At 44.5% G+C, this 57,671-nt stretch carries 64 protein-coding genes (2 of these 64 cut by a window edge); 12 read left to right on the top strand and 52 right to left on the bottom strand.

The genetic code is table 11. From position 1 onward, the window contains the following. The 7 genes from FFM74_RS01835 to FFM74_RS01805 all read right to left on the bottom strand — a co-directional run. A protein-coding gene (locus tag FFM74_RS01835; RefSeq protein WP_137624924.1) for a CamS family sex pheromone protein crosses the window boundary here: on the bottom strand, positions 1 to 592 show its 5' portion. It extends 584 nt beyond the left edge of the window; the window shows 592 of its 1,176 coding nt (coding positions 1-592); its start codon is at positions 590 to 592; its stop codon lies beyond the left edge, outside the window. Next, positions 589 to 2,631 (bottom strand): NAD-dependent DNA ligase LigA, encoded by a 2,043-nt coding sequence (ligA, locus tag FFM74_RS01830; RefSeq protein WP_137624923.1) that lies wholly within the window; start codon positions 2,629 to 2,631, stop codon positions 589 to 591. Before ligA ends, FFM74_RS01835 begins: the two co-directional genes overlap by 4 nt. A 21-nt stretch (positions 2,632 to 2,652) precedes the next feature. Beyond that, a complete protein-coding gene (gene pcrA / locus FFM74_RS01825) occupies positions 2,653 to 4,911 on the bottom strand; it encodes a DNA helicase PcrA (protein WP_137624922.1) in 2,259 nt (752 codons plus the stop codon). 1,125 nt (positions 4,912 to 6,036) lie between these two features. After that, complete coding sequence (locus FFM74_RS01820; protein WP_137625031.1) at positions 6,037 to 7,209, bottom strand: 5-(carboxyamino)imidazole ribonucleotide synthase; 1,173 nt, start codon at positions 7,207 to 7,209, stop codon at positions 6,037 to 6,039. Positions 7,210 to 7,312: 103 nt separating this feature from the next. Further along, positions 7,313 to 7,855, bottom strand: coding sequence for a DUF2179 domain-containing protein (locus FFM74_RS01815; protein ID WP_137624921.1), 543 nt, complete (start codon positions 7,853 to 7,855; stop codon positions 7,313 to 7,315). Between the two features lie 21 nt (positions 7,856 to 7,876). Further along, positions 7,877 to 8,461, bottom strand: coding sequence for a xanthine phosphoribosyltransferase (locus tag FFM74_RS01810; protein ID WP_137624920.1), 585 nt, complete (start codon positions 8,459 to 8,461; stop codon positions 7,877 to 7,879). A gap of 79 nt (positions 8,462 to 8,540) precedes the next feature. Further along, positions 8,541 to 9,185 carry a glycoside hydrolase family 73 protein gene (locus tag FFM74_RS01805; RefSeq protein ID WP_137624919.1) on the bottom strand — a complete coding sequence of 215 codons (645 nt, stop codon included), beginning with the start codon at positions 9,183 to 9,185 and terminating at the stop codon, positions 8,541 to 8,543. Between the two features lie 133 nt (positions 9,186 to 9,318). Between FFM74_RS01805 and FFM74_RS01800 the strand changes: the two genes are divergently transcribed. Continuing rightward, a complete protein-coding gene (locus FFM74_RS01800; protein WP_137624918.1) occupies positions 9,319 to 10,293 on the top strand; it encodes a Gfo/Idh/MocA family protein in 975 nt (324 codons plus the stop codon). Between the two features lie 462 nt (positions 10,294 to 10,755). On the opposite strand, the gene FFM74_RS01795 is transcribed toward FFM74_RS01800, so the two are convergent. Further along, positions 10,756 to 11,232 (bottom strand): hypothetical protein, encoded by a 477-nt coding sequence (locus tag FFM74_RS01795; RefSeq protein WP_137624917.1) that lies wholly within the window; start codon positions 11,230 to 11,232, stop codon positions 10,756 to 10,758. 85 nt (positions 11,233 to 11,317) lie between these two features. After that, positions 11,318 to 12,229, bottom strand: a complete 912-nt coding sequence (locus FFM74_RS01790; protein WP_137624916.1) for a 1,4-dihydroxy-2-naphthoate polyprenyltransferase — start codon at positions 12,227 to 12,229, stop codon at positions 11,318 to 11,320. A 120-nt stretch (positions 12,230 to 12,349) separates the two neighbouring features. On the opposite strand from FFM74_RS01790, the gene FFM74_RS01785 reads away from it, so the two are divergent. Further along, a complete protein-coding gene (locus FFM74_RS01785) occupies positions 12,350 to 13,327 on the top strand; it encodes a polyprenyl synthetase family protein (RefSeq protein ID WP_137624915.1) in 978 nt (325 codons plus the stop codon). 27 nt (positions 13,328 to 13,354) lie between these two features. Beyond that, entirely contained in the window at positions 13,355 to 13,609 is a 255-nt protein-coding gene (locus FFM74_RS01780; protein ID WP_171000621.1) for a DUF3781 domain-containing protein, read from the top strand. 380 nt (positions 13,610 to 13,989) lie between these two features. Here the strand turns inward: FFM74_RS01780 and cydC are convergent, their stop codons facing one another. The 4 genes from cydC to FFM74_RS01760 all read right to left on the bottom strand — a co-directional run bounded on the left by cydC (position 13,990) and on the right by FFM74_RS01760 (position 20,011). Further along, entirely contained in the window at positions 13,990 to 15,732 is a 1,743-nt protein-coding gene (gene cydC / locus FFM74_RS01775) for a thiol reductant ABC exporter subunit CydC (RefSeq protein WP_137624913.1), read from the bottom strand. Further along, positions 15,732 to 17,465: a thiol reductant ABC exporter subunit CydD gene (gene cydD, locus FFM74_RS01770; RefSeq protein WP_137624912.1), complete on the bottom strand. Its 1,734-nt coding sequence runs from the start codon at positions 17,463 to 17,465 to the stop codon at positions 15,732 to 15,734. Before cydD ends, cydC begins: the two co-directional genes overlap by 1 nt. A 118-nt stretch (positions 17,466 to 17,583) precedes the next feature. Then, entirely contained in the window at positions 17,584 to 18,579 is a 996-nt protein-coding gene (gene cydB / locus FFM74_RS01765; protein WP_137624911.1) for a cytochrome d ubiquinol oxidase subunit II, read from the bottom strand. Beyond that, positions 18,572 to 20,011 carry a cytochrome ubiquinol oxidase subunit I gene (locus tag FFM74_RS01760; protein ID WP_137624910.1) on the bottom strand — a complete coding sequence of 480 codons (1,440 nt, stop codon included), beginning with the start codon at positions 20,009 to 20,011 and terminating at the stop codon, positions 18,572 to 18,574. Before FFM74_RS01760 ends, cydB begins: the two co-directional genes overlap by 8 nt. Before the next feature lie 459 nt (positions 20,012 to 20,470). Here FFM74_RS01760 and FFM74_RS01755 point away from each other — a divergent pair, with 459 nt between their 5' ends. Both FFM74_RS01755 and FFM74_RS01750 read left to right on the top strand, forming a co-directional pair. Continuing rightward, on the top strand, positions 20,471 to 22,834 hold the full coding sequence (locus FFM74_RS01755; RefSeq protein ID WP_137624909.1) for a KxYKxGKxW signal peptide domain-containing protein: 2,364 nt from the start codon (positions 20,471 to 20,473) through the stop codon (positions 22,832 to 22,834). Between the two features lie 76 nt (positions 22,835 to 22,910). Next, entirely contained in the window at positions 22,911 to 23,087 is a 177-nt protein-coding gene (locus FFM74_RS01750; RefSeq protein WP_137624908.1) for a hypothetical protein, read from the top strand. Positions 23,088 to 23,157: 70 nt separating this feature from the next. Here FFM74_RS01750 and FFM74_RS13585 read toward each other — a convergent pair whose 3' ends face one another. From FFM74_RS13585 to FFM74_RS01730, 5 genes are all read right to left on the bottom strand, one after another. After that, the gene (locus tag FFM74_RS13585) at positions 23,158 to 23,304 is read right to left on the bottom strand and encodes a hypothetical protein (RefSeq protein WP_171000620.1); all 147 of its coding nucleotides are present in this window, start codon (positions 23,302 to 23,304) and stop codon (positions 23,158 to 23,160) included. A gap of 72 nt (positions 23,305 to 23,376) precedes the next feature. Further along, complete coding sequence (locus FFM74_RS01745) at positions 23,377 to 23,973, bottom strand: ECF transporter S component (RefSeq protein ID WP_137624907.1); 597 nt, start codon at positions 23,971 to 23,973, stop codon at positions 23,377 to 23,379. A 609-nt stretch (positions 23,974 to 24,582) separates the two neighbouring features. Further along, a complete protein-coding gene (locus FFM74_RS01740; protein ID WP_137625030.1) occupies positions 24,583 to 26,007 on the bottom strand; it encodes an amino acid permease in 1,425 nt (474 codons plus the stop codon). Positions 26,008 to 26,246: 239 nt separating this feature from the next. Further along, complete coding sequence (locus FFM74_RS01735) at positions 26,247 to 27,218, bottom strand: AEC family transporter (RefSeq protein WP_137624906.1); 972 nt, start codon at positions 27,216 to 27,218, stop codon at positions 26,247 to 26,249. A gap of 62 nt (positions 27,219 to 27,280) precedes the next feature. Beyond that, positions 27,281 to 28,927 carry a malolactic enzyme gene (locus FFM74_RS01730; RefSeq protein ID WP_137624905.1) on the bottom strand — a complete coding sequence of 549 codons (1,647 nt, stop codon included), beginning with the start codon at positions 28,925 to 28,927 and terminating at the stop codon, positions 27,281 to 27,283. A 195-nt stretch (positions 28,928 to 29,122) separates the two neighbouring features. Here FFM74_RS01730 and FFM74_RS01725 point away from each other — a divergent pair, with 195 nt between their 5' ends. After that, positions 29,123 to 30,010, top strand: coding sequence for a LysR substrate-binding domain-containing protein (locus FFM74_RS01725; RefSeq protein WP_137624904.1), 888 nt, complete (start codon positions 29,123 to 29,125; stop codon positions 30,008 to 30,010). A gap of 48 nt (positions 30,011 to 30,058) precedes the next feature. Beyond that, a complete protein-coding gene (locus tag FFM74_RS01720) occupies positions 30,059 to 30,370 on the top strand; it encodes a hypothetical protein (protein ID WP_137624903.1) in 312 nt (103 codons plus the stop codon). Between the two features lie 824 nt (positions 30,371 to 31,194). Here FFM74_RS01720 and FFM74_RS01715 read toward each other — a convergent pair. The 3 genes from FFM74_RS01715 to FFM74_RS01705 are packed head-to-tail and all read right to left on the bottom strand — an operon-like array spanning position 31,195 to position 33,736. Further along, the gene (locus tag FFM74_RS01715) at positions 31,195 to 32,139 is read right to left on the bottom strand and encodes a metal ABC transporter solute-binding protein, Zn/Mn family (RefSeq protein ID WP_137624902.1); all 945 of its coding nucleotides are present in this window, start codon (positions 32,137 to 32,139) and stop codon (positions 31,195 to 31,197) included. Then, complete coding sequence (locus FFM74_RS01710; RefSeq protein WP_137624901.1) at positions 32,136 to 32,996, bottom strand: metal ABC transporter permease; 861 nt, start codon at positions 32,994 to 32,996, stop codon at positions 32,136 to 32,138. The genes FFM74_RS01715 and FFM74_RS01710 overlap by 4 nt, the downstream gene beginning before the upstream one ends. Then, positions 32,993 to 33,736 (bottom strand): metal ABC transporter ATP-binding protein, encoded by a 744-nt coding sequence (locus FFM74_RS01705; RefSeq protein WP_137624900.1) that lies wholly within the window; start codon positions 33,734 to 33,736, stop codon positions 32,993 to 32,995. Before FFM74_RS01705 ends, FFM74_RS01710 begins: the two co-directional genes overlap by 4 nt. Positions 33,737 to 33,968: 232 nt before the next feature. Between FFM74_RS01705 and FFM74_RS01700 the strand changes: the two genes are divergently transcribed. After that, on the top strand, positions 33,969 to 34,397 hold the full coding sequence (locus FFM74_RS01700) for a hypothetical protein (protein WP_137624899.1): 429 nt from the start codon (positions 33,969 to 33,971) through the stop codon (positions 34,395 to 34,397). Positions 34,398 to 34,671: 274 nt separating this feature from the next. On the opposite strand, the gene FFM74_RS13810 is transcribed toward FFM74_RS01700, so the two are convergent. The 10 genes from FFM74_RS13810 to pplA all read right to left on the bottom strand — a co-directional run bounded on the left by FFM74_RS13810 (position 34,672) and on the right by pplA (position 42,515). Then, positions 34,672 to 35,283: an acyltransferase family protein gene (locus FFM74_RS13810; RefSeq protein WP_263405146.1), complete on the bottom strand. Its 612-nt coding sequence runs from the start codon at positions 35,281 to 35,283 to the stop codon at positions 34,672 to 34,674. A gap of 8 nt (positions 35,284 to 35,291) precedes the next feature. After that, a complete protein-coding gene (locus tag FFM74_RS13805) occupies positions 35,292 to 35,750 on the bottom strand; it encodes an acyltransferase (protein ID WP_171000619.1) in 459 nt (152 codons plus the stop codon). A gap of 253 nt (positions 35,751 to 36,003) precedes the next feature. Then, a complete protein-coding gene (rpsI, locus tag FFM74_RS01685; RefSeq protein ID WP_137624896.1) occupies positions 36,004 to 36,396 on the bottom strand; it encodes a 30S ribosomal protein S9 in 393 nt (130 codons plus the stop codon). 13 nt (positions 36,397 to 36,409) lie between these two features. After that, positions 36,410 to 36,853, bottom strand: a complete 444-nt coding sequence (gene rplM, locus FFM74_RS01680) for a 50S ribosomal protein L13 (protein ID WP_137606020.1) — start codon at positions 36,851 to 36,853, stop codon at positions 36,410 to 36,412. 107 nt (positions 36,854 to 36,960) lie between these two features. Next, a complete protein-coding gene (gene truA / locus FFM74_RS01675; protein ID WP_137624895.1) occupies positions 36,961 to 37,746 on the bottom strand; it encodes a tRNA pseudouridine(38-40) synthase TruA in 786 nt (261 codons plus the stop codon). A 54-nt stretch (positions 37,747 to 37,800) separates the two neighbouring features. Continuing rightward, positions 37,801 to 38,601: an energy-coupling factor transporter transmembrane component T family protein gene (locus FFM74_RS01670; protein WP_137624894.1), complete on the bottom strand. Its 801-nt coding sequence runs from the start codon at positions 38,599 to 38,601 to the stop codon at positions 37,801 to 37,803. Further along, positions 38,591 to 39,478, bottom strand: a complete 888-nt coding sequence (locus tag FFM74_RS01665; protein ID WP_137624893.1) for an energy-coupling factor ABC transporter ATP-binding protein — start codon at positions 39,476 to 39,478, stop codon at positions 38,591 to 38,593. Before FFM74_RS01665 ends, FFM74_RS01670 begins: the two co-directional genes overlap by 11 nt. Then, on the bottom strand, positions 39,454 to 40,296 hold the full coding sequence (locus FFM74_RS01660) for an energy-coupling factor ABC transporter ATP-binding protein (protein ID WP_137624892.1): 843 nt from the start codon (positions 40,294 to 40,296) through the stop codon (positions 39,454 to 39,456). Before FFM74_RS01660 ends, FFM74_RS01665 begins: the two co-directional genes overlap by 25 nt. Before the next feature lie 68 nt (positions 40,297 to 40,364). Further along, positions 40,365 to 41,474, bottom strand: coding sequence for an FAD:protein FMN transferase (locus FFM74_RS01655; protein ID WP_137624891.1), 1,110 nt, complete (start codon positions 41,472 to 41,474; stop codon positions 40,365 to 40,367). Between the two features lie 156 nt (positions 41,475 to 41,630). Further along, positions 41,631 to 42,515: an extracellular electron transfer flavoprotein PplA gene (pplA, locus tag FFM74_RS01650; RefSeq protein WP_137624890.1), complete on the bottom strand. Its 885-nt coding sequence runs from the start codon at positions 42,513 to 42,515 to the stop codon at positions 41,631 to 41,633. A gap of 284 nt (positions 42,516 to 42,799) precedes the next feature. Here pplA and FFM74_RS01645 point away from each other — a divergent pair, with 284 nt between their 5' ends. From FFM74_RS01645 to FFM74_RS01630, 4 genes are all read left to right on the top strand, one after another. Further along, positions 42,800 to 44,668 (top strand): NAD(P)/FAD-dependent oxidoreductase, encoded by a 1,869-nt coding sequence (locus FFM74_RS01645; protein WP_137624889.1) that lies wholly within the window; start codon positions 42,800 to 42,802, stop codon positions 44,666 to 44,668. A 93-nt stretch (positions 44,669 to 44,761) separates the two neighbouring features. Further along, positions 44,762 to 45,253, top strand: coding sequence for a NusG domain II-containing protein (locus tag FFM74_RS01640; protein ID WP_137624888.1), 492 nt, complete (start codon positions 44,762 to 44,764; stop codon positions 45,251 to 45,253). A gap of 7 nt (positions 45,254 to 45,260) precedes the next feature. After that, a complete protein-coding gene (locus tag FFM74_RS01635) occupies positions 45,261 to 45,821 on the top strand; it encodes a Gx transporter family protein (protein ID WP_137624887.1) in 561 nt (186 codons plus the stop codon). Between the two features lie 7 nt (positions 45,822 to 45,828). Next, positions 45,829 to 46,818 (top strand): polyprenyl synthetase family protein, encoded by a 990-nt coding sequence (locus FFM74_RS01630; RefSeq protein WP_137624886.1) that lies wholly within the window; start codon positions 45,829 to 45,831, stop codon positions 46,816 to 46,818. Between the two features lie 1,193 nt (positions 46,819 to 48,011). Here the strand turns inward: FFM74_RS01630 and rplQ are convergent. The 21 genes from rplQ to rplP all read right to left on the bottom strand — a co-directional run. Next, complete coding sequence (gene rplQ, locus FFM74_RS01625) at positions 48,012 to 48,395, bottom strand: 50S ribosomal protein L17 (protein WP_137624885.1); 384 nt, start codon at positions 48,393 to 48,395, stop codon at positions 48,012 to 48,014. Positions 48,396 to 48,416: 21 nt separating this feature from the next. Continuing rightward, complete coding sequence (locus FFM74_RS01620) at positions 48,417 to 49,361, bottom strand: DNA-directed RNA polymerase subunit alpha (protein WP_137606032.1); 945 nt, start codon at positions 49,359 to 49,361, stop codon at positions 48,417 to 48,419. An 86-nt stretch (positions 49,362 to 49,447) separates the two neighbouring features. Beyond that, the gene (gene rpsK / locus FFM74_RS01615) at positions 49,448 to 49,837 is read right to left on the bottom strand and encodes a 30S ribosomal protein S11 (protein ID WP_057706082.1); all 390 of its coding nucleotides are present in this window, start codon (positions 49,835 to 49,837) and stop codon (positions 49,448 to 49,450) included. Positions 49,838 to 49,861: 24 nt separating this feature from the next. Beyond that, positions 49,862 to 50,227, bottom strand: a complete 366-nt coding sequence (gene rpsM / locus FFM74_RS01610; RefSeq protein WP_105448034.1) for a 30S ribosomal protein S13 — start codon at positions 50,225 to 50,227, stop codon at positions 49,862 to 49,864. A 27-nt stretch (positions 50,228 to 50,254) separates the two neighbouring features. Next, positions 50,255 to 50,374 carry a 50S ribosomal protein L36 gene (gene rpmJ / locus FFM74_RS01605; protein ID WP_003638083.1) on the bottom strand — a complete coding sequence of 40 codons (120 nt, stop codon included), beginning with the start codon at positions 50,372 to 50,374 and terminating at the stop codon, positions 50,255 to 50,257. A 35-nt stretch (positions 50,375 to 50,409) separates the two neighbouring features. Then, a complete protein-coding gene (gene infA / locus FFM74_RS01600; RefSeq protein WP_003638082.1) occupies positions 50,410 to 50,628 on the bottom strand; it encodes a translation initiation factor IF-1 in 219 nt (72 codons plus the stop codon). A gap of 180 nt (positions 50,629 to 50,808) precedes the next feature. Next, positions 50,809 to 51,459, bottom strand: a complete 651-nt coding sequence (locus tag FFM74_RS01595) for an adenylate kinase (protein ID WP_307722403.1) — start codon at positions 51,457 to 51,459, stop codon at positions 50,809 to 50,811. Positions 51,460 to 51,524: 65 nt separating this feature from the next. After that, complete coding sequence (gene secY, locus FFM74_RS01590; RefSeq protein WP_137624883.1) at positions 51,525 to 52,820, bottom strand: preprotein translocase subunit SecY; 1,296 nt, start codon at positions 52,818 to 52,820, stop codon at positions 51,525 to 51,527. Position 52,821: 1 nt separating this feature from the next. Next, positions 52,822 to 53,253, bottom strand: coding sequence for a 50S ribosomal protein L15 (gene rplO / locus FFM74_RS01585; protein WP_137624882.1), 432 nt, complete (start codon positions 53,251 to 53,253; stop codon positions 52,822 to 52,824). A gap of 31 nt (positions 53,254 to 53,284) precedes the next feature. Next, positions 53,285 to 53,467 carry a 50S ribosomal protein L30 gene (gene rpmD, locus FFM74_RS01580; protein WP_137606036.1) on the bottom strand — a complete coding sequence of 61 codons (183 nt, stop codon included), beginning with the start codon at positions 53,465 to 53,467 and terminating at the stop codon, positions 53,285 to 53,287. Positions 53,468 to 53,481: 14 nt separating this feature from the next. Further along, positions 53,482 to 53,982 (bottom strand): 30S ribosomal protein S5, encoded by a 501-nt coding sequence (rpsE, locus tag FFM74_RS01575; protein ID WP_137617114.1) that lies wholly within the window; start codon positions 53,980 to 53,982, stop codon positions 53,482 to 53,484. Between the two features lie 20 nt (positions 53,983 to 54,002). Beyond that, a complete protein-coding gene (gene rplR, locus FFM74_RS01570) occupies positions 54,003 to 54,368 on the bottom strand; it encodes a 50S ribosomal protein L18 (RefSeq protein ID WP_307722402.1) in 366 nt (121 codons plus the stop codon). 34 nt (positions 54,369 to 54,402) lie between these two features. After that, positions 54,403 to 54,939, bottom strand: coding sequence for a 50S ribosomal protein L6 (gene rplF, locus FFM74_RS01565; RefSeq protein ID WP_137624880.1), 537 nt, complete (start codon positions 54,937 to 54,939; stop codon positions 54,403 to 54,405). 29 nt (positions 54,940 to 54,968) lie between these two features. Further along, positions 54,969 to 55,364 (bottom strand): 30S ribosomal protein S8, encoded by a 396-nt coding sequence (gene rpsH, locus FFM74_RS01560; RefSeq protein WP_137624879.1) that lies wholly within the window; start codon positions 55,362 to 55,364, stop codon positions 54,969 to 54,971. Positions 55,365 to 55,397: 33 nt separating this feature from the next. Continuing rightward, positions 55,398 to 55,583 (bottom strand): type Z 30S ribosomal protein S14, encoded by a 186-nt coding sequence (locus FFM74_RS01555; RefSeq protein ID WP_137606040.1) that lies wholly within the window; start codon positions 55,581 to 55,583, stop codon positions 55,398 to 55,400. Positions 55,584 to 55,603: 20 nt separating this feature from the next. After that, positions 55,604 to 56,146: a 50S ribosomal protein L5 gene (gene rplE, locus FFM74_RS01550; protein WP_137617111.1), complete on the bottom strand. Its 543-nt coding sequence runs from the start codon at positions 56,144 to 56,146 to the stop codon at positions 55,604 to 55,606. Between the two features lie 30 nt (positions 56,147 to 56,176). After that, positions 56,177 to 56,488 (bottom strand): 50S ribosomal protein L24, encoded by a 312-nt coding sequence (gene rplX, locus FFM74_RS01545; protein ID WP_137624878.1) that lies wholly within the window; start codon positions 56,486 to 56,488, stop codon positions 56,177 to 56,179. A 33-nt stretch (positions 56,489 to 56,521) separates the two neighbouring features. Continuing rightward, entirely contained in the window at positions 56,522 to 56,890 is a 369-nt protein-coding gene (gene rplN / locus FFM74_RS01540; RefSeq protein ID WP_137624877.1) for a 50S ribosomal protein L14, read from the bottom strand. A gap of 42 nt (positions 56,891 to 56,932) precedes the next feature. Next, positions 56,933 to 57,202 (bottom strand): 30S ribosomal protein S17, encoded by a 270-nt coding sequence (gene rpsQ / locus FFM74_RS01535; RefSeq protein WP_137606044.1) that lies wholly within the window; start codon positions 57,200 to 57,202, stop codon positions 56,933 to 56,935. A gap of 24 nt (positions 57,203 to 57,226) precedes the next feature. Next, positions 57,227 to 57,421 carry a 50S ribosomal protein L29 gene (gene rpmC, locus FFM74_RS01530; RefSeq protein ID WP_003638068.1) on the bottom strand — a complete coding sequence of 65 codons (195 nt, stop codon included), beginning with the start codon at positions 57,419 to 57,421 and terminating at the stop codon, positions 57,227 to 57,229. After that, positions 57,411 to 57,671, bottom strand: partial view of a 50S ribosomal protein L16 gene (gene rplP / locus FFM74_RS01525; RefSeq protein ID WP_137606045.1) — the 3' portion only. It continues 174 nt past the right edge of the window; only the last 261 of its 435 coding nucleotides appear in the window; the start codon falls outside the window, past its right edge; the stop codon is at positions 57,411 to 57,413. The genes rpmC and rplP overlap by 11 nt, the downstream gene beginning before the upstream one ends.

Genomic DNA, 57,671 nt, shown 5'->3' with positions numbered 1-57,671 from the left:
CCGAAATATTGGTTTGATAAGTGGCACCATATTGGACCTTCGTATAATAATCGACTGAGTTCATCCCAAGACCAACGGTTACCCCGCCAAGGGTGATTTTACTGCCGCTTTGAACCATATAGTCTTGTTCTTCCAATTGTTGCAAGTAAATGGGATTCCGCGTATTCGCGTCCTTTTTACCATTATTCACTGGATTCAGACCATTGGGGTTCGAACTTGATTTCCGGCCTAACCATTTCTGGACGGTCGCCGTATTCAAATACTGACCTTCTTGGTAAACGTACTTACTCGTTGAAAATTGCTTTTTCGAAACATCCAAAAGTCCGGTTTCAAAACTCTTCAAGTTCATCACGTTGTCATTTTGAGCAACGTTCACGCCACGCGACTTGCTTGTCGTATAACTGCCGTTTTTAATGACCCCTTGATAAAATTCTGTATCCGTTGTCCCTGTCGTGGTGGTTTCCTTAGAACCCGTCGTGGTCGTACTGGTACTATTTGACCCGAAAGATGAGTTCTTTAAATTCCCACAAGCAGCCAAGGCAATCGCAACGACTGCGACTAACCCCACTGTGCGTATGCGTTTAATGTTCACGCTTCTGTATCCTCCCTCATTGTCGTGCTGAACCGAGCTTCATCCCAGACCGTAATTTCTAGCTGTTGCGCTTTTTGCAACTTACTGCCCGCATCAGCGCCCGCAATGACTAAGTCAGTCTTTTTGGAAACACTGCCGGTCACCGTTGCGCCGTGCTTTTCGAGCCAGGCGGTTGCGTCCGGACGGGTGAAACTTTGCAGCTTACCGGTTAAAACGACCCGTTTGCCAGCAAACCAGCTCTTACTATCCTGGGTTGCCGTCTCACTAGGGCCTTGATAGGTCGTGTTGACATTTACAGCCTGTAACTCAGCAATCAGATTTTGGACATCCGCGCTGTCAAAATATTGTACAACCGCGTTCGCAATAATGTCACCCATCGAATCAATCGCCGCAATCTCAGCTTGATCCGCCGCCATCAATGGTTCGATTGCACCAAAATGCTGTGCAATCAACCGCGCGACTTTGGCGCCCACATGCCGAATACCAAGGCCAAACAATAACCGTTCTAGTGAATTATTGCGACTATGGTCAATCGCTGTCAAGAGATTTTCAGCAGACTTATCTTTTACTTTATCTAATCCAAGTAATTGCTCAGTCGTCAGCCGATACAAGTCGGCAACATCCGTGACCAATTGATTCTCGTAGAGTTGCGCAATCAATTTAGGTCCCAGACCATCAATATTCATCGCGTTGCGTGATGCAAAATGGACTAAACCTTCTTGAACTTGTGCCGGACATTTGGGATTAATACACCGTAACGCCACTTCGTCTTCCAAATGGACTAATGGGGCGCCACAAGATGGACACTTGGTTGGAATCGGCAACCGTTCGGCCCCTTTTGGTCGTTGGCTCAAATCCACCGAAGCGATTTCTGGAATAATATCGCCGGCTTTATGCAGCAAGACGGTGTCCCCAATGCGGACATCCTTCGCCTGAACATAATCTGGATTATGCAGTGACGCACGCGCCACGGTCGTTCCTGCTAACTGTACCGGTGTCATCACCGCAGTTGGCGTCACAACGCCCGTTCTACCAACCGTCCATTCAACATCTTCCAACAAGGTTGGTTGTTCGTCAGGCGGAAACTTAAAGGCAATCGCCCAACGTGGCACTTTAACCGTCGCCCCGAGTGACCGCTGTAATGGTAACGGGTTGGCTTTAATAACGATTCCATCAATACCATATGGCAAGTCTGGTCGTTCATTTTGATAATGGTCAATGTAATCAAAGACGTCTGTCATTGATTTTGCAACCTTAAAGTCAGGATTAATGGCAAAGCCTAAATCTGCGAATTCCGTCAGCATATCACTCTGCGTCCGCGCAGTTAAAGGGCCATAATCCGCCACATTATACATAAACGTGCTCAATTGACGTTCAGCAGTGACCTTAACATCTAATTGTCGTAACGACCCAGCCGCCGCATTACGAGGATTGGCAAAAACCGGTTCACCGGTAGCTTCACGGCGTTCGTTGAGTGCCGCAAATGCCGCTTTTGGCATGTAACACTCACCCCGAACTTCAATGGTCAATGGCCGCGTCAATTGATGTGGAATAGAGGCAATCGTCATGATATTTTGGGTAATATCTTCACCAATCGTCCCATTACCACGAGTTGAGCCCTGAACCAACTGACCGTTTTCATAACGTAACGATAGCGCTAAACCATCAATTTTGAGTTCGCAATTATAATCAAAGGGCGTGGTCGTATTTTGACGCAGTCGATCATCAAATTCTTGTAGCTCCCCCTGAGAAAAAACATCGCCTAGTGATAACATCGGAATTGCATGCTGAACCTTCGTAAACCCGGCCTTAACGGTCCCACCGACAAGCTGCGTTGGTGAATCCGGCGTGACTAGCGTTGGAAAGGCCGTTTCTAATGCGACCAGTCGTGCATAGTCACGATCATAAACATCATCCTCAACGTTGGGCGCATCCTGATCATAATAGTCGTGCCGCCACTGATTCAGTTGAACACGCAAGGCCGCCGCTTCATCCGCAGCCGTGGTTGCATTTAAAGACGCAATGGGTTCTTTTGCCATCTGTCTAGCCCCCTAAAAGAGTTAATCTTGAACTTTTTGAATTGGTGCAAACGCCGCTAATAATCGCTTGATTCCTTCAGACTTGAAGGCAATATCTAATTCAGCATCTTCACCAGCACCAGTCACTTTGACGACTGTGCCAGTTCCCCACTTACGATGGGAGACCTTGTCACCAATTCGCCAACTATTTTTATCGGCGCCAGTACCACTGGCCTTTTTAACGGTTGGTCGTGTGCCGACGGGGTTCTTCTTATAGCGCGGCGTTAAGGCTTTCTTCGTGGCAAATGGGACGTCTGGCCCACTGGACATGCCGCCTTCGAGTTGATTATCATTTTTAATTAAGCTTTGGTCGATTTCTTCAACAAAGCGTGAGGCTTGATTGCTTTGACGGCGACCATAGAGCATCCGTGAATAGGCGTTAGTTAGGTAGAGCTTCTTTTCTGCTCGGGTGATCCCAACGTAAGCTAATCGCCGTTCTTCTTCGAGTTCATCTTCGTCCATCATGGCACGTGACAATGGGAAGATGCCTTCTTCCATCCCAATCATGAATACCACTGGGAATTCGAGGCCCTTAGCCGCATGTAACGTCATTAACGTCACTGCTTGTGGTTCTTCTTCCACATTATCAACATCGGAAACCAAGGCTAAATCTGCTAAGAAATCAACAAACTTATCGCTTTCTTCATCTTCTGGTTCATAACTGTCATCAAATTGTTTCGTGACAGATAAGAATTCTTCAATGTTTTCGATTCGTGTCTGGGATTCCAAAGGTTTAGCCGCTTTAGCATCCTTCAAGGCCTTCATATAACCAGAACGCTTCAAAATTTCTTCCGTTAAATCGGTCACCGACAAATACTCACGCATCGCCCGCAACTCATTCATCGTGGCGGCAAATTTGGCAATTCCACCCTTGGCGCGGGTTGAAATCCCATTGGCCATATCAACGTTGCTGGCCGCTTCTAACATGGAATAGCCGGCTTCATCCGCAAAGGCACGCAATTTATCCACACTCGTTTGGCCAATTCCACGCTTAGGTTCGTTAACGACCCGTTCAAAGTTGATGGAATCTTGATCGTTGACAACTAAGGTCAAGTACGACAAAACGTCGCGAATTTCCTTACGATCATAAAACTTATTACCACCGACCATTGTGTAAGGGACGTTCGCTTTAACCAGTGATTCTTCCATCACCCGTGACTGGGCATTAGTCCGATACAAAATCGCGAAATCACCATAATTATACTTATTTTCGGCCATTTCTTCTTGAATCTTTGAAATGACATAATGGGTTTCATCATTTTCGCTTTGCCCACGATAATAAGAAATTTGATTACCTTCGTCATTTTCGGTCCACAGTTTCTTGGGCCGGCGCGTCGTATTGTTATTAATCACTTTATTCGCCGCTGCCAAGATCGTTTTGGTAGAACGGTAATTTTGTTCCAGCATCACACTGTCGGCTTGTGGATAATCTTTCTCAAAATCAAGAATATTTTCCATATTTGCCCCACGCCAACCATAAATTGATTGGTCAGCGTCCCCGACAACACAGAGGTTTTGATACTTTTTAGCCAACATATTGACCAAAGTATATTGCGCATTATTCGTATCTTGATATTCATCGACATGGATATAATGAAATTTATCTTGATACCAACCTAATGTTTCTGGATTACTTTTGAATAATTGAATCGTCAACATAATCAAATCGTCAAAATCGACAGCTTGGTCAGCGGCCAATTCGTGTTGATACTGATCATAAACATCGGCAACAATGCTTTCAAACGGACTGGCCGCCGATTCTTTGTACATTGCTGGGGTTTGTAAATCATTTTTGGCATTCGAAATTGCCGACAAAATCGACCGCGGATCGAATTTCTTCGAATCAATATTTTGATCATTTAAAATTCGTTTAACTAACGTCCGTTGTTCGCTACTCCCGGCAATCGTAAAGGCCCGGTTATAACCAATTTTATCAATATCGCGGCGTAAAATCCGCACACACAAGGCATGAAAAGTGGAGACCCAGACATCACGCGCTGATTCGCCCAACAACTTACCGACCCGTTCACGCATTTCGCGGGCGGCTTTGTTCGTAAACGTAATGGCTAAAACATTCCAGGGATCAACCCCTTTTTCTTCAATTAAGTAGGCTACTCGATGCGTTAAAACTCGGGTCTTCCCGGAGCCCGCACCGGCCATAATTAGTAGCGGTCCTTCAGTGTCTAATACGGCTTCTTGCTGCTTGTCATTCATTCCTGCCAATAGGCTTTCTTTCGACACGCTGTTCGCCACCCTTTCTTAAAATCAGTCAGTAAATATTATAGCAAATTTTGGCCGTTAATGCTCGGGTAAACCTGTGTTTAATGCCGGTTAACTTCTAAAATTTCAAGCCCCAAGTACACACATTTAAGTTCTAAAAGTTCAAGTCCAAAGCTCGCACATTTAAGTTCTAAAAGTTCAAGCCCAAAGCTCGCACATTTAAGTTCTAAAAGTTCAAGCCCAAATTGATCACATTTCAGCCTGCCGGTCGGGGGCTGTTAGCGCTGGAACGTGGTGGGCACGTTTCCGAGCCACAAAGCGGTCTCGAAAGCCGACCTTTTACTAGGTCGCTGGCACAGCCCACCACCAACCAAGTAAAATTTCACCACTGAGCACTAACAGCCCCCAACCTCTCGGCTAGTTTGGTTTTCTTCACCAGGTTTAGTTAAATTTGTAAAAAGCTAAAATATTGTTAGCTCACTCGATCTGACCGTCCTCACTTCAAAATAACTACACCTAAATGCAACAACATACCGATACCCTGTCTCAGCCATGCGAACCCATGCTCATCAGCTAAAACCACTCCCGTTCATAAAAACTAAATGACGCCAGTAATTCCACCGGGTCGTGGCACAATCAAACAACTAACCAAACTCAGTATCATAACCAGTTGATCAAAACCACAATTACGATCAAAATCGTTATGCTGCGGTTGAACAGCCCCAGCTAAAGAACGGTCCATAACTTCGATTCCATACTGATAACCCACGTTTTCAAATTTTCCTATAAGACAGGCAACTACTCGGAATACTGGCCAATTTTATCAAGACAATATAACGGTTTTGGCCTGTCTCTCTACTAAACCTGATTAGCTGGAGGTTGCCACTGATAGCATCGGTCGTGATGGTGGCGTTAATCGGCTGTTCTTGCCGATTTTTACGCCACGGACGGACCGGGACACTTGCGGGTTTTGCAAGGGTTCCGGGCGAGGGACAAGACGTATTTGGCTTGGCCCGGTCCCACGACCGCATGTTGTCAGTGGCAACCGGAAGCGGCAATAATAAACATCTTTTAAACTTATGGTTCATAAAAGCAAAAATAGTCGTCAACCATTTCAGGTTCAACGACTATCCAAAATTATTTAATTTAGTCACTAGTACTGGCGGTCTCATTGATATTTGTTGGTCGCGCAATTCGCCAAATTCCAGTATCATCAATCTGATCTAAGGCTTCCTTCACCGTCTCGGCTTCCACTAAAACGTGCCCAGCGATAATGGCCTTTTCAGACTGTAGTTTCGTCCGGTGATAGAAATTAAAGAACCAGTTTGGCTTGATTTGCCACTGTGTCCGAATACCATTAACTTGGTTTGTCGTAAAGTAAACGACGACGACCGGTTGCAATAGCTTAATTGGCATGAGTGGCAGTCCTGAAATCGCCCGTAAATGTTGTTCAGCCATGCTGATATTCGTTGCACGGTCAAAGACATATCCTGCTTGATGCATGGCCGGAACGATTCGTTTGACGTATAAGTTGCCACTCTTCGTTAAGAAGAACGCGACTTCAAATACGCCGGTATAACTCAAATTATCGCTGATTTCTTTCGTGATTCGTAAAATTTCATCATTAACGTCGGCATCAATCTGGGCTGGTACAATTGTCGCCAACAATTGATGGTCCCGATACCGATTTTCAACGATTGGAAAGTATTCCGTCCCAGTTGGCGTTTTGGCAACAACGACTGAAAGTTCTTTTTCATAAGGAATCAATGATTCCAATAAGTAGGTTCCCCAATCGAGCAAGTCGGCGGCTTTAACAATGTCCGTTTGCGTTTTGATCTCTAGTTGCCGATTTTGACCGAGCCCTTTTTGAATAGGCTTTAAAACGCTAGGATAACCGATTGACCCAATCGCTTGATACACATCATCCAAACTAACAATCGTTGCCGAAGGGGCGACATTTAGATTTAATTGACTAAAAAAGGCCCGTTCAAGTGAGCGATCTTGCATAATTTCAAGTGCGTCTGCCCCTTGTGGGACTTGCGTGTGGCTTGCCAAAAAGTTGACAACCGACGCATCAACTCTTTCTGATTCATACGTCACGACGTCACAACGTTCCGCAAAATTTTGTAACTGTTGTTGATCATTGAGGGGGCCGACAACGCGAAAATCTGCCAGTTCCATGGTCTCAGTATTTTCGTCATCACCGTAAACCCCGACATTAATGCCAGCATTGCGCGCGGCAATTACCAATCCAACACCGTTGGTACTATTCCCAATAATGCCTAAAGTACCACCTGGATTTAAAACCGAGTTGTCCACATTCGTCCCTACTTTCTTCTCATTCAATAAATTAAAATTTTTCGGAATTCTTATCCGTTTATAATCATACGTTCACGACCGCGTGGTTGCAAGTCCCAGCTGACTATTTTCCACGAGCATTGCGGCGTTTGACCCGTTTCAGCCAGAAACCACCAGAGATATAACGCGGCTCATACGCAATAATAAAGGCATTTGGCGCCGTGTCTTTAATCAAATCGTATAACCGCCGTTCATTCTTACGGGGGGCTAAAATTTCGAGTGCTAACCGTTCACCCTCCAAACCATAGGCAACGTGCTGCGTCACCCCAAAACCATTGCTTCTCAGTACACCTGGTAAGGGCGACTTCGGGTCTGGTAAAATGACCGAAATCATCGTATAACCTAACGCCAGTTTGTCCTCTAGCATCATGCCGACATACACACCGACCCCGTAGCCGAGGGCATACACAATCAAGTTAATCGGTTTATCTAGTCGATTCAAAACTAATGACAATCCCAGCACATAAATCGTAATCTCAACGACTGACATGAACGCGGCAAAATAGCGATAACCACGCATGACCAGTAAAAAACGTAAGGTATTCAACGTAATATAAGCAAAATTAATCACAAAAATGAGTGTCAACATGCCAATATCAATATGCATCGTATCGCCAGCTTTCGCTTACTAATCGGTTGTTTCAGAAGCAAAATGAACCCGATTACCTTCAAATGAGGTAATTTGTGCCAATGATTCCAGCCGAACACCACGATCTTTAATCATCTGATGACCGGTCTGGAAGACTTTTTCGATAACCATCCCAGCACCCATAATTTGGGCCTGTGCTTGGTCACAAATTTCAAACAAGCCTTGGACTGCTTGTCCATTTGCTAAGAAGTCATCGATGATTAATACTTTATCATCTGCACCCAAAAATTTCTTGGAAATCGAAATCTGATTAGACGTTTTTTTCGTATACGAATATACCTCGGCTGTAAATAGGTCATCAATCAACGTGACCGACTTGTGTTTACGAGCAAACACAACTGGAACATGTAATTGCAGGCCCGTCATCACGGCTGGTGCAATTCCAGAAGATTCAACGGTTAATATCTTGGTAATCCCAAGTTCCCGAAATAAATGGGCAAATTCAGAACCGATGGCAAACATTAAATCTGGATCAACTTGATGGTTTAAAAAGCCATCAACCTTCAATACTTCGCCAGGTAACACCCGACCGTCTTGTAAAATGCGTTGTTCAAGTTGTCGCATAATAGCCTCCTGAATTTTTATCGACTTGCTGAGCCACTCATGACTCGGCTGTTTGACTGCTTCGTTAATTCTAACTGACTTACTTCTTATCATACCGTTGTAAGTCATATTTTTGAATAATATTAATTAATTTTTGGGCATAATTCGGATCGGTGGCATAACCAGCACTCACCAATGCCGACGCCGCAGTTTGATAATCGGTCGCTTGGACCACCGCCTGATAATGCGTCGGATCCCAAGTCGTCCCATAGGCTAACTTACGGGCATGCCCTAACATCGAGTCATGCCAACTATCATATACGCGAAATCGCTGTTTTTCCGTGTGATAAGCGCCGTTGTAAAACTCCTGCGTGGTCATCAGCTTCCCTTTTTCACCAGCATGGGCTTTCACGCCAAACAAATTATTGTTTTGGGTGGCATTCGTGCTGTGACCCCAATCAGATTCAAGAATGGCTTGGCTCAAACTGATGCTTGCCAGCACATGATATTTGGTCTGCATTTGTTGCGCATCTGGCGCTAACTTTTTGATAAACGCGGCGTGCGTTAAAACTGCTGGCGCTGCTTGCTTCGTTGTCCTTGTACCCAGTACAGGAGTTGATAATAGCTTGGCTTTGATCGACCAGCTGAGACTGCCGAGAATTAAAATCGCAACAATCACATTCAGCCATTGAATCCGATGATTTCTAATTAAAATCCCGTTAGCTGGTCGCCGTTTTTTGGCCATGCCTGCAACTCCTTTCTGAAGATCATGAGTACTTCTTATTCTACCGAGTTTTTGGTCAAATTAAAACGCTATTAAGCGATTTTTCTGCTAAAATGAACCTGTCTCAAAAAACTTGGTTGAGGAGGATCTTTTTATGTCAAAAACCACTCGGTGGGCAATTGTCGGACTCGGCAATATTGCGCACAGTTTCGTTAAATACTTTGATCAACCAGATGGTGAAATCTATGCTGTTTGTTCCCGTTCACAGGCCAAAGCAACCGCGTTTGCAACCGAACACGCCATCCCAAAGGCTTACGACAATCTCGACAACTTACTCGCTGATCCATTAGTTGATGTCGTCTATGTGGCGACACCACATAATTACCATATTGATACAATTATACCAGCGCTCGAGGCTGGCAAACATGTTTTAAGCGAAAAAGCCATCACCATGACAAGTACCGACTTAACCAAAGCCACTGATTTAGCCGCCAAAAAGCACTTAATTCTCGCCGAAGCAATGACTTTGTATCATATGCCACTATATCAAAAATTGCACGACTTCGCGCGTGAACACGACTTAGGCCCATTAAAAATGGTTCAAGCTAGTTTTGGCAGTTACAAGGAACTTGACCCGACTAATCGTTTCTTCAATCCGGCCCTGGCCGGTGGCGCCCTTTTGGATATCGGCGTCTACGCACTGGCCTTTGTACGCGAGTTCTTAACCGCGACACCATATATCACCGGCACGACCATGCATCGCGCCAGCACTGGTGTCGACGAGTCCGAAACGATCAGCCTGCGGACTGCCGCTAACGAACTCGCAACGGTCGCATTGACTTTTCGTGCTAAAATGCCAAAACAAGGAATTGTGGCCTACGAAAAAGGCTACTTCACGATTAACGCCTATCCACGAGCAGCAGAAGCGTTGTTTACCGATTCAACAGGTCAAACGAGTGTCATTCAGGCCGGTGACAGCAAACAAGCCATGAATTATGAAATTGCCGACATGCAGCAAATGATTGCTGGCAACCTTGCCAACACAAGTTTGATTAAAACCGCTGATGTCATGGCCGTGATGACGGCCGCACGCAATCAATGGGACTACCGTTATCCTTTTGAACAATAATTAGGTCCTGACAAAGAGTCTGAGCAATCAGGCTCTTTTTGTTTTCGCTAGTAAATAACTAATCGGCATATACAGCTTAGTTAAAGCTTGCTGCTGAATTGGGACCGGGATCGTCCGTGCTGTAAAATCGGCAAATCCAGCTGATTAACGTCACCCTCACGACCGATGAGATCAGCCCTAACGGCCAGCTAATCAACAGTGAGCTAAGCTTAGCGGAGACAGTCAGAATCGTTGTGCTGTGTCAGTAAGATTGGCCGGCGTACTTAGCCGCCTAATCTTACCGGGCGATTCAAAGACGTGGGCTATCGGCTTTGAATCGAAGCCCCAGACCGTCCTTTGGCTGGGGCTGTCCCGCATAGCACAACGGTTCTGACTGGCGGAGCAGTAAAAATTTAGGATCGCTTATTTTGAGTTGCAAAAAGTACGCTGAGCATTAATCATCATCAGCGTACTTAAACTTAACTATTCAAATTTAGAAATTTCAATGGCAACCCGTTGACCAAACTTGGCCTGCAATGCCGCTTGTACCGTCGTCACTGTGCCGTTAAAGACGAGGCTTATTTCTCGATGTGAGTTTAGGATGAACTTCACGATTACCCGGGTTTTCTTTTCAATCGCCGGAATCGTTGGAATCGCCGCAATTTCAATGCCGGTAATCTCCTCAAACTTAATCGTTCGCCGGAACCAGGCGCCTGGTAAGACGAGTTTGTGCGTGGCAACGCCACCCGTCCCCATCATAATGTTGATCAACATGAATAGTGACCAAAACAATAGATCACCAAAATTTGTCAGGCCACCGGTCGTCCCAGCACCCCAGATGACTAACAAACCGGCAACAACTAATTGTCCCCATCGATATTTGGAACGAATCTCTAATTGTGACTCAACGCCAACATTTCGAATCGCTATGAAAGCTAATATCCCGTTTAAGATTAACATGTGTCGTTCACCTCACTTCTACCTTATGTCCTTCATTGTAACAATCATTCACGTAGAAGTAACCCCAGCTGTTTCTGTTTACGCCTTAAATAATCAGTCCTAGACTCATGAAAACGACGAAAGATAAGCAAATAATACTGGCATTCTTAATGGCTAAGATAAACGTTTCACGTTTGACCTGCTTGTGCATGAACTGACGCGTATTTTTCAGCACTGGAATCACGCTTAACAATGTCAATAAGCTCAGCTTAGGTAATACCCCTAGCCAAACCGCTACCATTAGACAGATGTAGCCGGCAATATAACTCCAAGCAAATACTTGCAACATCACCGGCTTGCCTAAATAAGACACAATCGTATGACGGCCCAGTGCAATATCCTCGTCCATATCACAAATGTTATTCGCCAGCATAATATTTGAAATCGCAAAAATGGCTAACCCTGCGGAAATTAACACATTAAAGGTTGACTGCCAAGTAATCGGCGCGAGCTCATAAGTATTAATATAAACGGCAATCCAGAAAATCATAAAGCCCATTGTGAAGCCCGAGAAAAATTCACCGAATGGTCCAGATGAAATTGGTTTCGGTCCCCCAGCATAAAAATAACCGACAGCGTAGGAATAAATCCCCATCCAGAGTAACGGCCAACCAGTCTGAGTCACGAGCCAGAGACCTAGAATCAGTGAAATGCCACCCAGTCCGAATGTCAACGTCCGGGCCTGTTTGATGGAAATTTGATTGGCACCAACAACATTAGTATCTTCCAAAAATTCTTGGTTGGCGGCGTCACGTGGCGCATGCAAGAAGTCTTGATAATTATCATTGGCATTGGTTGCCATATGAAATAACGATGAGGCAATGAAAAATAAGACGAGATAGCCTAAATGCACTTGATGATAGTTATAGATGGCATACAAACTACCTAGAACGAACGGCAGGACACTTGCAATGAGTGATTTTATTTCCACAAACTCCAGAAATACTTTTGGTTTCAAGAATAGACTCCCCTTTTGATTGACAAGCTTTCAAGTGTTTTGTACCTTTAAGTTAGATTGTATTTTAGAATGCGTGGGGCTGCAAGTTTTGACACACCCCCACCAACGGGGTGAACAAGCATGATTCAGAATATCTGGCAACCAAATACACCAGTATATCAACAGTTAAAGGCGCTAAAGCCTTACCTTTTAGCGCAAGTTCAAATTAATAATCCCGCGATCAATGACCGCGTCCACGAACTTTTAGCTGCCGGGGGAAAATTTTTGCGGCCTGGTTTTTTTTATTTATTTAGTCAATACGGCACCGATCAAAATCCTGAACGACTACAGGCGGGTGCCGCGGCGATGGAACTATTACACGTTGCCACACTGATTCACGATGACGTCATCGACGAAGCCAAGGAACGTCGGCACGTCACGACGATTCATCAAGACTACGGCCAACGAAACGCAATATACGCTGGTGACTTACTCTTCACCTGTTATTTTGATCAAGTCTTGATTGCCGCTTTGACTCGTGACGATGTTAAACGCAACACCGCCGCAATGCGTGGCATCTTGCAAGGGGAACTAGATCAAATGGCCCATAACTTCAAACCAAGCACCACGTTGACGGACTACTTAACCGTCGCTGCTGGCAAAACCGCTCGCCTATTTAGTTTAAGCTGCGAACAAGGCGCACACTTGGCCCAAGCTCCGGCTGAAATTGTTCAACTGGCCCAACAGATTGGCCACCAACTTGGTCTCGCCTACCAAATGCTGGATGATATTTTGGACTATGCCGGTGATGAAAAACTCACGCACAAGCCAGTTTTGACCGATTTAAAAGAAGGCGTCTATTCCTTGCCATTAATTTACGCGTTGCAGGCTGATCCAAGTCTGGCACAACAACTACCAATGCCCGGCGCTGCGGTTAACAACGACCAACTTTTGAATATTCGTGATCAAGTGATTGCGTTAGGCGGCGTCACCAAGGCGCAACAACTGGCCACCAGTTACACCCAGCAAGCGTTGAGCTTAATCAATGATCTCCCCGCTGGTGCGACCCAACAAACCATTCGTCGGTTAGTTACGCAATTACTCGTTCGAAATCATTAAACTTAGTCAGATTGGTAGGAAGTTATTATGACGAACACCCTCTTAAGCGAGTTACAAAGAACCGTTTGTTACACTGAGTTGGTTTACCAACGTGTCAATAAGAAACTCAAGACTCAGCTCACTCAAACCGAGATTGAAGCCTTAGTTGATCGACTTCTTGCTGACGTGACCAGTTCAGTTGAAAAACGCGGCAAAAATTATTACGTCACTAACCAACACACGCAAGTTCAGTTAGTCATTAATTCTTTCAATTCACGTTTGATTACGGTTAATGCCCTCTGACCCAGAAACTAAAGCTGCCAGGTTGAGACTGTCGCGAACGTCTATTGTCCAATAGCAAGTTTTAACCTTCAAAAGAGCTAAAAAATGTGTAAGCACTCGACTAACGAGCACTTACACATTTTTTTAATTAGCCACTGAAAATTGAAGACATACACAGGAGTATAAATACTGTCATTTCAGTAACAGATACTTCTAAACTAGAAATCGTAGCGTGTTCCGTCAGTCAAAACCGTGGTCCACTGCGAGGTAACCAATTTATCAATACAGCACCACAGTTCAACCGGTCATCACTAAAATTAATTAGCTGCAGGTTGGGACTGATCACATGCGGTCCCACGACCGCATGTGATCAGTCCCAACCGGAAGCGGCCAAAAATCGTTTATTCGTGACCCTGATCCAAATCATATAACCGTTTAAAACGTGGTGCCGTCGCATAGAGTTCCTGCGGCGTCCCGGCCATATCGAACTGTCCGGCTTCTAAGAAACGAACCTGATCGACATAGTTGATGCCAGCCAAATGATGTGTGACCCACAAAATCGTCTTGTCTTGTAAAACTCGGAAAACCGTTGCAAGCAGATGCGCTTCCGTAATCGGATCAAGACTAACGGTCGGTTCATCTAGAATAATAATTGGCGCATCCTGTAACAAGATCCGCGCTAGCGCGATTCGTTGACGCTCACCGCCAGAAAAACGGGCGCCACCCTCTTCAACGATCGTCTCATAGCCATCCGGTAAGCCATCAATCAATGGTGCCAGCTCAACCGAGGTCAGTGCGGCTTTAACTTCCGCATCCGTCGCATCTGGATTACCCATCCGGACATTATTCATGATTGACGTGTTGAATAAGTAAGGTTGCTGATCCAGCACACCGAATAAGGTTGCACGTTCATTTTGTAGCCGGCTAATCGGCACATCATTCAATTGCACACTCCCATTAGTCGGTTGTAAGTCGCCCAAGATTAACTTGAGTAACGTACTCTTTCCAGTGCCAGAAGGCCCTAGTAAGGCCAATTTTTCACCCGCGGTTAAGGTCAAATTCAAGTGCTTAAAAATTTGGTGATTAGCTTCCGCATACTGGAAATCTAAGTCGGCAACTTGCAACTGACTAAAGGATTCCGTCAAAACCGTTTGATCGGTTTCATCCGTGGGTGTGGTATCCAAAGCATTGACCCGCCGAATCGACCGCTGATAGCTGGGCCATTCACTGACTCCTTGGCTAACCGATTGGAACGCGTCCACTAACGGAAAAACGGATAGTACGAACGCGGCAATCCAATTTGAACTGGCCTTATCAGTCGTCCAATAGAAACTGCTCCAAATCAGTAAAGCAATACAAATGACGCCGAATAACAGTTGAATCGTAAAATCACGCCACCACTGGAACCGATGATCAGCCCGACGTAAGCTTGCAATTTCATCAATGGGCGCCGTTTGCCGATCATTAAAATCAGTTTGACGACCAGAAATCAGCCAGTCACCTAATCCCATGACCGCATCCGTGAGTTGCGTGTAAAAAGTCTGTTGGATTTTACGACTTTGCGTCTCACGGGCGCCATTCAGCAAAACTGACCATAATGGCATGACAATCACGATTAGTCCAAGCATGAGAAACATCAAGAGTCCGAACCACCAGCTGAAATAGCCGAGCGCAATGACAATAATCAGATACATCATCCAGGCAATGACCGTTGGAAAGACCGTGCGCAAGTAGAGGTTTTCGATATGGTCAATGTCATCCGCTAAAATACTGAGGACGTCACCCGTTTGAAAGTTCTGACGAATCGCTACGGCATGCTTAGCAACCGCTTGATAGAGCTTTTTACGAAAATCTGAAACGATACGTAGAACCCAATTATGACTCGTAATTCGCTCTGCATAACGAAATGCTGGTCGACCAATCCCAAAGGCCCGCGTTAAGACAATTGGCACATAAATCATCAAGATATTGTACGGATGCCGTGCGGCTTTGCTGATCAAGTAACCCGAGTTAAACATCAACGCCGAGCCACAGAAAAATGTCATCAACCCAAGAAATAACGTTAAGGCTAACAGTTTTTTATACTTTCGCAGATACGGCATCACCCAAGTATCGTGCTTAAAAGTTGCAAAAAAGGCTTTCATTAGATGGCACCTACCATTTCATCACGTAATCGAACGTACGCCCCATTGTGAGCCGCAAGTTCGGCTGGGGTTCCTTGTTCAACAATCTTCCCATGATCCAGGACCAGCACATAATCCATTTGATTGATCCAATGTAACCGGTGGGTCGCAAAGAAGACCAAATGATTCTCAAAAACCGGTAAAATCGTTTGCTTTAGGGCCGCTTCCGTTTCGATATCCAAATGGGCAGTCGGTTCATCGAACAACAGAATTTTGCGTGAACTATCCAAAAAGGCCCGGGCTAATGCAATCCGTTGTGCCTGTCCACCACTGACACCGCGGGCACCTTCACCGATTTGGGTCGCCAAACCATCTGGTAGCGTCTCGATCCAATCGGTCAAGCCAGCCTTAGCGGCCGCCTGACCAATCGCAGAAATTCCCGCTTCTGGCTGATAAAACGCAATGTTTTCTGCCAGTGTGGCATGGAATAAGTAGGGATTTTGCGGAATATAGAAGAAGCTCTGTTGCCAAGCCGTCTGATTAAGATGGCTAACGGCTTGACCGTTAACCTTGATACTCCCCTGATCTGCCTCGGGCGTCAAAAAACCGCCTAATAAGTTAATCAGGGTTGATTTACCAGAACCGGACGCGCCAATAATCCCAATGCGCTGGTACCCTTTGGCAGTGAGGTCTAGCTGGCTTAACGCTGGCTGCTCGCCATCATAGCTAAAATTAACTTGGCTCAAACGCAAGTCACTATCAGCTTGCCAATCCAACGGTTGCGTGCCTAATTGGTCGCGATGAGTCGGAACTGGTAGCGCCAACATTTTTTGCACATCAGCAAACGCATTTTTACCATTCAACGTGGCATGGTAGTCACTGGCAAACGTCCGTAATGGCAGAAAATAATCTGGTGATAAGACTAGAATCACTAGCGCGGGCAGTAGACTGATGGTGCCATTGACTAAGCCAAAACCTAAGAAGACCGCCACCACCGCAATCGACAAGGTGGTGAAGAAATCCAAGGCAAAAGTCGATAACATGGCGACTTTAATGACCGCCATCGTTTGCTTACGATACCCTTCACTCACCCGGTACACATTTGTGGCGTAGGATTTGCTTAAGCCTAATTGCTTCAAGGTCGGCAAGCCACGCAAGGTATCGACGAAATGATTTGACATCCGTTGATACCCAACATATTGCTTATCTGCTTTAGCTTGGGCTGCGTAACCAAGAATAATCATGAAAACAATGATCAATGGAAAAATAGCTAATAAAAATAAGGCTTCCCGCCAACGTAACCAAGCGATATAAATTAAGATGACCCAAGGAATGACCATCATGTCGATGACCTTGATCACGACGAGCATCAAATAGGTTTGCACCTTATCAATACCTTCCAATGCCGTCGTTACGACATTACCGGTCCCGGTTTTAGCAACATAACTCGGTCCCAAGCGATACAGTTTTTGCATCACTTGACGCCGCATGTCGCCACTAGTTTTCTCCACAATTGGATACATCAATCGGTTTTTAAAGACAACTAACAATTGACGTCCTGTCCACGCAATTGCAAAGATCAGCATTGGTTGGACAATCGTTGCGAGTGTCTGTAAGTGCCACAATCCCACGATTGCCAGGGATAGAAATTGAGCCTGAATAATAATACAAATTCCCTCAACGACCGCCAACAGTCCTAAAATGACCGTTAACCGTCGCATCCCGGGAAGTTTAAATAGCGCCGGATCAAACATCTCCGTCACCCCCGCTTAAAATATTAAAAGGCCGCGACTTGGCACTCGGCCAAGTCACGACCCTGTTCGTGCAATTTAATTGTACCACCGCTTTAATGATTTGGTGGTTAAAACTCATTTAGGAGGCTAAGCGTTTGTAAAAGACCCAGTAACTCCAAATGAAGTAGACGAGCATAATTGGCAGCACGCTTAGCGCAATCACTGTCATCAAATGCAAGGTGTACGGTGAGTTAGACGCATTCTTAATTAAAATACTGTTAACCGCATTGTTCGCGACCATGACTCGTGGGAACAAGCCATTGAACAAGAGGACAACCACATCAATCAAGGATAAGCCACTGCTAATAAAGGATAACCATTCGTGGTTCCCGTAAACGCCCCAAGTGGCTAAACAAGTCAATACGACCAAGGCAACGACCAAAATCAAAGTTGAAATTGGTTTTTTCGTAAAGAAATCGGTATTGAAATACAAGAGAATCGCAAAGACCACTTCACCGGCAAAGAGGACCCAATATAATGGTTTCGCCCACTGTAATGCCCGCGCACGCAAAGTACCGGTCGTCTTTAGCCGAATAAAGTTTAACCCATGGAGGTAGCAGAGTAAGGTCACAGCGACCCCACCGACAATCGAGAACAAGTTCACGTAATCAGTAAAGTGAGCCGTCATATCACCATGCGCATCAATCGGCATCCCTTTGACCATCGCCGTAAACATCATCCCAAACAGGAATGCTGCCAAGAAACTGCCAATTGCAGCTGCCCATTCCCAGAAGTTCCGACCGGCATCGCTTTCCATTCGACTACGAAATTCAAACGAAACACCACGCATAATCAAGGCAACCAAGATCAATAACAGAATTAGATAGAACCCTGAGAACAAGGTCGCATACCACATTGGGAATGAGGCAAACATCGCTCCACCAGCCGTAATCAACCAAACTTCGTTGGCATCCCAATGCGGACCGATGGTATGAATCACAACGTCGCGTTCAGCACGCGTCTGAGCCAAACTCTTGATCGTCATCCCAACGCCAAAGTCGAACCCTTCAAGGAAGAAGAACCCACTAAACAGCACGCCAACTAGGACAAACCATAATAATTGTAAGTTACTCATGACTGAGCGCCCCCTTACCATAAGGATCATATGGTGCGTCATCAGTTGCTTTTAACAGATCATCTGGCCCCTCATGTAAGGCACGCCGTGATAAGACAATCATGACAATCCCTAAGCCACTGAAGACGCAGAAGTAAACGATATTAGAAATCAATAAGGACGCCACACTGACATTCGGTGAAACCGCGTCGGCAATCGTCAAAAGACCATAGACAACCCATGGATAACGACCCAATTCAGTAATCAACCAACCTGTTGTATTTGCCGCAAATGGTAAGAACGTACAAATCCCTAAGACCCATAGGAACCAGCGTTGACGAATGATGAGGTCTGAGCTAGCACGATTAAAGAGCAAGCCAATAATCGCAATCAGCGCAAAGACCCCGCCAGAAATTGTCATCACCCGGAAGCTCCAGAACAAGGTCTTCGTTGGCACGTAGTAATTCATGTTCTTGCCAAACTTTTTATCATATTTGGCATGGAATTCCTTGTTCAACGTATTTTGACCCTTAACGTTCCCAGACAACTTATGGTAACTCAAAATATCCAACACATATGGCACATCAATCGACCAATTCGTCTTGTGATTCTGAGTATCCATGCTTGAAATAACCGACCATGCGGCTGGTGAACCGGAGTCCTTGTACAGACCTTCAGTAGCGGCAAACTTCATCGGTTGTTCTTTAATGATGTAACGCGTTTGTAAATCACCAACGGCAACGACACCAATCGTCGCCACTAAGCCAATAATCAAGCTGACTTTGAGTGACTTACGGAAGAAGTTGACATTCTTTTTCTTGAGCAATGAGAATGCCGCCATCCCAGCAACGACAAACGACCCAGTTACGAATGCCCCAAACAAAACATGTGGTAATTCAACCCAAAGTTGTGGATTCTTGATGACCGCGCTAAAACTCGTCATTTGTGCCCGACCAGTTTTGGCATTGATCATGAAGCCCACTGGATTTTGCATGAAACTGTTCGCTGCTAAAATCCACATCGCTGAGATCATCGTCCCAATCGATGTTAACCAAATAAACGCTAAATGGATTTTGGCGTTGAACCGATCCCAACCAAACATCCAAAGACCAATAAACGTGGATTCCATGAAGAACGCAACTAACGCTTCAATCGCTAGTGGCGCCCCAAAAATGTCACCCATAAAACGTGAATAATCAGACCAATTCATCCCAAATTGGAATTCCTGAATAATCCCAGTAACAACCCCAACCGCGAAGCTAAGTAAGAAAATCCGTCCCCAGAATTGCGCCATATGTTTATAAAGAATATCCTTCTTCACAACATAAACCGTTTCCATAATTGCAACAACTAGTGCTAACCCGATTGATAATGGCACAAAGAAGAAATGAAACACCGTGGTCATCGCAAATTGAAAACGAGCTAAGGAGATAATACTTAATCCGAGATTCATAGTGGTCCCCCCTTTTTATTAAACTAGTTGGTTCACCTGCGTAAGCGGAACCAATCGATTCACCCCTATCATATCAACTGATAAGTGAAATTTCAATCAATCTCAACTTTTATTGTAAAAATAGTCAAATACCCTAATTTTCAAACCCGCGTCAGTCCTCATTAATCAGTTTGTTAGTTGACAGTTATTGACGCCTAAATCGTGTTTGAGCGCTGAAATAGCGCCGGTTTGAATAGTTTTACACAAACTGACAATCCGGTGATTTTTCACAAAACACCGCTATATCAGCGTTTTGTCAATCATTTCAAGTCGGTAATTGTTACAGCTATGAACAAATGCCCCCGTTCACTGAAACCTACCCCATTCGTTCACAAATCCTTGCGTAAATTGAACTAAACGCATTTTCACATGGTATATTCATAATGTCGAATAGAATAAATTATTAAGAGGAGTAAGTATATGAATCGAACAACTTCGGGGATGTCCACCACCCATTTCAAAATGTTTAAGTCCGGGAGACGCTGGGTGTACGCTGGTATCACGATGGCTGGCTTAGGCAGCGGTTTAATGTTAACGACCAACGCCTTAGCAGCAACCAATGCCCTCACCGCCACGGCGGCACCAACCACCCTAACGACGCCAACTGCCACCCAACCAACAACGGGAACTAATCCGACTACCGCGGCCGCAACTACTGCCGCTGAACCAGCAACTGAGTCGGCCACGACGACCGCGCCGTCAACAACACCAACCGTCGCTCCTGACAGTAACACTGCCCAACAACCGACCACTGCAGCGGCAACTGAAACGTCACAGCCAACCACGGCCGCGGCCGAGGTGACTGATCCCACTAGTGAACAGCCGACAACCGCAGCAAGTGTGGCAGCACAATCAGCTGCCACCACCGCACCAGCGACGGCTGCACGACCGGTCGCCGCCAATCCACATGGACCAGTTTACACGACTGACGACACACAACTTGATAACCATGGCACCATCACTGTGACTAGCAATGGTCCTTATAGCGTCACTTGGAAGAGTGTCGATACAACGACCAAAACCGTGACTAAAACTGTCACGCTCGACGTTAGCGATATCGTCGCCGCCGTCCAAGATTTAGGGGCCACAGCTGAAAACAGTCCCCAATTACCAGCAGTTAAAGCCAAACTAGACGAACTGATCAACAATCTGACTGAACTGCCAACTGACATTGCCAGCAAACTCGTTGGTAAAGCCCTCTATCAAGTCGCCTTCACTGGTTCAGGTTCGCAAGCGCTTTCTAAATTTCGGACACTACTGGATCCTAGCCGCTATGCGGTATCAGATTTTTGGACCGGGTTAGATCCTGTGGCCTATGCCGCTGATCGGGCCGCTTCTGAAACTTACTATCCAGCGGCAGTGGCTTGGTATCAAAACGTTGCGAAAGAAACTTGGGAACTACCAGAATATAATGACCCGACGCAGTTCGTTCGCGCCACCTATATTCAAAATGGCGACTCAACTAAAACAGTCGTCATCGGGCAAGGCTGGACTGAAGAACCTGACTGGATCGGTTACGTTTCTAAAATTTGGTATGACTTAGGCTATAACGTCTTAATGCCAAGTCAGCGTGGCCAATTTTTGAGCGATGGCAACGATATTACTTTTGGTTACCAAGATAAATATGATTGGCTTAACTGGGTTAAAAAAGTGGATGCCCGCAATGGGGCCAACAGTGAAGTGGTCTTCTACGGTCAATCACTGGGTGCCGACACCGTGATTGAAGCAGCATCCGTTCCCGGCCTCTCCAAATCAGTTAAGGCGGTGATTGCCGATGCCGGCTACGCCACAATGCCTGGCCTTGGCAGCACCCTTTATCAGAGTGCGATTGCGGCTGTCTCAACTAAGCTACAATCTTTTGGCCTGCCCGCAATCACGAGTTTGCCATTCCTGTCTTATGATAAGATTTTGGGTGAAATCAACAACGAGTTACAAGCAAAGCAAGGTTTCTCGTTAGCGGATATTTCCGGCGTGACCGCGGCTAGCCAAGTCACCGTCCCATTAATGTTGATTCATACCGAAGACGACAGTTTTATTCCTTATACTAATTCATTGCAATTAGCCGCGGCCAATAATTCTAAAATCAAAGAAGTTTGGATTTTACCTGGCCAAGTTGGCGGGCATGCCATGGCTAATGGTGCTGTTTTGCAATATACGGCCCATTTGACCTCATTTTTAGCTGAGGCACTCGGTAGCGATGAAACACCAGTCGTCTTACCCGAAACTGAAGATGAGACCCTCGATGACGCCACCGCCCCGACCGATGTGGATACTGGCGAGGTCGTTAGTCCTGACCAAACGACGACAACGACAGTTGAAAATAACGGCACAGCTGAGACAACCCCCACGGTCGCCGCTGACGATCTCAACAGTAATGCCACGACAGGCACGACGATCAAGGCGCAGTCAGACGCTGCCGCAACTCACGAAGCCGCACGGATGGCGGCACAAAAAGCCACAATCAAAGCCGCTTTAGCACAAGTTGACGGTTCATTAGTGGCAAATGATCACAGTGGCTCGACCGTGATAGCCAGCTTACTTCGAGACACTACTGTTGCTGGTGATCACACGAGCGTCGCCGTTGTTCCGGTTCACGCGACGCTAGACGCCGGTCACACAGCTGCTCAGCCGGCTAGCACCCAAACGGCTGCAACCACCGCTGTCTTGCCGCAAACTGATGACCAAACCCAAACCGGTCTCGCCGCTTTAGGCGCTAGTCTGGTGGCCATGGCCGCTGGCTTATTTATTGGTTTGCGCCGTCGTTTTGCAAGAATCTTTAGTTAAGCGACTACTCACTTCGATTGACTTTCAGTTAATCCGTGCTATATTTAAAAGCATTAACCAGAGAAGAGGCTAACGCATGACTATCGGCACAAAAGTGACCTTTAAGCTTGAAGGTCAAGACTTTACAGGTGAAATCGCTAAAGCCTATGTTAATTCTTATTTGATTACGTTTGAAAGCACTGATCCTGAAATTGTGGACAAGTACCACAACAAGGTGATCATTAGTCAAAAGCAATTTACAGCAGTTAACTAAAAAAGCGGATTTGAGGACTGACCTCAAATCCGCTTTTTTAGTTTTACCAAGACATTGAACGACTTAACCATTAGCGCGCCTTCAAAAATTGATGAAAAAATTGAGAAATTAAAATAATTACAACCACCCCGATGAGTGCTAACCAAAACTGATGCGGGCCGAAAAACAGCCACAGAAAAATCACAACCAATTCTGTGCCAAAGATTAAATAGTTCATACTTGCTTGCCACCTTAGTTTTCTGAATGATGCTCAGAGTAAAAAAGGATTCCTCATGTCAGAACAGACGTGCTAAATTCGTCCTGTACCGTGCTGATACCGTAACAAGGCTCCACCAATCAGTGGCACTAAAACTCCAGCCAGAATGGCCTCGGGTACCCCATTGGTGCCAACAATTCCCAAAATATACGGCATCAATTTGCTCAGATTAACTTGATAAAACCCAGCCGCCGCATGCCGATACAACGTGCCAATTAAGCCCAGAACTAATAACGTATTCGTTAATGACCCAGCCACGCCGGCAAGCGTCAAGCTGAGTGGTGTTGAAACCCGTTTTTTAAGCATAATGAAAACCCAGCCGGCTACCACGCCAATCAAAATCCGTGGCACTACCGAAACTAATGGATTTGTAAAAACTAACGGTGCGAGTGCACTGGTTGGCGCAATGAATGCCCTAAGCCAATCAATCAACCCCCACGCGGCACCGACAATTGCGCCATCTTTTGGTCCTAAGACCACGGCCGCCACAATCACCGTCACATGAATCGTCGTCAAACTTAGGCCTAAAATTGGAATGTAACCAAAAAATGGGACAACATTTTGAATAATAACAATGGCAATTAAGACTGCCAAGATACTAATATGATATGCGTTGGACCTTCGCCGCATCCGTGATCCCTCCCAAAATGATTCGCCGTTAAGAATAAGCTCAATTATAGCATGTGATGAAAACTGACACTACAAAAAACGAGCCCTACTGGACTCGTTTCTTGGCTCAATTTTAGTTGATTAACTATAGGTTGAAAGGACAAGAGAACTTGTAAACACTGTCATATAGGCAACAGGCACTTCCAAATTAGTGGTAATTCCGCTTCAGCAGACAGAAATCGCTGTGCTATGGTGGGACAGTCGCAGCCATAGTGCGGTCTGCAACTTCGATTTAAAGCCGATAACCCACGTCTTTAAATCGCCCTGTAAGATTAGGCAGCCAAGACCGCCGGCCAATCTTACCAACACAGCACAACGATTTCTGCCTGCTTCCGCTAAACCTAACCTAAAAACAGCTAAATTAGCTGGAAGTCGCCGCTGATGGCATCGGTCGTGAAGGTGGCGTTGGGTCGGCATGTTTTTTGCCGGCGTTACGCCACGGACGGTCCGGGACACTTGCGATTTGTGCAAGGGTTCCGGGCGAGGGCCAAGACGTTTCTCAGGCTTGACCCGGTCTCACGGCCGCATGTTATCAGTGGCGGCTGGAAGCAATCAGTAGCAAACACCAACTTATTTAGTCTCTTCTTCACGCAATTCTGCCCGAATTCGTGAATGATGATAGCTATAAATAAAGTAGATAATAATGCCAATCGTAATCCAGATACCAAACATCTGCCAAGTGAAAATTTGTAAGTTAATCATCAAGTAAATGCAGGCTAAGAATGAGACAACCGGCAGTACTGGATAAAATGGCACTTTAAATGAACTATTGATTTGTTGTAATGATTCATGTTTGCGTAGGAAAACCACGCCAATTGACACCATCGCGAACGCGAATAAAGTCCCAATATTCACCAATTCCGCAATCTTATCCAATGGAATCACCGCGGCAAAAATACTAGCAATCACGCCAAAAATCCAAGTGCTTTTAACGGGAACCTTCGTTTTTGCACTCAAGGTCCGAAAGGCTTTTGGTAACAAGCCGTCACGACTAATTGCAAAGAGCAAGCGCGTGCCGCCGTAGAGCATCACAATCAAGACGGTCGTCATCCCGACTACCGCGCCTAATGACACAATTCCGGCAGCCCAATTTTGATGAATCACGGCCAAAGCATAAGCCACTGGATCACCGACATTTAATTTTGTGTAGTGAACGACACCGACCAAGACAGCCGCCATTGCCACGTACAAAATCGACGCTACAATTAGCGAGCCAATAATCCCAATCGGCATGTCACGTTTCGGGTTCTTAACTTCCTCTGACGCAGTTGAGACGGCATCAAAACCGATATACGCATAAAATGCCAACGAAGCCCCTTTGACCAAACCGTGCACCCCATGTGGCATGAACGGATGAAAATTGGCCGGCTTAACGAAGAAGATTGCGACGCCAATAAATAGCACAATCACGAGAATCTTGACCACAACCATGATTGAATTGACCCGTGTCGACTCTTGGACCCCACCGACTAATAGTAGTGAGATTGCCAAGACGACCACAAACGCAATCAAATTGAACCCGGCATGTGGTGCGCCGGCAGTCCCAGCGGCGGCGGACAAAAATTCTGGCAGCTTGATGCCGAAACCACTGAGTAGATTTTGAAAATAGGCGGACCAACTCACGGCCACCGATGACACCGCAAATAAATATTCTGAAATCAACGACCAACCAAGAATCCAAGCTAAAAACTCACCAAAAACCGTGTAAACATATGTATATGCACTCCCGGCCAATGGAATCGTCGAAGCAAATTCAGCGTAACATAACGCTGCTAACGAACAAACCGCCGCGGCAATGACAAATGACAGCATCGCAGCTGGACCAGCGTATTTTGCGGCAATAATACCGGGCGTAATAAAAATCCCGGAACCGACAATCGCCCCCACGCCCATCATGGTTAAACTAAAGGCATCGAGTGACTTCGCTAATCCGCCCTTATTAAAATTTGCGGGATTCACTGGTTTTTTAACCAATAACCGCTGAGATGCTTTCATCAAATGAGTGCCTCCTAATTAAATTCTTATTAATATAACGTTGTTAATTTTATTGATTTTCTGCACATTAGTCAAGTAAATCCGGCTATTATTTCAAAAAAGCCTTAATGAAAGCGCGTTATTGTGCGATTTTAGTCAATTTAGCTAGATTGAACAAAAATCAATCGTCACGCTAAGATTTGGACACAAAAAAGGACTCAGCCAAATTCGGCGAGTCCTTTTTTAATTTAGTTTTAATTCTAGATAAATTGAATCAAGGTCATCAAGATTGGTACCACGATGATGAACAAGACCGTACTTGTCGTCACCACATTTGTGGCGTATTCAACATCGCCATGCGCTTCATTCGCCAAAATTGGCAAAACAGCGAGCATTGGTGTTGCCGATTGCACAATCAAGGTTTGTGAAGCCATGGTTGGGAAGCTGGCACCAACGTTACCAGCAACCATGATCACCGCAATCATCACGATTGGTGATAAGACGAAGCGACCAATCAAGGCAACCACCGTATCGCGGTCAAACTTGATACTGCCTAGGCCAGCATCCGCTAACACGATCCCAATATAGATCAATGACAGTGGTGTGACCAAGTTACCAACATAGGTCAACGTTGAGTTAACGAACGTAATCTTCAAAATCGGAATGTTCAATAACAAGAAGACCAAGGCAACGATGAACCCAACTAGTGGCATTGGGATAACTTTCTTCCAGTCGATCTTGTTGTGCGTCTTTTCCTTTGGCTTCGTTGGATCATCGTTAGAAATTAAGAAGACCCCGAACGCCCAAGTCGAAACAGTGTTCACAATATAATAAACTAAGAAGTAAGTCATACTCTTTTCGCCGAATAACGCGATGTTCAAAGGTAAGCCAATGAAAATCGTATTGGCGTTGACGACCGCATTGATAAAGATCCCTTTACGGCCGGGACGAATTTTCATAATCTTGACTAAAGCGAAGGCAATCAAGTAGCCGATAATAACGGCAATGAAGGCGTACGCTAAGTAGCCAGAGAATGAGCCTAATTGATCCCGTGTCAAACGACTTAATACTGACACGAAAATTGAGGCTGGCAAAGCAATATTCTTAATGAATTTTGAAATATTCCCCGCAAAACTATCTGCGAACCAACCGGTACGACGTAAGATAAATCCAAGGACCATGATCAAAACGACCACGAGCACACTTTGGATAGAATTCCATAAAACAGCCATGAGTTTTCAGTCCCACTTTCAACTTTTTTAATCATCAAATCGCTCTCTCAGGCGACCACTAATTATTTATATTCAGGAACCCACTTCATGTCAGCAACAGCTTGCTTGGCACTTGCGATCGGTTCTTTGTTGAGCTTTTGGTCGAGTACACTTTGTGCAACGACTTCAGCCAATTTTTGTGAAAATTCAGTAATTTTCGCAACTGGTGGTAAGACAGCCGCACCTGGCTTAGACGTATCAACGATGCCACCTAAAGCATGGCAAGCCGCAGACAACGTTTCACTATTCAAGACTTTGGCGGTTGACGCAATTAAGCCAAAACCAAGTCCCGGATACATGAGGGCGTTGTTCCCTTGTCCGATTTGGTAAGTCACACCCTTGTAGTCAACGTCGTCAGCTGGAATACCAGTTGCAACTAAGGCCCGGCCATCCGTCCATTTGATCAAATCTTCCGCTTTAGCTTCAGCCAATTTGGTTGGGTTTGATAATGGGAAGATAATTGGTCGATCCGTATGCGCAGCCATTTCCTTAATAATGCTTTCCGTAAAGGTTCCAGGTTGGGTTGACGTCCCAATCATAACCGTTGGATGAACGGCTTTAACAACGGCTTCTAAGTTGGTTAACTCGTCGGCATTGCTAAATTCACTCCGTGAACGGGTAAAACCTTTTTGAGCTGGGGTTAAGTCTTCGGTATCATCGAAGAGTAAGCCTTGCTTGTCAACCGCATAGAAATGTTGCTTCGCTTCAGCTTCAGTCAAACCAGCTTGCATGAGTTCGTCCATGATTTGAGTGGCAATCCCCATGCCGGCAGTCCCAGCACCGAATGATAAGATCTTTTGGTCTTTGATACTTTCTTTTGAAATATTCAAGGCGCCTAAGATACCGGCTAAAACAACCATCCCAGTCCCTTGGATATCATCATTAAAGGTCGCAATCTTGTCTTTATACTTGTCCAAAATTACTTGGGCATTTGAACGACCGAAGTCTTCCCAATGTAAGAGTGATTCTGGGAATAATTTTTGTTCAGCTTCAACAAATTTGTCGATAACGTCATAGTATTGGTCACCATAAACACGTTTGTGCCGGTTACCAAGATACATTGGATCATCCAACAACTTTTGGTTGTTAGTCCCAGCATCAATGCTAACAGGTAAGACTTGTGATGGGTCGATACCGGCAGCGGCCGTGTAGACCATTAATTTACCAACGGCGATGTCAACCCCGTTGACACCCCAGTCACCCATGCCTAAAATACCTTCTGCATCCGTCACAACGACCAAGCGAATATCGCGACCTTCCGCAGCGTTCTTCAAGGTTGCTTCAACGTCTTCCGGCGCATCGACAGAAACAAAGGCGGCATTTTGTGGGTCTAAGAATAATTGATTGTATTGTTCGATTGAATCAGCCACAACTGGATCATAAACGATTGGCATGAATTCAACGACATGTTGATCCATCAAATGATAGAATAATGTCCGATTTTCATTGAATAAGTTCATTAAGAAAAGCCGTTTTTCCAAACGTGTCGCTTTGCTTTGGAATTGACCATAAGCTTGGGTAGTTTGTTCTTCAATTGTTTGGACCGCAGCTGGTAAGGTCCCAGTTAATCCTAATTGTTGGCGTTCAGCTTTCGTAAACGCCGTCCCTTTATTTAAAAATGGGTTATTTAAAATTGTATCAGCAGTTTGAGTCATTCTTAATTCCTCCATTTTTTTGGCTAATAAGTTAAGTGAACGAATTGACATCTCATAAGTTACCGTCTGTCATCACGTTCGGTCAAAACAATGCCCTTATTAATTTACAAACAACAGTTTAGCGCGTGGTAAAACATATAGTCAAATCTATGCTATGATATAAATATTATTTATAAGGGTACTATAAACGTTGATTTTAAAGGAGTTAAAATGAACACAAAAGACTTGGACTATTTTCATCAATTAATTTTACAAAAAAACTTTTCGAAAGTTGCCAATTTTTTTAATGTCAGTCAACCGACGATTACCACGGCACTCAAACGCCTCGAGACAGATTTCAACACCAAATTAATGATTCGCGATCGCGTTCACAACGAACTAACCCCGACGGCTAGTGGCGAGCAATTAGCTGAACACGCGGAAATTATTCTGCGCCAGCTTAACATTGCTCATCAAGAAATTCATAATTTAACCCAGCAACAGATTGTCTTAGGGCTACCACCAATTATTGAAAACCACTATTTTCCAAAAATTGCGGCTAAACTGGCTGACAATGAGCTCTTAGCCAGTATTCAGACTGTTGAAGGCGGCTCAATCGCCTTGCGTGAAGCTGTCCGTAATGGTCGCGTCGATATGGCACTGCTTGGTTCCGTCGAACCCCTCTCCTATCAGACCCTGCTGGCAGAAGAATTCGACCGACAACCCTTTAGCATTTTTGTCTCACGCGACCATCCATTGGCTAACCGCAAGCGGCTGTACTTTAGTGAACTTCGGCATGAAGATTTTGTGTTCTTCACGAGTAACTTTGTTCACAACAACGCGTTCAACAAACTGACTCGTCGCAATCATTTTCGACCAAACATTGTTTTTCGGTCAAATGACACCCATGTGCTCATGAAGCTCATTGCCGAAAATGTCGGCGTCGGCTTTTTAACTAACGTGGTCGATCATTATAATGATCATGTCGTTCGATTAGAACTACTTGATGATGAACAACCTGAGTTCATCACTAGTATCGTTTATCGCACCTCACACATTTTGACACCCTCACAATTACAACTTTTAACGATTTTACACAGCACCCTCGAAACAGATTAGCCGTGCTGCTGTGTTATAGTTGAACCAACTAAGTAGGAGGAATTTATTTTGGATAATGACACCTTAAAAACATATCTAACAGAGAACTCACAAGTCGTCAGCATTTTTATGGAAAAATGTACTGATTATTTAAACAAGCAAAATATGGACCGCTTGCCCGCGCGTCGTTTTAATGAAGCAGAAATTGATCGGCAAGCCGACAAGATGCTTGATGAAGTGATTGAAAACATCCGTGGAAAAATTGCGCCGCATACGCGTGAACAAACACCAAAAGCTTGGGCAAATTTTCTCAGCGAAAATGACGTCTTAGATGATTTAGAGCTGTCTATGACGGAACTATCGTTTGAACAGGAAGATTAATTTCGACTAATAAAAAGTTGAGAGGTAAAAATTGCCACTTCCGGTTGCTCCCGATAACATGCGGTCGTGGGACCGTCCGTGGGGTAAAATCGGCAAGAACGGCCGATTAACACCACCATCACGACCGATGCTATCAGCAGCAACCTCCAGCTAATCAAAGTGGACTAGGTTCAGCGAAGACAATCAGACTCGTTGTACTATATCGGTAAGATTGGCCGTCTAATCTTACTGGGTTATCGGCTTTGAATCGAATTCACAGACAGTCCCTTTGCTGTTTTAGGACCATTTACGTTATAACAATTAGCCTAGCTGGCCTCTTTTCGCTACAAATGTACTAGTACGACAGCATTTATTGGTAATTTACGTCTTTTAACCTTTAATCCACTATAAAAAAATGCAACAAAAGGCAAAATACCGCCTTCTGTTGCATTTTTATGATGCCGCTAAAATTTCACAGGCAACAAGACTCGTAAACACTGTCATGTAGGCGACGGGCACCGCCAAATTAGTGGTGATTCCGCTCCGGTATGCTTCCGCTAAACCTAGCCTAAAAACAGTTAAATTAGCTGGAAGTCGCCGTTGATGGCATCGGTCGTGAAGGTGGCGTTGGGTCGGCATGATTCTTGCCGGCGTTACGCCACGGACGGTCCGGGACACTTGCGCTTTCTGCAAGGGTTGCGGGCGAGGGCCAAGATGATCCTGGCTTGGACCGTTCCCACGGCCGCATGTCATCAGTGGCGACTGGAAGCGGCACTATCAACTAATCTTCATATCCTTAATCATTGACATGGCAGTAGTTACTAGCAATTTTGATTTTTCACCCTTTATGATGCTGCTAAACCGTTATAAATTTGTGTCAGGTTCCAGCGCATCATTTGATAATAGGTCGCACCAGTTGAACCAGCAGCACCTAGTGAATCCGTATATAGTGTTGCCTTGATTGGCAGCTCCGTTTCTTGTGATAATTTCTGCATTGACTTCGGCGAGACCGACGTTTCAACAAATAAATTTTTCACATTGGCCTGGCGAATCTTTTTGATCACGGCCTGCATCTGTTCCGGTGTCCCCTGCGATTCCGTATTAACTTCCCAAATATACGCGGCCTGAATCTGATACGCCGCCGCAAAATATTTAAAGGCACCTTCAGAAGTCACCAGCAATCGTTGCGCCTCGGGTAACTTGGCAAATTTTGCCTGCGAACTTTGATGCAACTTTTGTAACTTCGACTGATAGGCCTCGGCATTTCGCCGATAAAACGCCGCATTAGCAGGATCTTTTTGCTCCAAAACTTGACTAATGGTTGCGACATATTGCTGACCATTCGCCAAGTCGAGCCAGGCATGTGGGTCAGGTTCATGACGATTGGTCGTTAAATAGCGAACGGATACGCCTTGACTGGCCGCAAAGACGTCTTCATTAAAAGTCTTTTTCGATGACTTGACCAATTTCTTGAACCAGCCGTTACCACCAGTTTCCAATTGTAAGCCATTATAGAACACCACATCTGCATCCGCAGTCGCAGTAATGTCGGTCGGTTGCGGCTCATACTCATGTGGATCAGTTCCCCGTTTCACGATTGAGTACGCCTCAACCTTGTCGCCACCAACTTGCTTGACCATATCATCCAAAATTGAATTCGTGCTGACGACGCGCAACTTTCCTGGTCGTCGGACCATTTCAGCTTCAACTTGTTGTCGCTGTTGTAAAAACATTGCCACCCCGGTAATCAGAGCAACGACTGCTAAAACAGCAACGAGATTTTTCTTCATGCTGCCACCCGCCTTGGCCGCCGTAAATTGGTGATCAGCGCTTGTTTTGGCGAAATCACGAATGAGATCCCAAAAATAATCGCTGCAATCAGCACAATTGCCGGACCCGAAGCCCAGTTCAAAGTATAACTAAAGTACAAGCCAATCACAGACGCTACTGCCCCATTCGTGGCGGCCAAGATGAGCATCGTCGCTAACTTTTCCGTCCAGAGGAACGCCGTGGCCGCAGGTGTAATTAACATTGCGACGACTAAAATAATCCCAACCGTTTGCAACGCCGAAACCGTCACTAGCGTTAAAACGAGCATTAGGCCATAGTGCAGCAATTGGACTTTTAAGCCATAGGTCTTCGCGAAGGTTTCATCGAAGGACGTGACTAAGAGTTCTTTGTAGAAAAAGACTACGAATAGGATCACTAGTCCCAGAACAACCACCGTCGTCATAATATCCGTATCACTAACGGCTAAAATATTTCCGAATAGAATATGATGTAAATTCGTGGCACTCTCAGCTAATGAGATCAGGATAAAGCCTAACGCATAAAAGGCCGAGAACACAATCCCAATTGACGTATCTGTTTTTAATTTACTATGACTGGCCACAAATCCAATCAGGCCGGCCGCCAGGAGACCAAAAACTGAGGCACCAATCAACACATTCAGCCCTAACATATAAGCAACTGCGACGCCTGGCAGAACGGCATGAGAAATTGCATCCCCCATCATCGACATCCCGCGCAAAATAATGAAACAGCCAATAATCCCCGACATGACCCCAACCATAATGGCGGTAATTAACGCACTTTGTAAAAAATCATACCGGCCAAGGGCATCAATAAAACTAGCAATCGTGGTCATAAGGCTACCCCCTTCGTCGCGGTAAACAAGACTTTTGACAGATCAGAACTAAACGTTTTGGCAATATTTTCGGGCTGATAAACTTTGGCCACCGGACCCGCGTCAACAATACCATGATTTAAAATCACCAAGTCATCAAAGTAACATGAGACCTTATTTAAGTCATGGTGAACGACAATAATCGTTTTACCCGCATCACGCCACTGCTTCAAAATCGCCATGATTGCCGTTTCACTTTGCAAGTCGATACCTACAAAGGGTTCATCTAAAATAATAATCTCTGCTTGTTGCACGATTGCCCGGGCCACGAAGACCCGTTGTAATTGACCACCAGATAGATTTCCAATCTGCCGGTCGGCAAACGCACTCAGGCCGACTTGGTCTAAGGCGGCTAAGCTTGCAGCCCGTTCAGGCTTCCCTGGCCGCCGAAATAGCCCCAATTGGCCATAGGTTCCCGTCAGAACGACTTCAAAGACCGTGATGGGAAAAGTTAAGTCTAAGTCCTTACGTTGCTCAACATACGCCAATTGACGTTGAAATTGTTTGATTGGGCGACCATTATAAGTCGTCGTTCCGGATTGTGATCTAATCAGGCCAAGCATGGCCTTGATTAAGGTTGATTTTCCCGCACCGTTGGGTCCAATGATTCCAGTGATTTTGCCGGCGTTAAACTGAACGGCAACATCAGTTAAAACTGGTGTGTCATCGTAAGCCACGGTCAGGTTCTGAATGTCTAACATTTTTGAGCCCTCCGTTGATTGTCGGTTACTTACCATCTTAACTCCTAGTCTAACCGATAATTAACGTCCATGCAAATAATTGTTAGGTATTGCTAACTTTATTTAAAAATCTGGTTAAACTTACACTAACTTTTCCACGACTTCTAAAATACCAGCGATTCCGTTCGCAAATCTTGGCATCATCGACCCTTTTTCTGATAGACTGTTAAAAAATCCTCGGAGGAATATGACGATGCCAATTAATTTTAAACAAGTCCTCAGCTCGAAAGAATTTCTCGGATCATTTAATCGTTGGTTTATCGGTACAATCAGTCTGGTCTATCTGGGATTAGCCGTCAGTGTCACGTGGACGAAACCCATGTGGCTGATTTTGATCGTTACTTATGCCCAATGCGGCCTAATTCAGTTGATTAAATGTAAGCGTCCTCATTTATCAACAGCCCAACCAGCACCCGTGCTGAGGTCAACCATTACTAATCTCGCGCTCCTATTGGCCATTTTACTGGCCTTGAGTTACGCGACCGTCTTGATGTTTGCAAGCAACCCGAGCTGGCAGTTATTGCAACAACTCGGCCTGGCTGCACTAATTTGTGGCTGTTTACTAGCGGCTAACTTAATTGTGTTAAAACGTTTGCTGCCACCGGCTGAAAATGACGACTAATAGCCAGTTGTTTTGACATCGAGCATCGCAATCGGGCAAAAAATGGGCTAATTGTTAACAACGTAAAACCAATTAAACGTAAGACTTTGCCGACTTTGCAATCATTTCAACAAATTTGTGCCGACAAAAAACACCCGCCCAAATGGACGAGTGCTCTTTTTGGATTCAGAAAATAAAGGTGAGCACCAATTACTCGGCATTGATACCAAATGATTAGCACCCAGCCTTCTTTCTCAAATATTCATTTCATCACAAAAGTCACAAATTGTCGAAACTAATCCTGACTGTACTGTCTGGTAACAGTCGGCCTGAAATAGCTACGTAGCCATCTTAAAATACCTTGATAACACCATGCAAAGACCGTAGCGCCCATAAATACCAATACATATGCCACCAACAAGTGTAGTGCATCTGGTTTAAGCAAGTGAAGTTTTAATATGGCACCCAAAAAAATCGGATGTACTAAATAAATTGGTAATGAAAGTTCGCTAATTAGCTTAAGCGTTTTTGATAACTTTGTTAGTTTCAACCCACGAATAATTAAAAATAATCCGCTTGCTTGAAGCATAATCCATAAATTAACATTAGCCTGAAATGCCTGATTCAAATGACCTGCAACTATGGACTGGCTTTCAGTCCCAATAATAATTACGACTGTACCGATAAATGCCCCCACACCTGCAAGCCACATTTTTGCTGTATTAATAGATAATTGCGTCAATGCATATCCCAGCACAAAATAAAATACAAATCCCGACATTAAATTAACCTGGAACGCATGAATTAAACTCAGCAACACGTTATCTGGTCGCAAAAATTCCTGTATGGTAACAGGCAAAACTGTGAAAAGTCCACCTAGACCTAATGCCCACCACATTAATTTCATGTTGGTCACTATCGGCCGAAGTAGTGGTGCAACCAGGTAGCAACCAGGTAGCAACCAATCGTAACGTAAAGAAACCATAAATGAAATGCACCAAGTATTAATGTATGCAACGTTATCGCTAGATTTCGTGTAATGGCCCATTCGATTAATGCATAGATACAATTCCATAAAATTAAGGTCACACCAAGTTTAGGTACATATTTTTTGATAATCTTTTGTATGGTTATATTTTTGTTGGGATTTAAAAACAGTGCACCACTAATCATCAAAAATAGTGGCACTGCGGCACGAGTGCACCCATTCAAAATATTTGCCAATGGCCAAATTGCACTTTTGACCGGAAAATCCATCATCTTTGCAGTCACATGTGTCAAAACAACCATCAGACAGCCAATCACTCGAATAAGATCGAGATAAATGACTCGATGATTGACCCCGTTACGCCCACTTAATTCAACATTCTTCATTTTTCCTCCACCTGACCACATTTAACAATCTCAGCAAACAATAACCATGGTATTGTCTAGGGTCAAAAAATCAAAAGTGTATTTCCAAAATCAACACTATTTATATTACTAAAATTTACGGTGCCTTACGCTCCCCGCATATCAACACTTAATACCTTGCACTTCATCTCGAAAAAAAAGCACCCCTCCAAATGGATGAGTGCTCTTTTTGGATTCAGAAAATGTTGATGTAACAACGCTTTTTCTAAAAATACTAACGCTTTGAGAATTGTGAAGCTTTCCGGGCTTTCTTCAAACCTGGCTTCTTACGTTCCTTCATACGAGCGTCACGAGTCAAAAGACCTGCGCGCTTCAAAGGACCGCGGAAATCTGGGTCAACTTCAAGCAATGCCCGAGCGATACCATGACGAGTTGCGCCGGCTTGGCCGTGGAACCCACCACCGATAACGTTAACTAAAACATCATATTGATCAGTTGTTTCAGTTACTTCGAATGGTTGTAACAATTCCTTGCGAATATCTGCAAATGGAATATAGTCTTCAACAGACTTATCATTCATAACAATCTTACCAGAACCTGGTACTAAACGTACGCGGGCGACTGAATCTTTACGACGGCCTGTGCCGCGATATTGTACTTGAGCCAATGTAGTTTCCTCCTTAGATTAAGTTAGTGATGTCCAAAACTTCAGGCTTTTGCGCTTGTTGCGTATGTTCTGCACCAGCATAAACATGCAACTTCAAGCCCATTTTATGACCCAAAGAGTTGTGAGGAAGCATACCCTTAACTGAAGTTTCAATTAATTTTTCGGGTTCCTTTTCACGGAAGTCACCGGCAGTCCGTTCCTTTAGACCACCAGCATAGGCAGTATGGTGATAATAAATCTTCCGTTCTGCCTTCTTACCAGTTAAAGCAATCTTACTTGCATTAATTACAATTACGTTGTCACCAGTATCCACATTAGGTGTGAATGTTGGTTTGTTCTTACCACGTAAGATTGATGCAACGACAGTTGATAAACGACCTAAAGGTAGATCAGTTGCATCAACTACATACCATTTACGATCAATTTCACCTGGTTTAGCCATATATGTTGTACGCACGTTGTGTTCCTCCATTTTCTGTTTTGCTTGACACTCAATAAGATTTCCGGGGCTTATCGTGGGGCAAACAATACCAACGATTAGTTTACCTAATTTAGCCCGAGAAGTCAATAAGTTTTTAAGTCCGCCTGTAACTCAGCTTGGTCATAATACACCTTTTTCATATACAGTCCAGATGCCGGCGCCGTGCCCCGAGCTTGCGCCCGATTCTTGGCAGCAATCAACTGCGGAATGCAGTCAACCTCACGCCGACCTTGCCCAATTTCCATGAGCACGGCAACCATGATACGCACCTGATTATATAAAAAACCACTGCCACAAAATTCAAACTGGATCTCACCATCATCAAGCGCCCAAGCCTTGGCGGAATAAATCTCCCGCACATGGTCGTGTGCCTGCGACCCTGAGGCCACAAAGGTCGTGAAATCATGTTTGCCAACTAAAGCTGGAATGGCTCGCTGAATGCGTTCAATATCGGCCGTAAACTTAAAATGGCCCGTGTAGTTCCGCAAGAACGGATCAACGAACTCATTTTGATACGCCCGGTACCAATAACGCTTACCAACTGTATCATATCGGGCGTGAAAATCAAGGGGCACGCACTCGACTTTTTTCACCAACGTATCTACTGGTAACAAACTATTCAGGCCGCGACGGACCCCTTCAGGATTGATGGCAGTTGGCAAATCAAAATGGACCACTTGACCAAACGCATGCACCCCGGCATCCGTTCGCCCTGCACCGTAGATAATCACCGGCTGGTCGGGATCTTTAGCCATCTTATTGACCGCTTTCGTGAGCACTTGCTCGACGGTCCGCTGGTGGGGTTGGCGTTGAAAGCCGGCAAAATTAGTGCCATCATACGCCAAAGTAATTTTATATCTCGTAACCACTCACAAATTCCTCCATTAACCTAAAAAGGCGGCAAACTTGCCCGCCTTAAAACCTTATGCACGACACAACACTAACACAATCGTCAAAGCAACAAAGCTGACAGTTGCCCAGCTGTCACGTGCTTGCCATTTCAAAATTCGGTACTTACTGCGACCTTCACCGCCCTGATACCCACGTGCTTCCATCGCTGTCGCCAAATCTTCGGCACGATTGAAAGAACTCACAAATAATGGGATGAGCAACGGCACAATGGCCCGCATTTGCTGGAAGATATTACCTTCACCAAAATCGACACCACGGGCTCGCTGCGCATTCATAATTTTTTCAGTTTCATCCATTAGCGTTGGCACGAATCGCAACGCAATGGACAACATCAGCGCAACTTCATAGACGGGAAAATGCACAACTTTTAACGGCATCAAAATATATTCAATGGCATCGGATAATTCCAATGGTGGGGTCGTTAACGTTAAGAGTGTCGACATAAAAATGATCAACACGAAACGACAGAATATATAAATCCCGTTGACTAGCCCTAATTGGCTAATCGTGATAATCCCCCATTTGAAGTAAACGTGACCACCACTACCGCTAAAAAGCACTTGTAAAATCACGGTGAATAAAATTAGCCAGATCAACGGCTTAACGCCATTGATGAAAAACGACCATTTAACCCCAGATAGCTTAATTGCCAGTATGGTGAAGGCAAATAAAATAACATAAGTGAGCCAATTATTCGCAATGAAAATAATTCCGATAAAATAAAAACTCAGTAATAACTTCGCACGAGGATCCATATGATGGATGACCGAGTCCCCTGGAATATAGCGTCCAAAAATCAGTTTATTCATCATGGGATTCAGCACCCCCAAACACGGTCGCTGGCAATTGTTGGACTAAAGCCGCCGCCAATTGGTCTTCAGTTAATGGTACCGGATCAAAGTGCAAGCCCCTGGCCATTAATTGTTGCGCAAATGCCGTGGTCTTTGGTAATCCCAATTGATGGTCAACCAACCACGCTGGGTCCTTAAAAATCTCTTGTGGCGTCCCCGTCTTAACGACGCGCCCTTGGTCCATCACAATCACATGATCCGCATAATTGGCAACATCGTCCATTTGATGGGTCACCAGGACTACCGTGAGGTTTTGCTCTTGCCGTAACCGCGCAAACATCTCCATCATGTCTAACCGTCCCTGAGGATCTAAGCCAGCAGTGGGTTCGTCCAACACCAAAATTTTAGGCTGCATCGCTAGGACGCCCGCGATTGCGACGCGACGCATTTGACCGCCAGAAAGGTCGAATGGTGACCGCTCTAATAGCGAGTCATCTAACCCAACTAGGGTCAACATCTTTTCGGCAGTTTTTAGTGCATCCGCCTCATTAACGCCAAAATTTTGTGGGCCAAAGGCAATGTCCTTCACAACCGTTTCTTCAAATAACTGGTTTTCAGGAAACTGAAACACGATCCCAACTTGTTGGCGCAATGATTTCAAATCTTTATTGCTGGTAGTCGGCGTAATCACTCGATCACCAATGGTCACGGTGCCACTCGTCGGTTTAAGTAACGCATTCAAATGTTGTAATAACGTGGATTTACCGCTACCGGTGTGGCCAATCAGTGCCGTATAGGACCCATCTGGAATGGTCACATTAATATCGGTTAACGCCTTCGTTTCAAAAGGGGTGCCCGGTTGGTAAGTAAAATCTACTTGTTTGAAATCAATTGCCATAACCAGTCTGCCATCCCTTTCTCCGTTAAGTATTCAGCTGGAACTTGAACGCCTTGGCGTTTTAATGCGGCCTTCAGTCGCTCAGCGTACGGCATATCGAGTCCCATTTTAATCAAAGCTGGCCCGTGCTGAAAAATCTCAGCCGGTTGCCCTTCTTCAACTAATTGCCCATCATTAACCACTAACACCCGATTGGCACTCGCAGCCTCATCAATATCATGTGTGATGGATAATACCGTCAAATCTGAGCTGGCCTTCATCTGCTGAATCGTTTGTAGCACTTCGTAACGGCCTTGCGGATCAAGCATCGACGTGGCCTCATCCAAAATGAGAATTCGTGGTCGGGCCGCAATCATCCCGGCTAAGGCGACCCGTTGCTTTTGCCCACCTGATAAGCGCGCCGGTTCACGAGTCGCAAATTCGGCCATACTAACTTGTGCCAAGGCATCATGAACCCGCGTCAACATCTCATCGCGCGGCACCCCTTGGTTTTCCAAGCTGAAAGCCACATCATCTTCGACCGTTGCTCCGACAAATTGATTGTCAGGATTTTGAAAGACCATGCCGATCTTTTTACGAATATCCCAGACGGTCTTTTCGGATAAGACTTGACCATCCACCGTCACCGTTCCGGAAACGGGGGCCAATAACCCATTGATATTTTTCGCCAACGTGGATTTACCGGAGCCGTTATGGCCGACAATTGCCACCCATTCGCCATCCGCCACCGAAAACGATATATCTTTTAACGTTAAGTCATCCGCCGACTGTTGCGGGTAACGATAATTTAAATGTGCAACGTCAATAATCTGACTCACCGTCGTCCCTCATTTCCATAATTTTATGGTTCTAATCATATCACATTCAACCGCGACGATAACTTAAACTATTTCAAATCACTCGCTGGTCCATACGAATAGCCCGTATCACTAAATAGCGAGAACTTTTTCTTCAAATTATTCGACACGTAAACTTTTTTATCTTTAGTGATAAAGATGGCTCCAACGCCTTCGTCGGCTTTACCGTTAATATATTTCATGCCGTCTTTTAACCCTTTATCAAAAGTGGCGGTCGATAACCCGTCACCATCCGTTGACTGTTTCGAAACAATCGACACACCCATTAAATTGTTCTGGAATGGCGCACCGGTCTTAGGGTCCATTAAGTGACTGTAGACTTTCCCATTTTTTCTCAGGAAACGTTCATAAATCCCAGAGGTCACGATTGACATGTTTTTCGCTGGTAATGACCCAATTGAAGTCCCCCGCGATTGCTTAGGATCTTGAATCCCGACAGTCCAATTGCCGGATTTAGTCCCTTTAGGGCTGTCACCCATCACGTAAATATTCCCACCTAAGTCAATAATAGCCGTGGAAACACCGTGATTTAGGAAGTAATTTCGAACTTGATCAGTCATGTAACCTTTGGCGATACCACCAAGATCCAATTGCATGCCTTTCTTCTCTAAGTAAACCGAATGCTTCTTATCGTTTAGCTTCACCTTAGTATAGTCAACTAACTTAACGTTGGTGTCAATTTCCGACTGACTAGGTACCCGCGCGTCCGAAAAACCAATCCGCCAAAGCTGGGTAATTGACCCAATTGCCATATCAAAGGACTCATTGGAGTTCTTACTATAGTAGTAAGCCTTTTTTAAAATTGGATAGACATCTTTGCTGACAACCACGGGATGTTCCCCCGCAGCATTGTTAACTTTGTCGATTTCAGAACCCTTGGCGTTCGTCGTAACTTCCTTAGCTTCCTTTTTCAAAAGCTTGAAGGCGCCATCGACGACCTTGTCTTTACCCTTATTATAAACACGTAAGGTTACGACGGTTCCCATCATAAATTGCGTATCTTCGCTCGGCGTTTGCACCACTTTCGTTGGTTTAGGCCGACTATTCGCCTGCTTGCTAGCCTTGTTTTGACCACAGGCCGTCAATGGCACGACCAATGCGACAATCAATCCTAACTGAATCCATTTTCTCAGTTTCATAATGTGACTTCCCCTTAAATATTTTCAATCGTTATTATACCAAAGTTTCACACCGTTGACCGTCATTTTCGGTGGGGCAACGGGCATTGAATGAAAACAAAAGGCCTGAGACAGATACGCCTCAAGCCTCTAAAAAATAATTAAATGTAATAAGTGCTAGTCAGAGAAGACCATGTTGTCAACTGTGATTGTCTTAGTGTTGCCATTTTGAGCAGCGTTTTGAAGTTGTTCAGCATACAATACGAAGGTATTGGATGATTCAGTAGCACCAGTCACAACGTCAACCTTAGTTGGGTCACTGTTCTTAACCAATGACTTGTTCAAAGCAGGTGTATAAGTCTTAGGATCAGTCTTAGCAATCTTCTTCATTTGCTTGTTGTATGAAGCATCCTTAGTCTTAGACTTGCCATTCTTGTTAACTTGATCATAGTTTGATGCGGTGATCTTGTTATCCTTAACAGTCATTGAGAAGGTAACCTTGTAACCATGTGAGTAGTTCTTTTCGTTCAATTTGTAAGTGCCGTCTTTCATCTTAGCGCCATTGTTAATCTTGATGGTGCTCTTCTTGCCGGCTTGTGCAGCTTGAACTAATTGTTGTGCGTAGTTTTGGAAAGTCTTTGATGATTCAGTTGCACCAGAAACAACGTCAATAGTCCCCACGTTACCAGTAGCAGCCGCGCCTTCTAAGGCCTTGTTCAACTTAGGTTCGTAAGTCTTAGGATTGGTCTTTGAAACTTTCTTCATCTGTTTGTTGTATGAAGCGTCATCAACCTTTGACTTGCCCTTCTTGTTAACTTGGTCATAGTTTGACTTAGTAATCTTACCTTTCTTGTTAACGGTAATACTAAACTTAGTCTTGTAACCATGTGAGTAGTTCTTTTCTTCGAGTTTGTAAGTACCCGCTTTCATCTTTTTACCGGCGGTTAACTTAGCTGTCTTAGCTGAGGCATTTAAACTTGTGAAACTGCCCCCAATACCTGAGAATGCCATTGCTGAAATAGCAACAACTGATGCACTTGTAATAACTGACTTCAACTTCATATTTCCCACTCCTAACCTTTTTGTATGAAAATTCACATTAATCTTAACGTTAATTATCAGCATAGTCAATATGAATTATAAAAATATTAGTATTAAATGCGATAACTATCACATTGGTTGCGCTTTACTATACTTTTATTATAACGCAAAAATTCCAGCTGAGCATAATGTGATTAATTATGCATTCTAATCAATAATTCATAGACAAACGTTTACATTACTTATATAATTGTAAGTGGAATTATTATTTTTTTACATTATTTATTCAAGGGAGTTGTTACGCAATGGCAAAGAAAAATATTGTCGTTGTCGGCGCGGGTTTTGCCGGTGTCTACGCAACAAAGAAATTGGCCAAGCATTTCAAGAAAAATGCCGACGTCGAAATCACGTTGATTGACCGGCATTCGTACTTCACGTATATGACCGAATTACATGAAGTTGCGACAGAACGAGTTGAACCAGAGCATATCCAATACGATTTGCAACGGCTATTCTCTCGTCGCAAGAACGTCCGCCTCGTCACTGACACAGTTACGGGAGTCGACAAGGACAAACAAACCGTCACGACTGAACACGGCAGTTATCAATACGATCAACTGTTAATTAGTTTAGGTGGCGAATCCAATGACTTCGGGACACCCGGAGTTAAAGAACACGGCTTTGAGTTATGGTCATTCGAACAAGCGATGGCCTTACGTGCTCATTTAGCCGATATCATCCGTCGCGGTGCGGCTGAACTTGATCCAGCTAAACGCAAAGCCATGTTGACTTTGACCGTCTGTGGTTCCGGGTTTACCGGTTCCGAATTAGTTGGTGAATTAATTGAATATCGAGATGTGTTAGCTAAGGACAACAAGCTTGACCCTAGTGAAATCACCATTCAATTAGTGGAAGCGGCTCCAACGATCATCAACATGTTAAATCGGACGCAAGCTGGTAAAGCAGCGAAGTACATGACGAAACATGGCGTTGATATTATGACCAATTCCATGATTACGGAAGTCTTTGAAGATCATGTGACCTTGAAAGAAAAGGATGCCATTCCGACCTATACCTTGATTTGGACTGCTGGGGTTCGTGCCAACAGTGTCGTTAAGAACTTTGGGATGGAAACCAACCCTCGTGGTGGTCGTTTGATTGCAAATGAATTCATGCAAGCTAAAGATGCTAAAAACGTCTTCTTGGCTGGTGACTCCACAAGCTATCAAGAACCCGGCCAACCACGGCCAGTCCCACAAATTGTTCAAGGTGCCGAAGAAACGGCTGCTACCGCCGTTCAAGGAATTATCAAGAACATTGATCATGTTGATAAGGAAATCAAACCGTTCCATGGCGCTTATCAAGCTTCTGTGGACTCGATTGGTTCTAAATACGCCGTTGCCCAAGTACTGGATAACTGGAATGTTTCTGGTTTCATCGCGGTCTTGTTAAAGCACGCGATCAACTGGCTCTATTATGTTCAAATTTTCTCTGGCTATTATTTATTCCAGTACTTCATGCACGAATTCTTCCGGACTCGCAACCGTCGTAACGTTTTCCGCGGTTGGACCTCTCGGATGGGTAACGTTTTGTGGAGTGTACCGCTTCGGTTCTTCTACGGCGCGATGTGGCTGTGGGATTGCTGGACTAAGGTTCAAGGTAAGGAATCGTGGTTTGTTGACAAATTACGTTTAACTTCCTTCTCTTGGTTACAAGTTTCTGCAACTAGTGGTGCTAGTGAATCAACCACTAAGGCAGCTAAAGGGATCTTTAGTTTGTCTTACATGTATGGTAAAGACCCATTGCTCGTCTTTGACAAGATGCCAACTTGGTTCGAATCAGTGACGAAAGTCTTCATTCCAAACATGCAAATGGCCTTCTTCTTCCAGAAATTGATGACTTGTGTGGAAATCGCCGTTGCTTTATGTATCTTCTTCGGCCTCTTCACTTGGTTAGCTAATGCCATCACCATTGGCTTAGTGGTTGTCTTCTGCTTGTCAGGGATGTTCTACTGGGTCAACTTATGGATGATCTTCGCTGCCTTAGCTTTAATGAATGGTTCCGGCCGGACATTTGGCTTAGACTTCTGGGTCGTTCCGTGGATGCAAAAACATCTCGGCCACTGGTGGTATGGTAATGTCAGCTCACATTACGATGCTGTCAAAACCCGCTAGATGCGTTATAATTAATTAAATAGTTTCCCGATGGTTCAAGGGTAGCTTTTACCTTGAACCATTTTTTATTCAATCTAAAATGGAGGTTCGGCAATGAAACGATTGCGCGCAACATGGCGAGTATTCAAACGCTACGGCGATATGATTCGGCCATTCGACATTGTCATCATTGTCGGCTTACTTATTTTATCCTTTGCCCCACTGGCAATTTTTTCTTATCAGCAGCGGCAACAAGCTATTCGTGAAGCTCAGGTGGCCAAAAAGACGGCCCAGAAGCGCCAACACAGTTTGACTGCGGTCGTCTCACATGACGGCAAAGTCCTCAAACGGGTCAATCTAACGACCCTGACGAAGACGACACATTATACTTACCGTGATTCCCACGGAGACTATAATCGTGTCACCTTTGAACCAAAACGGGTGGCAATTACTGACGCCAACTGTTCTGACCAAGTCTGTGTCCGACGCGGATGGATTCATAAACCCGGGCAAACGATTGTTTGTTTGCCACATAAACTCTTAGTTGAAATTAAGTCCAGTACCGGTCACGTCCAGTCCGGTGGCAATGGACTGGTCACGGAGTAAAAAATCAGTGAATAATTCGTATGAACAAACAAATAAAACCCATCGTAATATTTATATTTCGCTACTCGTCGCACAAGGCGTTATTATCGGTATTCTGGAACGGATGATTCCGTTTCCGTTCGCCTTCGCGCCAGGGGCTAAGTTAGGGTTAGCCAATCTGATTACGATCGTGGCAATTTTCACCTTGTCGTTTCGTGACGTCATTACCCTCACCTGGTTACGGCTCATCTTGACGGCGTTACTTGGTGGGACGCTCTCCACGTTCTTATACAGTTTTGGCGGTGCCTTTCTGAGCTTGTTCTCAATGATTTTGGTCAAGCAGCTCGGGCCTAAACGCGTGAGTCTAATTGGCATTTCTGCCACTGGTGGCGTGATGCATAACGTTGGTCAATTGTTAGTCGCCAGTTTGATTGCCCAAACTTGGACCGTGATGCTCTATCTGCCGGTGCTGTCAATTATCGGCTTAGCGGCGGGTGGCGCATTGGGGATCGCGGCCAACTATCTGTTCACGCACGTAACTATTTTAAGCTATTTACGCTTTAATCATGAAAAATCAAGAAAGGAGTAACGCGTCCATGCAAGCAACGCAGTTACATCCACTATGGCGCGATTATCCCGCCTTACAGCCAGAACTGAAACAAGTCATGCGTTTGATGAACGACAATATCAATATTTCAGATACTGCCATTACCGATGCGATATTAGAAATGATTCATAGCGGCGGCAAGTTGTTACGTCCGGCCTACTGTCTGCTTTTCTCACAATTTAAAGATACCGATCGCCAGCGCATGATTGCGCTCGCAGCATCGTTAGAGACGCTGCACACGGCAACGTTGATTCATGATGATATTATTGATGATGCCAAGTTGCGCCGTCATGCGACTAGTATTCAAGCACAATTCGGTAAGGACGTGGCAGTCTACGCCGGCGATTACCTCTTCGTCGTCGTCTTCAAAATCCTGTCCCACTATTCAAGCAGTTTTAAGAGCATTCAACTTAATTCAGCCAAAATGGAAAAGATTCTCGTGGGTGAAGTTCAACAAACCGATCGACATTATCGGATTGATATCACCATGAGCCAATACCAGGAACAGATTCAAGGGAAAACCGCTGAGTTGTTCGCCTTAAGTTGTTTCTTAGGGGCCTATGAATCCGGCAACATTCAACTGTTCGCTGCGCGTGCCCAAAAAGCCGGCATGGCAATTGGGATGGCCTTCCAAATCTTGGATGATATTCTTGATTATCAAGAAACCAGCCATGAAATTGGTAAACCGATCTTAGAAGATGTTGCGGAGGGCGTTTACACGTCACCACTCATCTTTGCTCTGCACACGAGCGCTCGTCGGGAGTTACTGCCACTGTTACGGCAACAAGGTAATATTAGCCAGAACGATCTGGAACGTGTCCAGCAGCTTGTCATTGACGCTGGTGGTGTGACTCAGGCTCAGGCCTTAGCTAGCAAATACACTAATGACGCGCTAAAGCTCCTGCAGAAACTCCCAGATGTGCCTGCACGTGCCGATTTGATCCGGCTCACACAACAATTATTGACGCGACATAACTAGCCACTCACAGAAGTGCCATGATTATTCGCTAATCGTGGCACTTTTCTTTTACGATTATCTGGAAAACTAAAAGTCACATGCAAAAAAATCATGTCATCAACAGTCGCGCCTAATCTAAACTTGTGATGATCCCTTCGTCAGGCAGAAACGTTGTGCCATGTGGGACTGTCCCAGCCACAGTGCGGTCTGGAACTTCGATTCAAAGCCGATAACCCACGTCTTTGAATCGTTCCGTAAGATTAGGCGTCCAAGAACGCCGGCCAATCTTACGGACACAGCACAACGTTTCTGCCTGATTCTGCTAAGCTTGGGATAGCTTTTAATTAATCCATTTGGGCTGGTTATTGAGACAGTGAGACTTACTCGCAAATATCAGTTCTCAATTAGCCTAAAGGTCACAAATACAAAAAGTAGCGTGAACCGGACTACATCAACAACAGTCTCTCCCAGACCTAAGCTCGTGGTCAGCACTCAGTCAATTAATGAAAACATCCAAGAAAGTTCAAAATATTTCTGATATGGCACCGGCATTATTTTTGAGAACCAAATCCTTTTATCTTTATAACTATTAACCTAGTTGGAGGGTGCCGCTGATTGCATCGGACGTGAAAGTTCCGTTAGAGCGGCGTCTTTTGCCGATCTTACGGAACGGACGGTCCGGGATAGTTGCGATTTTTGCAACCATTCCAGGCGAAGGCCAAGACCGCTCCTCAGGCTTGGCCTGGTCCCTCGTCCGCATGTAATCAGCGACGCCCGGAAGCGACACTTTTCATCGGTCATATTTTGCCGACGTTACCCCACCCCCACGAACGGACCAGGATACTTGCACTTCTTGCAAGGGTTTCGGGCGAGGTCCAAGACGTGCCTGGCTTGGACCGGTCCCACGACCGCATGTGATCAGTCCCAACCGGAAGTAACAGCTGTTAATGCGTATGAGCTGGTGGCTCACATGGCTGGAGTCTCTCACGATTTGCATCTTTCAGAAAACACAAAAAAGGCCCAATTCCGTTAGTTAGTTAACTGTCGGAATTGGACCTTTGTCGGCTTGCGCCAAAAAAAATCACTTAAGATTGCGATATGCCATCTATGTTTAACATAAACAACTTCCGAACTAGACTAAAGTTACTTGTTGCAGTAACCAACATCATAGCGTTCGTCAACCATCAATCCCAGTGATCCGTAAAACAATTTAATTAGTCAACAAGTTCCAAGACAACCATTTGTGCGGCATCGCCACGACGAGGCATAGTCTTGTAAATTCGTGTGTAACCACCGTTGCGGTCAGCATACTTAGGACCTAAGTCACTAAATAGCTTTTGCAATGCAGTTTGTACAGTGACGTTGTCTTCTTCTTCTTTAACATCAGCAACAATATCGCGAATGAAAGTAGCAGCTTGACGACGAGCATGTAAATCGCCCTTCTTAGCTAATGAAATCATCTTATCAGTCGTTGAACGAACTTCCTTAGCGCGAGCTTCGGTTGTTTCGATACGGCCGTTTACGATTAATGCACTTGTTAAATCACGAAGTAAGGCACGACGTTGTGAACTTGTACGTTGTAATTTACGGTAACCCATGAACGAATATCCTCCCTTGTATTAGTCTTCTTTGCGTAATGATAACCCGAGATCAGCTAATTTTGCTTTAACTTCCTCAAGTGACTTGCGTCCAAGGTTGCGAACCTTCATCATATCAGCTTCAGTTTTGTTAGTTAATTCTTGAACCGTGTTGATTCCAGCACGCTTCAAACAATTATATGAACGAACAGAGAGATCTAACTCTTCAATCGTCATTTCTAACATTTTTTCCTTATGCGTTTCTTCCTTCTCTACCATCACATCAGTGTTTTTAGCTTCATCTGTGAGATTTACGAAGATTGAAAGGTGATCAGTCAGGATTTTGGCTGATAAACTAATGGCTTCACTTGGCGTGATAGAACCATTTGTCCAAACGTCTAAGGTCAACTTATCGAAATCATCACGTTGACCAACCCGCGTATTTTCAACTTGGTAGTTGACACGTTCGATTGGAGAATACAATGAATCAACAGGTAAAACGCCAATTGGCATATCATCTTCACGATGTTTGTTATCCTCAGCGGAAACATAACCACGACCAGTATTAGCGGTCATACGCATATGGAAGTGTGCCCCGTCTGCTACCGTACAAATTGCTAAGTCAGGATTCAAGACTTCAACGTCCGCATCACCAATGATATCACCGGCAGTAACGTTCGCAGGACCCTTAACATCGATTTCCAATGTCTTGGTTTCATCTGATTCTAACTTAAGTGCGATCTTCTTCACATTCAAGATGATGGCAGTAACATCTTCAGTTACCCCTTCAACCGTTGAAAATTCATGAAGCACACCATCAATTTGAATACTGGTAACAGCAGCGCCAGGTAAAGAAGAAAGAAGAATCCGACGAAGTGAATTCCCTAAAGTTGTACCATAACCACGTTCAAGTGGTTCTACAACAAACTTACCATAGTTGTCGTTTTCATCAATTTTATGAATGTTAGGTTTTTCAAATTCAATCATTCTTATCTTTTACCCCTTTCAAAACGCGTGGTGTTTAGTAGTTGTGCGTACAAAATGAAGTTAGCCCTCAAAATGAACGTCACAGATTAAACACGACGGCGCTTTGGAGGACGAGAACCATTATGAGGTACTGGCGTAACATCGCGAATTGCACTAACTTCCAAACCAGTAGCTTGTAAAGCACGGATTGCAGCTTCACGACCTGAACCAGGGCCTTTAACAGCGACTTCAACAATCTTCATACCATGTTCCATAGATGCCTTAGCAGCAGCTTCTGCAGCCATTTGAGCAGCAAAAGGTGTTGACTTACGGCTACCCTTGAAACCTAATGAACCAGCTGAAGACCAAGCAATAGCGTTACCTTGCATGTCAGTGATCATAACAAGTGTGTTGTTAAATGTTGAATGGATGTGAGCCACACCGGATTCAATATTTTTCTTTACCCGACGACGACGGGTTGTCTTTCTAGTTGCCATAAAATTCGAAAACCTCCCTTATAATTATTTTTTACGTCCAGCGATGCTAACTTTTTTACCCTTACGAGTCCGGGCATTGTTCTTCGTATGTTGACCACGAACGGGTAAACCACGACGATGACGCATCCCACGGTATGAACCAATTTCTTGGAGTAACTTGATGTTCAAGCTAACTTCACGACGTAAGTCACCTTCAGTTTTGTAACCATCAACGACGGCACGGATCTTATCTTCTTGTTCAGGAGTTAAGTCGCGTACACGGACGTCTTCAGATACACCGGCTTCTGCCAAAATCTTTTGAGCAGAAGTATTTCCGATACCGAAAATGTAAGTTAAACCGATGACAATTCGCTTGTCACGGGGTAAGTCAATTCCTTCAATACGAGCCATTAATTTTTCACCTCCGACTTAATTAAATTATTTACCTTGGCGTTGCTTATGCTTTGGATTAGCAGAGCAGATAATCATCACACGGCCTTTACGACGAATAACTTTGCAGTGTTCGCACATAGGCTTGACAGATGGTCTTACTTTCATGAATATTTACCTCCTATAAGGTACAAAGTGTCGGCCTACTTGAAACGGTAGGTAATCCGGCCCTTAGTTAAATCATAAGGTGACATTTCGACTGTGACCTTGTCACCAGGTAAGATCCGAATGTAATGCATCCGAATTTTACCAGAAACGTGTGCCAAGATTTCAGCGCCGTTTTCAAGTTCTACTTTGAACATTGCGTTGGGCAACGTTTCCTTGATAGTGCCTTGAATTTCAATGACGTCTTCTTTTGCCAAGTATGAGTCCCTCCCCTATTATCTGGTTTCGTGTTGCCACGTTGATGGTCCACTTTTGAACCAGTCGTTATTAAAATTAAGTTTAAAAAACATTAATATGAATCAACGGCTAAACCTGAATAAGTTTATCACAACGGCATTGCAAAAGCAACTACCGCGCGAGTTGGTGGGCATACGAGCCTAAAGATTATCAAGAATTGATTTAATATCTTGATAAACATCATCAATGTCGCGATCACCATCGACATTGTAAAGCAATTTTTCTTGACCATAAAAATCAATTAATGGGGTGTTCAACTTAATGTTAACATCCAAACGATTCTTAACGGTTGCGGGCTTGTCATCATCTCGTTGATAAAAATCATGACCGCCACAAACATCACAAGTTCCTTCAACCTTAGGCATCTTGTACAACTTATGATAAGTTGCACCACATGTCCGGCAGATGAAACGGCCCGAAAGTCGTTCAACTAAAACTGAAGGTTCAACGTGAATGTTAATAACACCGTCCAATGGCTTGTTCAGATCTTTACCAATCTGTTCGAGCGCATGGGCTTGATCAATATTACGTGGATAACCATCAAGCAGAAAGCCATTAGCCGTATCAGCCTCAGCCAACCGATCCTTGACGATGCCATTAGTGACTTCGTCAGGAACCAAGTTACCTTGGTCGATATACTTTTTAGCTTCCAAGCCCATCTTGGTTTCATTCTTAATTGCTGCCCGGAAGATATCACCCGTTGAAATATGAGGAATATCAAAATCTTCAAGGATCTTCTGTGCTTGAGTACCCTTACCGGCACCTGGTAAACCCATTAAAATCAGGTTCATTGTTGACATCGTAATTTCCTCCTATAATGCACAAATGTGCTGAGTCTCCCCAACACACCCGCTGATTAACGAATAAAACCGACGTAGTCTCGCTTCATCATTAATCCTTTAATTTGACGAATTGTTTCAAGCGCAACCCCAACAACGATTAGTAAACTTGTCCCACCTAACCCAATTGATTCATCAAGGCCAAAGATATCTGAGGCCAATAATGGAATCAAGGAAATTAATCCTAGGTAGAGGGCACCAACCGTACTAAGTCGCATTAACAATTTCGAAACCCAGTCTTGGGTATCTTTACCAGGCCAGACGCCTGGAATATAGCTGCCTTGCTTTTGTAAATTCTTCGACAGTTTTTCAGGATTGACCTGAACAAACGCATAGAAGAAAGTGAAAAGCACAATCAGAACCGTATATAGTACTGCTCCGGTCGTAGACTGCATATTAAAGATATTACTCATGACTGTGTACCAAGTTTCATCACCGTGACCGGCTTGAAAACCTAGCAAAATCGTCTGTGGTGTTGCGATAAAAGAACTCGCGAAGATAACAGGAATAACCCCAGCAACGTTCACCTTTAATGGTAGATAACTACTATCAGGTGCACCAGCTGCACGGCGCGTGTATTGAATTGGAATCCGATCATTAGCTTGTTCAACCCAGGTGACAAACATCACGATGATAATCACAAGTAATAATAATCCGACAACAAACAAGCCACTTTGCCACCATTGACTCTTTGAAACATTGACAAATTGTTCTTGGTAAATTTGGTACAACGAGGTTGGTGTCCGAGCAATGATCCCGGCAAAGATAATGATTGAAACACCATTACCCATCCCACGATCAGTGATCATATCACCCATCCATGTGGTCAACATGGCGCCACCCGTTAAGATGACCCCAATCGTTAGATATGTTGTCACACTAGGATTGTTAACCAACTTAAGCGAACTTAATGAGTTAAACCCAGCCGTAATCCCAATTGATTGAACAAAGGCCAAAATGATTGTGAGCCAACGGGTTGCTTGATTAAGCTTCCGCCGACCAACTTCACCTTGTTTGCCCCATTCAACAAACTTCGGAACAATGTCCATTTGTAACAATTGAACAATGATTTGTGCAGTAATGTAAGGGGATACCCCCATAGCAAGGATGGAATAATTAGTTAAACCGCCACCACTGAATGTATTCAACATACTTATCAGCCCAGAAGATGCAACGGATTGCAGCGCTTGTGCATTAACTCCTGGGACTGTGATATAAGAGCCAAGACGAAATACAATCAAAACGCCCAACGTGAACAGAATCTTATTCCGAATATCCTTAACTTTCAGAGCGTCCTTCATGGTAGTCAGCAAGTTAGATCACCTCAGTTTTACCGCCAGCAGCTTCGATTGCCTTAACGGCAGTTTCGGAGAACTTGTTTGCCTTAACTGTTAACTTTTTGTCGAGCTTGCCGTTGCCAAGAATCTTAACAGCAGCACTCTTTTTAACCAAGCCAGCTTCTTTCAATGATTCTGGTGTTACTTCGGCACCATCATCAAAGCGGTTTAAGCCATCAAGGTTAACAACCGCATATTCTTTACGGTTGATGTTAGTAAATCCACGTTTTGGAATCCGACGATACAATGGCATTTGGCCACCTTCGAAACCAACACGAACCTTACCACGCGCCTTTTGACCTTTTTGACCACGACCAGAAGTTTTACCTTGGCCACTTGAGTCGCCACGACCAATACGACGGCGTGAAAAACGTGAACCTTCACTTGGTGTTAATTCATGTAACTTCATTTAGTAGGCACCTCCTCTTTTAGAAATTTAATTACTTAATTACTTCAACATCGATCAAATGAGCAATGAGGAAGATTTGACCGCGAGTTGCTGCGTCATCAGGTTTTACAACTGAGCTGTTAACTCGGCCTAAACCTAATTCCTTAACGATTTTACGTTGCTTAGGAAGACGATGAGCCGCACTGCGCACTAAAGTGATCTTTAATTGAGCCATGTTGTTTGTCCTCCCTATTCAGCTAAATGTTCAACTGAAACGCCACGTAAAGCAGCAATTTGGTCTGCTTTTCGTAAGCTCTTCAAGCCTTCGAACGTTGCACGAACAACGTTTACAGGTGTGTTTGAGCCAAGACGCTTACTTGTTACATCATCAATACCAGCCAATTCCATGACGGCACGAACGGCGCCACCAGCAGCGACACCAGAACCTTCAACGGCAGGCTTAAGCATAATGCGGCCACCACCGTAAACACCGAGAGCTTCATGAGGAATGGTTGTACCGACCATTGGTACAGTGATCAAGTTCTTTTTAGCAGCTTCGGATGCTTTCCGAATTGCTTCTGGAACTTCTTGAGCCTTACCAGTACCGAAACCAACGTGTCCTTTGTGGTCACCAACGATTACCAATGCGGCAAAACGAAGACGACGACCACCTTTGACAACTTTAGTAATCCGGTTAATGGCAACAACGTTATCGTCAAGATCTAATTTTGATGGATCAATGAAAGTCATGTGGTATTATTCCTCCTTTATTAGAATTTAAGTCCGTTTTCACGAGCAGCTTCAGCTAAAGCTTGAACCCGGCCGTGATATAAGTAACCGCCACGATCAAAGACTACATCAGCAATCTTCTTTTCAGCAGCACGTTTTGCAACTACAGCACCAACAGAAGCAGCCTTTTCAGACTTGTTGTTACCAGTTACTTCGCTATCTAACGTTGAGGCACTTGCGAGCGTTACACCCTCTACATCATCAATAATTTGAGCGTAGATGTTTTTGTTGGAACGATAAACATTTAAGCGTGGGCGCTCAGCAGTACCAGAAATCTTACCACGGACACGTGCGTGACGACGTTGACGTGTCTTATTTTTATCTGGTTTTGAAATCACAATAGTCACCTCTTATTATAGTTATGGACAGCACTAAGCTGCTTTATTTACCAGTTTTACCTTCCTTACGACGAACATATTCATCGACGTAACGAATCCCTTTACCCTTGTAAGGTTCAGGTGAACGAATGGCCCGTACTTCGGCAGCAAAGTCACCAACAGCTTGCTTACCAATACCAGAGATATTGATATGAGTGTTGTCAGGAACTTCAACTGTTAAGTTTTCTGGCGTTTCGAATTCAACAGGATGAGAATAACCAACGCTTAATACTAATTTCTTACCTTGTAATTGGGCACGGTAACCAACACCGACCAATTGAAGATTCTTAGTAAAGCCATTAGTGACCCCTTCAACCATGTTGTTAACATTAGCACGGGTAGTACCGTGTAATGCCTTCATCTTAAAGTCATCAGTTGGGCGAGTGAAGTTAACTTCGCTGCCTTCAACTGTCATTGTAATATCACTAGCAATGTTACGAGTTAAAGTTCCCTTAGGACCCTTGACAGTCACAACTTCGCCATCTTGTGATACTTCTACCCCAGCAGGGATATTAATTGTTTTATAACCAATACGACTCACTTAATTGCACCTCCCGTCTTAATTAATTATTACCAAACGTAAGCTAAAACTTCGCCGCCAAGCTTCTTGGCACGAGCTTCTTTATCAGTAATTACACCTTCTGAAGTTGAGATGATAGCAATCCCTAAACCGTTTAAAACCTTAGGAACAGCATCAGCTTTAACATATGAACGTAAACCTGGCTTTGAAATACGCTTCAAACCAGAGATAACCCGTTCCTTGTCTTTACCATACTTCAAGAAGACACGGATGATGCCCTGTTTGTCATCATCGATATATTCAACGTCGCGAACAAAACCTTCATTCTTTAAAATTTCGGCAATGTTGCGTTTGATTTTTGATGCAGGAACTTCTAATGAGTCGTGGCGTACCATGTTAGCGTTACGGATACGAGTCAAGAAATCTGCGATTGGATCAGTCATCATGAAAGTTTAACCTCCTTTAACTTGGGTTTGTTTTTACCAGCTAGCCTTTTTCATGCCAGGAATTTGACCTTTGTGGGCCAATTCGCGGAGGCAGATACGGCACAAGTGGAATTTACGGTAAACTGAATGTGGACGACCGCAACGTTCGCAACGTGTGTAGTTTTGAACTGCAAACTTCGCACCGCGTTGTTGTCTAACAATTTGTGATTTTTTAGCCAACTTAGATAAACTCCCTTCGATTATTTAGCAAATGGCATGCCAAATTGAGTTAACAACTCACGTGATTCTTCATCACTATCAGCTGTTGTGACGATTACAATGTCTAAACCGCGAACACGGTTAACATTATCATAGTTGATTTCTGGGAAGATCAATTGTTCACGGACACCCAATGTGTAGTTACCGCGACCATCAAATGAACGCGTGCTAACACCATGGAAGTCACGAACACGTGGTAATGAAACATTGATCAACTTGTCCAAGAAGTCATACATACGTTCGCCACGTAAGTCAACTTTGGCACCGATTGGCATACCTTCACGAAGACGGAAACCAGCGATAGATTTCTTTGCTCGTGTAACCAAAGGTTTTTGGCCGGAGATCAAAGTCAATTCTTCAACTGCTTCGTCTAAGTTCTTAGCATTGGTAACTGCATCACCAACACCCATGTTCAAAACAATCTTTGCCATCTTAGGCACTTGCATTACTGAAGTGTAGTTGAACTTGTCAACTAATGCTGGCACGATTTCTTTTTCATATTGAGCTTTTAAACGGTTTTCCATGAAACTTGCTTCCTCCTTTCAGTCAGTGTTTTAGTTTTCTAAATCTTTGCCGCTCTTTTTAGCGTAGCGGACACGCTTCCCGTCTTCACGACGAACACCCAAACGAGTAGGTTCGTTAGTAGATGGGTCAAGGACCATAACGTTAGAAGCATCTAAAGCTGCTTCGACATCAACGATACCGCCTTGTGGGTTAACGTTCGTTGGTTTTTGGTGTTTCTTAATCATGTTAACACCTTCAACAACGACACGGTTCTTGGACTTGATTACTGACTTAACAGTACCTTCTTGGCCACGATCCTTGCCACTGATGACACGAACTTTATCACCTGTTTTAATCAACATTAGGTTGCGCACCTCCTTATTTACGGTGTGTGATTACAGTACTTCTGGCGCTAAAGAAACAATGCGCATGAAGTCTTTATCACGTAATTCACGAGCGACAGGTCCGAAGATACGAGTACCTTGTGGTGTCTTGTCATCGCGAATAATAACTGCAGCATTTTCATCAAACTTGATGTATGAACCGTCAGTACGATGTACGCCAGACTTAGTCCGAACGATTACCGCCTTAACAACATCATGAGCTTTGACAACACCACCGGGTGTTGCTTGTTTGACCGTAGCGACAATAATATCACCGATGTTAGCAGTCTTACGACCTGAGCCACCTAAAACCTTGATAGTCAGGATTTCACGGGCACCGGAGTTATCAGCAACTTTTAAACGACTTTCTTGTTGGATCACAGTAAGTGTCCTCCCTTCATTTAATTTTCTTCAGCTAATAAACTAGATAATAACAGCTTTTTGAACGACGTCAAGTAAGCGGAAACGCTTTGTAGCTGATAGAGGACGAGTTTCCATGATCCGGACGATATCGCCAACATGAGCTTCATTATTTTCATCATGAGCTTTGTATTTCTTGGAATAACGAACACGTTTGCCGTATACAGGATGATTCTTGTATGTTTCACGGACAACAACGATGGTTTTATCCATCTTATCTGAAACAACGCGTCCTTGGATAACCTTGCGGCTATTACGAGTATCTTCACTCATTCGTTGATTGCCTCCTTTTATAGGCTACTTGTTTAATTCTTGTTCACGCAACGCAGTTTTAATACGTGCGATATTCTTACGAACTTGCTTTAAACGAGCGGTATTTTCAAGCTGACCAGTGGCCAATTGAAAACGCAAGTTGAAGAGTTCGTCTTTATAAGACTTTTCTTTTTCGAGCATTTCAGTAGTGGACAATGCTTTAATTTCCTTAGCCTTCATCTGATTCGCCACCTACTTCCTCGCGCTTAATAATCTTGGTTTTCACAGGTAACTTGGTGCCAGCTAAGCGTAAAGCTTCGCGAGCAACTTCTTCAGATACGCCACCGACTTCAAACATAACCTTGTTACGTTTTACTGGGGCAACCCAACCTGCAGGAGTACCTTTCCCATTACCCATCCGCACGCCGACACCTTTTTCAGTGTAGGACTTGTGAGGGAAAATCTTAATCCATACTTTACCGCCACGCTT

This window comes from Lactiplantibacillus pingfangensis (assembly GCF_005404945.1).
In the GTDB taxonomy this organism is placed as follows: domain Bacteria; phylum Bacillota; class Bacilli; order Lactobacillales; family Lactobacillaceae; genus Lactiplantibacillus; species Lactiplantibacillus pingfangensis.
This window is presented reverse-complemented; position numbering and strand designations above follow the sequence as displayed.

Coding starts and splice junctions, on each gene's coding strand:
- ligA (WP_137624923.1), bottom strand. CDS start 2,631: ATGGCAAAAGAACCCATTGCGTCTTTAAATGCAACCACGGCTGCGGAT.
- FFM74_RS01815 (WP_137624921.1), bottom strand. CDS start 7,855: ATGCATATTGATATTGGCATGTTGACACTCATTTTTGTGATTAATTTT.
- FFM74_RS01810 (WP_137624920.1), bottom strand. CDS start 8,461: ATGCGACAACTTGAACAACGCATTTTACAAGACGGTCGGGTGTTACCT.
- FFM74_RS01805 (WP_137624919.1), bottom strand. CDS start 9,185: ATGGCCAAAAAACGGCGACCAGCTAACGGGATTTTAATTAGAAATCAT.
- FFM74_RS01800 (WP_137624918.1), top strand. CDS start 9,319: ATGTCAAAAACCACTCGGTGGGCAATTGTCGGACTCGGCAATATTGCG.
- FFM74_RS01795 (WP_137624917.1), bottom strand. CDS start 11,232: ATGTTAATCTTAAACGGGATATTAGCTTTCATAGCGATTCGAAATGTT.
- FFM74_RS01785 (WP_137624915.1), top strand. CDS start 12,350: ATGATTCAGAATATCTGGCAACCAAATACACCAGTATATCAACAGTTA.
- FFM74_RS01780 (WP_171000621.1), top strand. CDS start 13,355: ATGACGAACACCCTCTTAAGCGAGTTACAAAGAACCGTTTGTTACACT.
- cydC (WP_137624913.1), bottom strand. CDS start 15,732: ATGAAAGCCTTTTTTGCAACTTTTAAGCACGATACTTGGGTGATGCCG.
- cydD (WP_137624912.1), bottom strand. CDS start 17,465: ATGTTTGATCCGGCGCTATTTAAACTTCCCGGGATGCGACGGTTAACG.
- cydB (WP_137624911.1), bottom strand. CDS start 18,579: ATGAGTAACTTACAATTATTATGGTTTGTCCTAGTTGGCGTGCTGTTT.
- FFM74_RS01760 (WP_137624910.1), bottom strand. CDS start 20,011: ATGAATCTCGGATTAAGTATTATCTCCTTAGCTCGTTTTCAATTTGCG.
- FFM74_RS01755 (WP_137624909.1), top strand. CDS start 20,471: ATGAATCGAACAACTTCGGGGATGTCCACCACCCATTTCAAAATGTTT.
- FFM74_RS01750 (WP_137624908.1), top strand. CDS start 22,911: ATGACTATCGGCACAAAAGTGACCTTTAAGCTTGAAGGTCAAGACTTT.
- FFM74_RS13585 (WP_171000620.1), bottom strand. CDS start 23,304: ATGAACTATTTAATCTTTGGCACAGAATTGGTTGTGATTTTTCTGTGG.
- FFM74_RS01745 (WP_137624907.1), bottom strand. CDS start 23,973: ATGCGGCGAAGGTCCAACGCATATCATATTAGTATCTTGGCAGTCTTA.
- FFM74_RS01740 (WP_137625030.1), bottom strand. CDS start 26,007: ATGAAAGCATCTCAGCGGTTATTGGTTAAAAAACCAGTGAATCCCGCA.
- FFM74_RS01735 (WP_137624906.1), bottom strand. CDS start 27,218: ATGGCTGTTTTATGGAATTCTATCCAAAGTGTGCTCGTGGTCGTTTTG.
- FFM74_RS01730 (WP_137624905.1), bottom strand. CDS start 28,927: ATGGAGGAATTAAGAATGACTCAAACTGCTGATACAATTTTAAATAAC.
- FFM74_RS01725 (WP_137624904.1), top strand. CDS start 29,123: ATGAACACAAAAGACTTGGACTATTTTCATCAATTAATTTTACAAAAA.
- FFM74_RS01715 (WP_137624902.1), bottom strand. CDS start 32,139: ATGAAGAAAAATCTCGTTGCTGTTTTAGCAGTCGTTGCTCTGATTACC.
- FFM74_RS01710 (WP_137624901.1), bottom strand. CDS start 32,996: ATGACCACGATTGCTAGTTTTATTGATGCCCTTGGCCGGTATGATTTT.
- FFM74_RS01705 (WP_137624900.1), bottom strand. CDS start 33,736: ATGTTAGACATTCAGAACCTGACCGTGGCTTACGATGACACACCAGTT.
- FFM74_RS01700 (WP_137624899.1), top strand. CDS start 33,969: ATGCCAATTAATTTTAAACAAGTCCTCAGCTCGAAAGAATTTCTCGGA.
- FFM74_RS13810 (WP_263405146.1), bottom strand. CDS start 35,283: ATGAAATTAATGTGGTGGGCATTAGGTCTAGGTGGACTTTTCACAGTT.
- FFM74_RS13805 (WP_171000619.1), bottom strand. CDS start 35,750: ATGAAGAATGTTGAATTAAGTGGGCGTAACGGGGTCAATCATCGAGTC.
- FFM74_RS01670 (WP_137624894.1), bottom strand. CDS start 38,601: ATGATGAATAAACTGATTTTTGGACGCTATATTCCAGGGGACTCGGTC.
- FFM74_RS01665 (WP_137624893.1), bottom strand. CDS start 39,478: ATGGCAATTGATTTCAAACAAGTAGATTTTACTTACCAACCGGGCACC.
- FFM74_RS01655 (WP_137624891.1), bottom strand. CDS start 41,474: ATGAAACTGAGAAAATGGATTCAGTTAGGATTGATTGTCGCATTGGTC.
- pplA (WP_137624890.1), bottom strand. CDS start 42,515: ATGAAGTTGAAGTCAGTTATTACAAGTGCATCAGTTGTTGCTATTTCA.
- FFM74_RS01645 (WP_137624889.1), top strand. CDS start 42,800: ATGGCAAAGAAAAATATTGTCGTTGTCGGCGCGGGTTTTGCCGGTGTC.
- FFM74_RS01640 (WP_137624888.1), top strand. CDS start 44,762: ATGAAACGATTGCGCGCAACATGGCGAGTATTCAAACGCTACGGCGAT.
- FFM74_RS01630 (WP_137624886.1), top strand. CDS start 45,829: ATGCAAGCAACGCAGTTACATCCACTATGGCGCGATTATCCCGCCTTA.
- rplQ (WP_137624885.1), bottom strand. CDS start 48,395: ATGGGTTACCGTAAATTACAACGTACAAGTTCACAACGTCGTGCCTTA.
- FFM74_RS01620 (WP_137606032.1), bottom strand. CDS start 49,361: ATGATTGAATTTGAAAAACCTAACATTCATAAAATTGATGAAAACGAC.
- rpsK (WP_057706082.1), bottom strand. CDS start 49,837: ATGGCAACTAGAAAGACAACCCGTCGTCGTCGGGTAAAGAAAAATATT.
- rpsM (WP_105448034.1), bottom strand. CDS start 50,227: ATGGCTCGTATTGAAGGAATTGACTTACCCCGTGACAAGCGAATTGTC.
- rpmJ (WP_003638083.1), bottom strand. CDS start 50,374: ATGAAAGTAAGACCATCTGTCAAGCCTATGTGCGAACACTGCAAAGTT.
- FFM74_RS01595 (WP_307722403.1), bottom strand. CDS start 51,459: ATGAACCTGATTTTAATGGGTTTACCAGGTGCCGGTAAGGGTACTCAA.
- rplO (WP_137624882.1), bottom strand. CDS start 53,253: ATGAAGTTACATGAATTAACACCAAGTGAAGGTTCACGTTTTTCACGC.
- rpmD (WP_137606036.1), bottom strand. CDS start 53,467: ATGGCTCAATTAAAGATCACTTTAGTGCGCAGTGCGGCTCATCGTCTT.
- rpsE (WP_137617114.1), bottom strand. CDS start 53,982: ATGACTTTCATTGATCCATCAAAATTAGATCTTGACGATAACGTTGTT.
- rpsH (WP_137624879.1), bottom strand. CDS start 55,364: ATGATGACTGATCCAATCGCAGATTTCTTGACTCGTATCCGTAACGCT.
- rplE (WP_137617111.1), bottom strand. CDS start 56,146: ATGGAAAACCGTTTAAAAGCTCAATATGAAAAAGAAATCGTGCCAGCA.
- rplX (WP_137624878.1), bottom strand. CDS start 56,488: ATGTTGATTAAAACAGGTGATAAAGTTCGTGTCATCAGTGGCAAGGAT.
- rpsQ (WP_137606044.1), bottom strand. CDS start 57,202: ATGAGTGAAGATACTCGTAATAGCCGCAAGGTTATCCAAGGACGCGTT.
- rpmC (WP_003638068.1), bottom strand. CDS start 57,421: ATGAAGGCTAAGGAAATTAAAGCATTGTCCACTACTGAAATGCTCGAA.